The 46419-nt window shown below is 70.6% G+C and carries 46 protein-coding genes and 1 pseudogene; 26 read left to right on the top strand and 21 right to left on the bottom strand.

The genetic code is table 11. From position 1 onward, the window contains the following. Nucleotides 1-548 precede the first annotated feature (548 nt). The 5 genes from ABT288_RS31240 to ABT288_RS31260 all read left to right on the top strand — a co-directional run bounded on the left by ABT288_RS31240 (nt 549) and on the right by ABT288_RS31260 (nt 4315). On the top strand, nt 549-1364 hold the full coding sequence (locus ABT288_RS31240; protein ID WP_351614780.1) for a phosphatase: 816 nt from the start codon (nt 549-551) through the stop codon (nt 1362-1364). Between the two features lie 129 nt (nt 1365-1493). Next, nucleotides 1494-1706 (top strand): helix-turn-helix domain-containing protein, encoded by a 213-nt coding sequence (locus ABT288_RS31245; protein ID WP_159045602.1) that lies wholly within the window; start codon nt 1494-1496, stop codon nt 1704-1706. Between the two features lie 147 nt (nt 1707-1853). Further along, entirely contained in the window at nt 1854-1952 is a 99-nt protein-coding gene (locus tag ABT288_RS31250) for a 30S ribosomal protein bS22 (RefSeq protein ID WP_003948845.1), read from the top strand. A gap of 195 nt (nt 1953-2147) precedes the next feature. Continuing rightward, nucleotides 2148-3218, top strand: a complete 1071-nt coding sequence (locus ABT288_RS31255; RefSeq protein ID WP_351614782.1) for an NAD-dependent epimerase/dehydratase family protein — start codon at nt 2148-2150, stop codon at nt 3216-3218. A 14-nt stretch (nt 3219-3232) separates the two neighbouring features. Then, nucleotides 3233-4315 (top strand): lysophospholipid acyltransferase family protein, encoded by a 1083-nt coding sequence (locus ABT288_RS31260; RefSeq protein ID WP_351614784.1) that lies wholly within the window; start codon nt 3233-3235, stop codon nt 4313-4315. 150 nt (nt 4316-4465) lie between these two features. Here ABT288_RS31260 and ABT288_RS31265 read toward each other — a convergent pair. From ABT288_RS31265 to ABT288_RS31275, 3 genes and pseudogenes are all read right to left on the bottom strand, one after another. Beyond that, nucleotides 4466-5697: pseudogene (locus ABT288_RS31265) on the bottom strand (DUF5667 domain-containing protein). 235 nt (nt 5698-5932) lie between these two features. Further along, on the bottom strand, nt 5933-6715 hold the full coding sequence (locus ABT288_RS31270) for an ECF subfamily RNA polymerase sigma factor, BldN family (RefSeq protein ID WP_351614787.1): 783 nt from the start codon (nt 6713-6715) through the stop codon (nt 5933-5935). A gap of 342 nt (nt 6716-7057) precedes the next feature. Next, nucleotides 7058-7987: an HAD family hydrolase gene (locus tag ABT288_RS31275; RefSeq protein WP_351614789.1), complete on the bottom strand. Its 930-nt coding sequence runs from the start codon at nt 7985-7987 to the stop codon at nt 7058-7060. A gap of 126 nt (nt 7988-8113) precedes the next feature. Between ABT288_RS31275 and ABT288_RS31280 the strand changes: the two genes are divergently transcribed. The 5 genes from ABT288_RS31280 to ABT288_RS31300 all read left to right on the top strand — a co-directional run bounded on the left by ABT288_RS31280 (nt 8114) and on the right by ABT288_RS31300 (nt 13814). Then, on the top strand, nt 8114-8404 hold the full coding sequence (locus tag ABT288_RS31280; protein ID WP_351614791.1) for a glutaredoxin family protein: 291 nt from the start codon (nt 8114-8116) through the stop codon (nt 8402-8404). A gap of 280 nt (nt 8405-8684) precedes the next feature. After that, on the top strand, nt 8685-9473 hold the full coding sequence (locus ABT288_RS31285; protein WP_351614793.1) for a redox-sensing transcriptional repressor Rex: 789 nt from the start codon (nt 8685-8687) through the stop codon (nt 9471-9473). Then, nucleotides 9470-11149 (top strand): glutamyl-tRNA reductase, encoded by a 1680-nt coding sequence (locus ABT288_RS31290; protein ID WP_351614795.1) that lies wholly within the window; start codon nt 9470-9472, stop codon nt 11147-11149. Before ABT288_RS31285 ends, ABT288_RS31290 begins: the two co-directional genes overlap by 4 nt. Further along, nucleotides 11146-12105: a hydroxymethylbilane synthase gene (hemC, locus tag ABT288_RS31295; protein WP_351614798.1), complete on the top strand. Its 960-nt coding sequence runs from the start codon at nt 11146-11148 to the stop codon at nt 12103-12105. The genes ABT288_RS31290 and hemC overlap by 4 nt, the downstream gene beginning before the upstream one ends. Then, a complete protein-coding gene (locus tag ABT288_RS31300) occupies nt 12102-13814 on the top strand; it encodes a bifunctional uroporphyrinogen-III C-methyltransferase/uroporphyrinogen-III synthase (protein ID WP_351614801.1) in 1713 nt (570 codons plus the stop codon). The genes hemC and ABT288_RS31300 overlap by 4 nt, the downstream gene beginning before the upstream one ends. Nucleotides 13815-13850: 36 nt before the next feature. On the opposite strand, the gene ABT288_RS31305 is transcribed toward ABT288_RS31300, so the two are convergent. Then, a complete protein-coding gene (locus ABT288_RS31305) occupies nt 13851-14030 on the bottom strand; it encodes a DUF397 domain-containing protein (protein ID WP_351614803.1) in 180 nt (59 codons plus the stop codon). Continuing rightward, on the bottom strand, nt 14027-14860 hold the full coding sequence (locus ABT288_RS31310; protein ID WP_351614806.1) for a helix-turn-helix domain-containing protein: 834 nt from the start codon (nt 14858-14860) through the stop codon (nt 14027-14029). Before ABT288_RS31310 ends, ABT288_RS31305 begins: the two co-directional genes overlap by 4 nt. 127 nt (nt 14861-14987) lie before the next feature. On the opposite strand from ABT288_RS31310, the gene ABT288_RS31315 reads away from it, so the two are divergent. The 4 genes from ABT288_RS31315 (at nt 14988) to ABT288_RS31330 (ending at nt 18394) form a co-directional block, all read left to right on the top strand. Then, nucleotides 14988-15446 carry an ATP-binding protein gene (locus ABT288_RS31315; protein WP_351614809.1) on the top strand — a complete coding sequence of 153 codons (459 nt, stop codon included), beginning with the start codon at nt 14988-14990 and terminating at the stop codon, nt 15444-15446. Between the two features lie 269 nt (nt 15447-15715). Next, nucleotides 15716-16675 carry a helix-turn-helix domain-containing protein gene (locus tag ABT288_RS31320; RefSeq protein WP_351614812.1) on the top strand — a complete coding sequence of 320 codons (960 nt, stop codon included), beginning with the start codon at nt 15716-15718 and terminating at the stop codon, nt 16673-16675. Further along, the gene (locus tag ABT288_RS31325; protein ID WP_351614814.1) at nt 16672-17631 is read left to right on the top strand and encodes a DNA-processing protein DprA; all 960 of its coding nucleotides are present in this window, start codon (nt 16672-16674) and stop codon (nt 17629-17631) included. The genes ABT288_RS31320 and ABT288_RS31325 overlap by 4 nt, the downstream gene beginning before the upstream one ends. Before the next feature lie 172 nt (nt 17632-17803). After that, nucleotides 17804-18394: a hypothetical protein gene (locus tag ABT288_RS31330; RefSeq protein WP_351614817.1), complete on the top strand. Its 591-nt coding sequence runs from the start codon at nt 17804-17806 to the stop codon at nt 18392-18394. Between the two features lie 56 nt (nt 18395-18450). Here the strand turns inward: ABT288_RS31330 and ABT288_RS31335 are convergent, their stop codons facing one another. After that, nucleotides 18451-19443: a phospholipase D-like domain-containing protein gene (locus ABT288_RS31335; RefSeq protein WP_351614820.1), complete on the bottom strand. Its 993-nt coding sequence runs from the start codon at nt 19441-19443 to the stop codon at nt 18451-18453. A gap of 267 nt (nt 19444-19710) precedes the next feature. Between ABT288_RS31335 and hemB the strand changes: the two genes are divergently transcribed. After that, on the top strand, nt 19711-20703 hold the full coding sequence (gene hemB, locus ABT288_RS31340; protein WP_351614823.1) for a porphobilinogen synthase: 993 nt from the start codon (nt 19711-19713) through the stop codon (nt 20701-20703). A 164-nt stretch (nt 20704-20867) separates the two neighbouring features. Beyond that, nucleotides 20868-22139 carry an aminotransferase-like domain-containing protein gene (locus tag ABT288_RS31345; RefSeq protein ID WP_351614825.1) on the top strand — a complete coding sequence of 424 codons (1272 nt, stop codon included), beginning with the start codon at nt 20868-20870 and terminating at the stop codon, nt 22137-22139. Between the two features lie 13 nt (nt 22140-22152). Here the strand turns inward: ABT288_RS31345 and ABT288_RS31350 are convergent, their stop codons facing one another. Next, nucleotides 22153-23055 carry a DUF4253 domain-containing protein gene (locus ABT288_RS31350; RefSeq protein WP_351614828.1) on the bottom strand — a complete coding sequence of 301 codons (903 nt, stop codon included), beginning with the start codon at nt 23053-23055 and terminating at the stop codon, nt 22153-22155. Nucleotides 23056-23197: 142 nt separating this feature from the next. On the opposite strand from ABT288_RS31350, the gene ABT288_RS31355 reads away from it, so the two are divergent. Then, the gene (locus ABT288_RS31355; protein ID WP_351614831.1) at nt 23198-24388 is read left to right on the top strand and encodes a hypothetical protein; all 1191 of its coding nucleotides are present in this window, start codon (nt 23198-23200) and stop codon (nt 24386-24388) included. Between the two features lie 44 nt (nt 24389-24432). Here the strand turns inward: ABT288_RS31355 and ABT288_RS31360 are convergent, their stop codons facing one another. Next, the gene (locus ABT288_RS31360) at nt 24433-24819 is read right to left on the bottom strand and encodes a VOC family protein (protein ID WP_351614834.1); all 387 of its coding nucleotides are present in this window, start codon (nt 24817-24819) and stop codon (nt 24433-24435) included. A 63-nt stretch (nt 24820-24882) separates the two neighbouring features. Next, entirely contained in the window at nt 24883-26649 is a 1767-nt protein-coding gene (argS, locus tag ABT288_RS31365; protein ID WP_351614840.1) for an arginine--tRNA ligase, read from the bottom strand. A gap of 149 nt (nt 26650-26798) precedes the next feature. Between argS and lysS the strand changes: the two genes are divergently transcribed. Beyond that, the gene (lysS, locus tag ABT288_RS31370; RefSeq protein ID WP_351614843.1) at nt 26799-28538 is read left to right on the top strand and encodes a lysine--tRNA ligase; all 1740 of its coding nucleotides are present in this window, start codon (nt 26799-26801) and stop codon (nt 28536-28538) included. A 95-nt stretch (nt 28539-28633) separates the two neighbouring features. Here lysS and ABT288_RS31375 read toward each other — a convergent pair whose 3' ends face one another. The 3 genes from ABT288_RS31375 to ABT288_RS31385 all read right to left on the bottom strand — a co-directional run bounded on the left by ABT288_RS31375 (nt 28634) and on the right by ABT288_RS31385 (nt 31915). After that, complete coding sequence (locus ABT288_RS31375; protein WP_351614894.1) at nt 28634-29878, bottom strand: DUF2637 domain-containing protein; 1245 nt, start codon at nt 29876-29878, stop codon at nt 28634-28636. 130 nt (nt 29879-30008) lie between these two features. Next, nucleotides 30009-30857: a DUF3558 domain-containing protein gene (locus ABT288_RS31380; protein WP_351614845.1), complete on the bottom strand. Its 849-nt coding sequence runs from the start codon at nt 30855-30857 to the stop codon at nt 30009-30011. 170 nt (nt 30858-31027) lie between these two features. Continuing rightward, entirely contained in the window at nt 31028-31915 is an 888-nt protein-coding gene (locus ABT288_RS31385; protein WP_351614847.1) for a DUF3558 domain-containing protein, read from the bottom strand. 223 nt (nt 31916-32138) lie between these two features. On the opposite strand from ABT288_RS31385, the gene ABT288_RS31390 reads away from it, so the two are divergent. Continuing rightward, nucleotides 32139-33332, top strand: a complete 1194-nt coding sequence (locus ABT288_RS31390) for an RtcB family protein (protein WP_351614850.1) — start codon at nt 32139-32141, stop codon at nt 33330-33332. 46 nt (nt 33333-33378) lie between these two features. On the opposite strand, the gene ABT288_RS31395 is transcribed toward ABT288_RS31390, so the two are convergent. From ABT288_RS31395 to ABT288_RS31415, 4 genes are all read right to left on the bottom strand, one after another. Next, nucleotides 33379-33504 (bottom strand): hypothetical protein, encoded by a 126-nt coding sequence (locus tag ABT288_RS31395; RefSeq protein ID WP_351614852.1) that lies wholly within the window; start codon nt 33502-33504, stop codon nt 33379-33381. Nucleotides 33505-34365: 861 nt separating this feature from the next. Further along, nucleotides 34366-34551 carry a hypothetical protein gene (locus tag ABT288_RS31405; protein ID WP_351614855.1) on the bottom strand — a complete coding sequence of 62 codons (186 nt, stop codon included), beginning with the start codon at nt 34549-34551 and terminating at the stop codon, nt 34366-34368. Continuing rightward, nucleotides 34551-35312, bottom strand: a complete 762-nt coding sequence (locus ABT288_RS31410; protein WP_351614858.1) for an SDR family NAD(P)-dependent oxidoreductase — start codon at nt 35310-35312, stop codon at nt 34551-34553. The genes ABT288_RS31405 and ABT288_RS31410 overlap by 1 nt, the downstream gene beginning before the upstream one ends. Nucleotides 35313-35365: 53 nt before the next feature. Next, a complete protein-coding gene (locus ABT288_RS31415) occupies nt 35366-35704 on the bottom strand; it encodes a YnfA family protein (protein WP_351614861.1) in 339 nt (112 codons plus the stop codon). A 127-nt stretch (nt 35705-35831) separates the two neighbouring features. Here ABT288_RS31415 and ABT288_RS31420 point away from each other — a divergent pair, with 127 nt between their 5' ends. Next, nucleotides 35832-36311, top strand: a complete 480-nt coding sequence (locus ABT288_RS31420; RefSeq protein ID WP_351614864.1) for a hypothetical protein — start codon at nt 35832-35834, stop codon at nt 36309-36311. A gap of 18 nt (nt 36312-36329) precedes the next feature. On the opposite strand, the gene ABT288_RS31425 is transcribed toward ABT288_RS31420, so the two are convergent. Next, entirely contained in the window at nt 36330-36734 is a 405-nt protein-coding gene (locus ABT288_RS31425; RefSeq protein WP_351614867.1) for a winged helix-turn-helix transcriptional regulator, read from the bottom strand. Between the two features lie 135 nt (nt 36735-36869). Between ABT288_RS31425 and ABT288_RS31430 the strand changes: the two genes are divergently transcribed. The 5 genes from ABT288_RS31430 (at nt 36870) to ABT288_RS31450 (ending at nt 41810) form a co-directional block, all read left to right on the top strand. Beyond that, a complete protein-coding gene (locus ABT288_RS31430) occupies nt 36870-37760 on the top strand; it encodes an NADP-dependent oxidoreductase (RefSeq protein WP_351614869.1) in 891 nt (296 codons plus the stop codon). 79 nt (nt 37761-37839) lie between these two features. Continuing rightward, complete coding sequence (locus ABT288_RS31435; RefSeq protein ID WP_351614872.1) at nt 37840-38952, top strand: LLM class flavin-dependent oxidoreductase; 1113 nt, start codon at nt 37840-37842, stop codon at nt 38950-38952. Continuing rightward, the gene (locus ABT288_RS31440; protein ID WP_351614875.1) at nt 38949-39545 is read left to right on the top strand and encodes a CE1759 family FMN reductase; all 597 of its coding nucleotides are present in this window, start codon (nt 38949-38951) and stop codon (nt 39543-39545) included. The genes ABT288_RS31435 and ABT288_RS31440 overlap by 4 nt, the downstream gene beginning before the upstream one ends. A 129-nt stretch (nt 39546-39674) precedes the next feature. Then, the gene (locus ABT288_RS31445; protein WP_351614900.1) at nt 39675-40400 is read left to right on the top strand and encodes a response regulator transcription factor; all 726 of its coding nucleotides are present in this window, start codon (nt 39675-39677) and stop codon (nt 40398-40400) included. Continuing rightward, complete coding sequence (locus ABT288_RS31450) at nt 40401-41810, top strand: sensor histidine kinase (protein ID WP_351614878.1); 1410 nt, start codon at nt 40401-40403, stop codon at nt 41808-41810. It begins immediately after the preceding gene. 37 nt (nt 41811-41847) lie between these two features. On the opposite strand, the gene ABT288_RS31455 is transcribed toward ABT288_RS31450, so the two are convergent. From ABT288_RS31455 to ABT288_RS31465, 3 genes are all read right to left on the bottom strand, one after another. Further along, nucleotides 41848-43671 carry a phosphatidylglycerol lysyltransferase domain-containing protein gene (locus ABT288_RS31455; RefSeq protein WP_351614881.1) on the bottom strand — a complete coding sequence of 608 codons (1824 nt, stop codon included), beginning with the start codon at nt 43669-43671 and terminating at the stop codon, nt 41848-41850. Between the two features lie 153 nt (nt 43672-43824). Then, entirely contained in the window at nt 43825-44100 is a 276-nt protein-coding gene (locus ABT288_RS31460) for a hypothetical protein (protein WP_351614884.1), read from the bottom strand. Between the two features lie 122 nt (nt 44101-44222). After that, nucleotides 44223-44849, bottom strand: a complete 627-nt coding sequence (locus ABT288_RS31465; RefSeq protein WP_351614887.1) for a CGNR zinc finger domain-containing protein — start codon at nt 44847-44849, stop codon at nt 44223-44225. 81 nt (nt 44850-44930) lie between these two features. Here ABT288_RS31465 and ABT288_RS31470 point away from each other — a divergent pair, with 81 nt between their 5' ends. Further along, entirely contained in the window at nt 44931-45710 is a 780-nt protein-coding gene (locus ABT288_RS31470; protein ID WP_351614889.1) for an MBL fold metallo-hydrolase, read from the top strand. Nucleotides 45711-45757: 47 nt separating this feature from the next. Here ABT288_RS31470 and ABT288_RS31475 read toward each other — a convergent pair. Beyond that, nucleotides 45758-46419, bottom strand: a 662-nt coding sequence (locus ABT288_RS31475) for a LysR substrate-binding domain-containing protein (protein ID WP_351614892.1), incomplete at its 5' end; no start/stop codon positions are given.

The raw sequence follows: 46419 nt of genomic DNA on the forward strand, positions 1-46419 counted from the left end.
GTCTCGGTCGGCTGAGAGCGCACCCCGCCGGGGCTCGGGTGGATGGGAAGGCACCGGCCGTGCTGGGGCGGGTGGGGTGGTCGCGGTCGGTGCTGCTCGGCTCGGTGGGGTGGGCAGCGCTTGCTCGTGCCCGGGTGGGTGGGCAGCGCTTGCTCGTGCCCGGGTGGGTGGGCAGAGGCTGCACGGCTCGGTGCCGTGGTTAGCGCTCGGGGTGGATGGACAGGCGCTGTCCGGCTCGGTGGGGTGGGTGACGCTCGGGCGGCCCTGGGTTGATGGGCGGGCGCTGTCGGCTCGGTGGTGTGGTTAGCGCTCGGGGTGTGCCCGGGGCGGATGAGCAGGCGCTGCCCGGCTCGGCGCCGTGGCAGCGCTCGCTCGTGCCCGGGTCGGCGGGCAGGCGCTGCTCGGGTCGGTGGGCAGGTGCTGTCCGGCTCGGGGGCCTAGGCGGCGGTCGGGTGGGTCCCGGCGAGTGGCCCCTCCGTTACGCCAACCGTGCGCACTTCCCCCGGTTTGTGCTCCCTCTTCCGCCTCTGTGCGTCACCATCGCACCCATGTCGACCAGCGGAGCTCTGCGTGCGCATCTGCTGGCTGTTCGGCTTGCCGGGGTGGTGGGGACCTCTCGGGAGGACAGTCTGCGGAGCTATCGGCTGTTCGCGGCCCGGGATCCTCGGGTGCTGATCGGGATCGATCCCGAAGGGGCCTGGGGGCAACCGGAGTTGCTGGAGCTGATGGCCGAGAAGTGCGGGGTTTCGGCCGATCCTCGGCATACCTCGGGGCCGGACGTGATCGATCCGGCCCGGACGCTGGCGGCGTTGGACGGCTTTGCGGGGCGGATCCGGGAGGTGGCCAGGCGCGGTGCGCCCGTGTTGTTCGGGACCGGGCATCCGCAGCGGCTGCTCGGGTTCTACGCCGGCTTGGCGGACGCCCTCTCGGCGGCGGGGTGTGACGTGCTCACTCCCGCGCAGGGTCACTGTGTCGACATATTGACCCGGTTCGGTCTACGTACGTGTGCAGTGGACTACGCACGAGGAGTCGGGTTGGTGCGGGAAACCGACGGTGGGCGCCCCGGTTGTGAGCCCGGCGTGCACAGTCATTCGCCGCTGCCGGTTCGGGTTGCGCTGGAGGCCGCGGCGGAGGGCGGCGGCCCGTTGCCCGAGCTGGTCGTGGGGGACCACGGGTGGGTCTGCGGTGCTGGTCAGCTGGGGTTCGAGGCCATCGGTCTGGCCGACACCGACGATCCGGCGCTGTTCGTGGGGGAGGCGGAGGGGCGCGTGTCCGTCGTCGTTCCGGTTGATGACGCCGTGCGGTCTGAGTACTACCGGCCGCTCACCCGCTACGTACTCAAACGAGCGTGTCTGTCACAGTAGGCCTGCGATGGGTGCACCTCTTCCCCACTTGCATCACCCGCCCCTACATTGGGGAGTGAGCACGCAACGACGAAGAGTCACCGGAAGGGGAAGCCGGTGGCCGTCGAGTGCGGAAGGTTCAGGTGTGTCATGGCTGCAGCTGACGAGAGGCCTCTGAACGAGGTCGTGTTCCTTACCGTGGCGGAGGTCGCCTCGGTGATGCGAGTGTCGAAGATGACCGTGTACCGCCTGGTGCACAGCGGTCATCTGCCCGCGATCCGGGTCGGGCGGTCGTTCCGTGTCCCGGAGCAAGCGGTACACGAGTACCTCCGTGACAGCTATGTGGGGGTGGAGACGGCCTGACGGCAACTCCAGGGTGACCCCGGGGTGACCCGGGGTTCCCCCCTCGATTACGACCTTGGCGCTCGGTTGGGTAGGCTAGCCCCTCGTAGGTCGTGTGGGCCCATGGCGCCCAAACAACCGAGTGATGAGAAGTGAGCGAGGGTAGTCGTGGGCTCTGTTATCAAGAAGCGGCGCAAGCGGATGGCCAAGAAGAAGCACCGCAAGCTGCTCAAGCGCACGCGCGTTCAGCGTCGCAACAAGAAGTAAGCGGCGCCGCGAGAGCGTGTCAGCGCACATCTGTGGCCTCCCATCTGTACTGATGGGGGGCCGCAGGCGTTTCCGGCGACCTGGCATATTCCGATGAGTGAATTTCCGTCACTTCGTGCATCGGGCAGTCATCACAGCGCAACATCGACCCGCTAGGTTGGCCGTACGCATCTCGTACGAGGGAAGGCGCTGATCTTGGGGAAGGTCGTGCTCGTCACCGGAGTGGCCCGGCAACTGGGCGGCCGGTTCGTACGGCGCATCCAGCGGGACCCGGAGGTCGACCGGGTGATCGCCGTGGACGCGGTGCCGCCGGCGCACCATCTGGGCGGCGCGGACTTCATCCAGGCCGACATCCGGCAGGCGACGATCGCACGGGTGCTCGCCGAGACCGGCGCCGACACGGTCGTCCACATGGACGTGACCGGCACGGCGCTGGGCAGCGGCAACCGGGCCACGGTCAAGGAGACCAACGTCATCGGCACCATGCAGCTGCTCGGCGCCTGCCAGAAGTCGCCGACCGTGAAGCGGCTGGTGGTGAAGTCCAGCACGAACGTGTACGGCTCCGCGCCGCGCGATCCGGCCGTGTTCACCGAGACGACCCCGCCGAAGTCCCTGCCGAGCGGCGGCTTCGCGAAGGACGCCGTCGAGGTCGAGGGGTATGTGCGCGGGTTCGCCCGGCGGCGGCCGGACGTCGCCGTGTGCGTGCTGCGGTTCGCCAACATCCTGGGACCGGCCGCCGACACCCCGCTCGCCTCCTACTTCGCGCTGCCGGTCCTGCCCACCGTGTTCGGCTACGACCCGCGGCTGCAGTTCGTGCACGAGGACGACGTCGTCGAGGTGCTGCGGATCGCCTCGCACGAGCCGCGCCGGGGCACCCTCAACAGCGGCACGTTCAACATCGCCGGGGACGGTGTGCTGCTGCTCTCGCAGTGCTCCCGGCGGCTCGGGCGGCCGACCGTGCCCCTGCTGCTGCCCGCGGTCACCTGGGCGGGTTCGCTGGTGCGTACGCTCGGTATGACGGACTTCTCGCCGGAGCAGATCCGGCTGCTCACGCACGGGCGGGTGGTGGACACGGTCCAGATGCGCGAGACGCTGGGCTTCACGCCCAGGTACACGACGGCGGAGACGTTCGCGGATTTCGCGCGCGGCCAGGGCCCCGGACTGGTGCCGCCGGAGGCCCTCGCGGGGGCCGTCGACCGGATCGCCGCGCTCGCCGCGAGGGGCGGCGGCCGGCCCACGACGCACAGCGCCGACAGCGCCAACTGAGGAGAGCGGCAACGATGGCGGACGCCAAGGTCATTCCGTTCGACGACGACCGGTCCCGCGGGAGCGCCGCACAGCGCCCGGCGCGGCGCCGCGGCACGGGCAGCCGGCGCGGCGCCCTCGCCGAGTCCGGGACCGGGGAGATGGGTGAGGTCCAGCCGCTGCCGGGCCGGGGCCGGGCACGGGAAGATGGGCCTGTGAGCCGTGAGGAGAAGCCGGAGCAGCCTCCGGAGCGGTCGTCGGGTACCGACGGGCCGGGCGCCGGCCTGGAGCGGCGTGTGGCGGCCGGGCTGGCCTTTCTGCGGCGCCGGCTGACCGGTGACTACGACGTCGACGACTTCGGTTACGACGAGGAGCTGACCGACCAGGTCTTGATGTCGCTGCTGCGGCCGGTGTACGAGAAGTACTTCCGGGTCGAGGTGAAGGGCATCGAGAACATCCCGGCGAAGGGCGGTGCGCTGATCGTCGCCAACCACTCCGGGACGCTGCCGCTGGACGGGCTGATGATGCAGGTCGCCGTGCACGACCACCACCCGGCCGACCGTCATCTGCGGCTGCTGGCGGCCGACTTGGTCTTCGTGCTGCCGGTGGTCAACGAGCTGGCCCGCAAGCTGGGGCACACCCTGGCCTGCGCGGAGGACGCCGAGCGGCTGCTGGCCCAGGGTGAGCTGGTCGGGGTGATGCCGGAGGGCTTCAAGGGCATCGGGAAACCTTTCAGCGAGCGGTACAAGCTGCAGCGGTTCGGGCGGGGCGGCTTCGTGTCGACCGCGCTGCGGCAGGGGGCGCCGATCATTCCGTGCTCGATCGTGGGGGCGGAGGAGATCTACCCGATGATCGGCAACGCGAAGACGCTGGCGCGGGTGCTGGGCTTTCCGTACTTCCCGATGACGCCGACGTTTCCGTGGCTGGGGCCGCTCGGTGCGATTCCATTGCCGACGAAGTGGACGATCCAGTTCGGGGAGCCGATCCCGACGGACGGGTATCCGGCGGAGGCGGCCGAGGATCCGATGCTGATGTTCAACCTGACCGACCAGGTGCGGGAGCAGATCCAGCACACGCTGTACAAGCTGCTGGTGCAGCGCCGCTCGGTGTTCTTCTGATCGGTGTTCTGCTGATCCGTTCGGTACTGCTGATCCGTTCGGTGTTCTGCTGATCCGTTCTTCTGGGGAATCCGGGAAAGCCGAGTGGGGGCGCCCCGCTCGGGAAGGGCGCCCCCACTGTCGTGGGCCACTGCCGTGGCCGTACCGCCGCTAGTGCGTGTCCTCGCCTTCGATGCCCAGGCCCGGGAGGAGGCCGGGGAGCAGCGGGGGGAGGGTGACGGCGGGGGTCGTTGTCGGGGGCTTGCTGGTGGACGGGGTGCTGCTGCCGGTGCCGGTCTTCGGTGGCTCCAGCAGGCCGCCCGTGGAGCCGCCGAGCAGGCCCTCGCCGCTGCTGCCGGTGGCCGGGCCGCTCGGGTCGCCGGAGCGGGCGTGCCTGCCGGAGGACGGGGTGCTGCCGGAGGAGCTGGGTGCGGTCGACCGGTGGCCGCCGGAGGAACCGGTGGATGCCGAGCCGGAGCCCTGCCGCTTGCCGCCACCGCCCTGGGCGGGGGACTGCGGGAGCAGGGACTGCAGCGGGGCGACCTCTTGGTCTATGGCGTCGAACACCGACGACACCTGCTCTTTGACGTCCCCGAGCTGTACGGGCAGCCTGTCGCTGAGCGCGGTCCACGCCTCTCGGTGGGAGCGGGAGAAGGTGGACAGGGCCTGGATGGGGCCCAGGTGCTCGGGGTTGGCCTCGTAGGCCTCGTGGAGCAGGCGGTGGCCCTCGGTGACGTCCTGCCGCATGCCGGAGAGCGTGCGGCGGATCTCGCTGATGGACTCGTGGTCGAGGTGACCGCCGCGGCCGCGCTCCATCAGCCGGCGGGCCTCGCTGAGCCGGGTGGAGGCCTGGTCGAGGTAGGTCTGGCCGCGCTGGTCGTCGCCGGTGGTCAGGTAGTTGAGCTTGAAGTCCTCGATGCCGCGTTTGAGGCCGTAGAGCGAGTCACCGGGCAGGGCGTTCGAGCTGGCGGCGGCGACCCCGCCGAAGGCTCCCGCGGCCACGCCCACGCTGAGCCCGCCCGCCGCGAGCCCCTTGGTCAGCCGGGAACGCGGGGGAGCTTGCCCAGCGGGCTCGCCCGGTGCGCGCCCCGGGAGCGGGACGCGCGCTGTTCCGGTACCGACGCGTCCGCCGCCCCCGTGCCCTCCTGGAGCATGGCCTCCATCGCGGCCACCAACTGGGCGCGCTGCACGACCTTGACCTCGGGGTCGAGCTGCGGCTTGGGCAGCGCGCCGAGGCCCGCTGCCAGGGCCAGCAGCTCGCCCCGCTCGGTCTGTTCCTCGGCGGTCGGCGGGGATCCCGCCGTGCCTACGGACTGCTCGGCCGCCGCGTCCCGGTCGGACTGTTCTTCCAGGGCCTGGGCGAAGGCGTTCGCCCGCCGGTGCGCCGATACGTTCGCGATCACTGGCGGCACCTCCTCTCGTCATGACGGTCGACTCCCCAGGGGGTCCTGAGGGTTGCACGCCCGCGACCACTTCACACGATCGAGCGATCAGGGTCGGCCAGGACGTGACCACAGGGAGCCTGTATCCCGCACAACGACTGGCGCGGCACTTGGGTTACGGACGGCGGATGCCCGGATCGGAAAGGCAACGGACGTTCACGGAACGTGAGTTGGGCGTTGCCGAGAGTCGCCGGTCTCAGCGCGCGTCGTCCGGCAGGAGACGGGCGAGCGTGCGGACGGCGCGGTACTGGAGGGTCTTGATGGCGCCCTCGTTCTTGCCCATGACGCGGGCCGTCTCGGCGACCGAGAGGCCCTGGAGGAAGCGGAGTGTCACGCACTCCTGCTGCTGCGGGTTGAGCCGCCGTACGGCGTCCAGCAGCGCGGCGTTCGACAGGGACTCCAGGACGGAGTCCTCCGGGGAGCGCTCGACCTCGTTGGCGTCGAGCATCTCGCCGGTGGTGACCTCCAGGCGGAAGCGGCTGGACTTGAAGTGGTCGGCGACGAGGTTGCGGGCGATCGTGACCAGCCAGGCTCCGAAGTCGCGGCCCTGCCAGGTGAAGGTGCCGATCCTGCGCAAAGCCCGCAGAAAGGTCTCGCTCGTGAGGTCCTCGGCGGTCGCGCGGCCGCCGACGCGGTAGTAGATGTACCGGTACACCGTGTCGCTGTACTGGTCGTACAGCCGGCCGAAGGCCTCGGCCTCGCCCGCCTGGGCGCGCTCGACCAGGTCCATCATCCGGGCGCTGTCGCTGTCCGCGGCCGGGCGGCGGGCGGTGGCGGCGCCCCCGGCGGAGCGCCCCCGTCTGCCGACCGCGGCGCTGCCGTCGGCCAGTGCGTAGCACGGGCCGACGGGCGCGGCGCCGGCGAGGGCGGGGACGGCGTACGCGGTGGGGACGAGGCCGCGCAGCGTCTCTTTGACCGTCGCGACCATTGCGCGCAGCGTAGCCAGGCCCGAGGCGTCAACCCCGACGTGTGGGTACACGGGACTCCCAGAGGCAGAGCTTCCATCACGTGCAGTGCGGAACCATTCACCCGTCGTAGCGACGGAGAGGTACCGGTTTGCGTCTGAGGAGAATAACGCTTCGTGCAGGCACTGCTACACCGAGTTGCTCAAATCATCGATTGCGTCGCTTCTGTTACCGGTTGACGTCCTATCAAGTGCCGTAGCCTGATCACTTGTTGACCGAAATCTGGCCGGTTTCGGTGAGGTACAGGGCGTGTTGAAATGGCCGCGGCATAATCCAGACGCGCGCGACAGCACCCCGAAGGGGCGCGGGGCCGTGTCGGCACACGGCTCCGGCGCGCGGGCGCGACCAGCGCCGGGCTACCGCCGGCGTCGGCTCAGGGCGATCGCCGCCGCGGTGCCGCCGGCCACCGCTCCGACGCCGGCCGCCGCCGGAATGCCGACCTTCGCCGCCTTCCGGCCCGTGCGGTAGTCCCGCAGGCGCCAGTCCTTCTCGCGGGCGTGCCTGCGCAGCTTGGCGTCGGGGTTGATGGCGTAGGGGTGGCCGACGAGGGACAGCATCGGGATGTCGTTGTGGCTGTCGCTGTAGGCGGCGCAGCGCGAGAGGTCCAGGCCCTCCGCCGCGGCCAGCGCGCGTACCGCTTCCGCCTTCGCCGGGCCGTGCAGCGGCTCGCCGACCAGCTTGCCGGTGTAGATGCCGTCCACCGACTCCGCCACGGTGCCGAGCGCGCCGGTGAGGCCCAGGCGGCGGGCGATCACCTGGGCGATCTCCACCGGGGCCGCCGTGACCAGCCACACCTTCTGCCCGGCGTCCAGGTGGGCCTGGGCCAGGGCGCGGGTGCCGGGCCAGATGCGGTCGGCCATGTACTCGTCGTAGATCTCCTCGCCGATCGACTCGAGCTCGGCGACCCGGTGGCCCTTGACGATCGACAGCGCCGAGTCGCGCGCGTCCTGCATGTGCTCGGGGTCCTCGACGCCGGCCAGCCGGAACCAGGCCTGCTGCCAGGCGAACTTGGCGAGGTCGCGCGTCTCGAAGAACTTCCGCTTGTACAGGCCCCGGCCGAAGTGGAACAGCGCGGCGCCCTGCATGACGGTGTTGTCGAGGTCGAAGAAGGCAGCCGCCTTGTCGTCGCCGATGACGGGGAACTCCGGTTCCTTGCGGGTGACCTGCGGAGTTTCCTGCGCCTCCTGCGAGGACTTGCGGGCAGCCTCCGCCGAGGCCTCGCCTGCCAACACGCTGCGCGCCGTGGCGGAGCGCCTACGGGGAGTGAGCCATCCGAGAGCGGCCATGTCGTGAGCATAGCCAGTTTGTTCGGTGCTTCCGTCGGAGGAGAGGTTGGATGCGTGTGAACTCTCCGCGACCGGGCCGTTAAAGCCCTGATCCGAAGCGTGCACGGCACGCGCGAGAATGGCCGTATGAGTCCACTTTTCCGTCGCAAGGCCGATCCGGCCGACCCCGCCGCCCCCCGTGACCGGCTGGTCACGCTGATCCGCAAGCCCGGCTGTCACCTGTGCGACGACGCACAGGTCGTGGTCGAGAAGGTCTGCGGGGAACTGGGCGTGTCCTGGGAGCACAAGGACATCACCGAGGACAGGGCCTTGCACGATCAGTACTGGGAGCAGATCCCGGTCGTACTGATCGACGGTGAACAGCACACCTTCTGGCGCGTGAACGAGGAGCGGCTGCGCCGGGCACTGACCGACTAGTCCAAACAGGTCGGAAAGTCGCTTAGGATCGACGGCGGACTGATCTCGGGGGCGGGATTCGTGAGGAGAGTGTGCGGTTTTGCCCCCAGTAACGAAGGAACGTCGGTGCGTGTGCGCCGGTTCCCGCCGAGGGCGCGAAAGGCGCGTGACCCCGGTCACTTCTGCCGGGCAAATCGGACACCATCTTTGTGCACGCGTTCACAAAGACATAGCCTGCTGTCGACGGGGCGGTCTGCGGACGTATGACCGCCCGCAGCCCCGCTCTACCCGCAGGAGCACCGTGGCAACTGGCCGAACACACCGACCGGCGACCCGCAGCCGAGGGATTCCCGAGGCCACCGTCGCCAGGCTTCCGCTGTACCTCCGAGCCCTGACCGCACTGTCGGAGCGCTCGGTACCCACGGTCTCCTCCGAGGAGCTGGCGGCCGCGGCGGGGGTCAACTCCGCCAAGCTGCGCAAGGACTTCTCGTACCTGGGCTCCTACGGAACGCGCGGTGTCGGCTACGACGTGGAGTATCTCGTCTACCAGATCTCCCGTGAACTCGGCCTGACCCAGGACTGGCCGGTTGTCATCGTCGGTATCGGTAACCTCGGCGCCGCCCTCGCCAATTACGGCGGGTTCGCCTCCCGTGGCTTCCGGGTGGCCGCGCTGATCGACGCCGACCCCGCGATGGCCGGGAAGCCCGTCGCCGGCATCCCGGTGCAGCACACCGACGACCTCGAGAAGATCATCAAGGACAACGGGGTGTCCATCGGCGTCATCGCCACCCCCGCCGGTGCCGCCCAGCAGGTCTGCGACCGGCTCGTGGCCGCCGGGGTCACCTCCATCCTGAACTTCGCGCCGACCGTGCTGTCCGTCCCGGACGGCGTCGACGTGCGCAAGGTCGACCTCTCGATCGAACTCCAGATCCTCGCCTTCCACGAGCAGCGCAAGGCCGGTGAGGAGCCCCCCATGGAGACCGCGGTGGGCGACAGCGCGCTGCCCGCTGCCGCACCCCGTGGCGCGGCCGCCGACGATTCCGCCGACCAGGGGCCCGACGGGGACGTACCCGCCGTGATGCCGGCATGAGTCTCCTCGTCGTCGGGCTGAGCCATCGCAGCGCGCCGGTCAGCGTGCTGGAGCGGGCCGCGCTGAGCGCGGACGCCCAGATAAAGCTGCTGCAGGACACGGTCGCCGCCGAGCCGGCCACCGAGGCCGCGGTGCTCGCCACCTGCAACCGCATCGAGCTGTACGCCGACGTGGACAAGTTCCACGCCGGTGTGGCCGAGCTGTCCACGCTGCTCGCCCAGCACAGCGGCGTCGGCCTGGAGGAGCTCACCCCCTACCTCTACGTGCACTACGAGGACCGGGCCGTCCACCACCTGTTCTCGGTGGCCTGCGGCCTGGACTCGATGGTCGTCGGCGAGGGGCAGATCCTCGGCCAGATCAAGGACTCCCTGGCCACGGCGCAGGAGCTGCACACCGCCGGCAAGCTGCTGAACGACCTGTTCCAGCAGGCCCTCAGGGTCGGCAAGCGCGCCCACTCCGAGACCGGCATCGACCGCGCCGGCCAGTCCCTGGTCACCTTCGGCCTGGAGCAGCTGGCCGTCGGCGGAGCCGTCGAGGACTGGGCCCGGGGCAGGAAGGCGCTGGTCATCGGCGCCGGCTCGATGTCCTCGCTGGCCGCCGCCACGCTCGCGCGGGCCGGGGTCGCCGAGGTCGTCGTCGCCAACCGCACCCTCGAGCGCGCCGAGCGCCTCGCGCAGATCCTCACCGAGGCCGACGACAACGCGGTGACCGCCCGCGCGGTACGGATGGACGCCGTGCCGGACGAGCTGACACGTGCCGACGTCGTCGTCTCCTGCACCGGGGCCACCGGCCTGGTGCTCACGGCGCAGGCCGTCGCGCAGGCGGTCGAGGGCCGCACCGGCCGGCCGGCCGTCGCCGACACCGCTGTCACGGCCGCAAAGGCGGCCCCGCTGCCGTCCACCTCCGTCGGCGCCGACGAGAACTGCCCGCTGGACCTGGCCGCCGTGCAGTCCGGCTTCTCCCTCATGGGCGAGGCCGCCGTGGCGGGCATGGACGCGGCCACCCTGGAGCAGCACGCGGCCTGGGTCGCAGGAGGAACGATCGACCGCACGGGACGCCGTAGCCCCGAGGCGGACACCGAGCTGATCACCGCGCTCGCCGCGACCGCCGCGAGCGTGGGCCGGATCCCCGAGCGGCGCCGGCCGGAGCCGCCGGCCGAGCGCCCGGCGCCCTTCTTCTTCCTGCTCGACCTGGCCATGCCCCGGGACATCGACGCGGCCGTGCACCGGCTGGCCGGGGTGCGGCTGGTGGACATCGAGTCGCTGGCGGAAGCCTCCGCCGACGCGCCGATGGCGGCCGATGTGGACCAGGTACGGCGTATCGTCTCCGACGAGGTCGCGGCCTTCGGGGCGGCCCAGCGGGCGGCGCACATCACGCCGACCGTGGTCGCGCTGCGCACCATGGCCGCCGACGTCGTCGCCAGCGAGATCGCGCGGCTCGACGGCCGCCTGCCCGACCTGGACGAACGCCAGCGCGGAGAGATCCGGCAGGCCGTGCACCGGGTCGTCGACAAGCTGCTGCACGCGCCGACCGTACGGGTCAAGCAGCTCGCGGCCGAGCCCGGCGGCGCCGGGTACGCGGACGCGCTGCGCACCCTGTTCGACCTCGACCCCGAGACGGTCGCCTCCGTCTCCCGGGCCGGGGACAGCACAGAAAAGAAGGACCGACCGGCATGACAGAAAAGGCACTGAGGCTGGGGACCAGGCGGAGCAAGCTCGCCATGGCCCAGTCCGGGCAGGTGGCGGAGGCCGTCCGCCGGGTGACGGGGCGGCCCGTCGAGCTGGTCGAGATCACCACGTACGGCGACGTCTCCCGCGAGGCACTCGCGCAGATCGGCGGCACCGGCGTGTTCGTCACGGCGCTGCGCGACGCGCTGCTGAAGGGCGAGGTCGACTTCGCGGTTCATTCGCTCAAGGACCTGCCGACCGCGCAGCCCGAGGACCTGGTCCTGGCCGCCGTACCGGTGCGCGAGGACCCGCGGGACGTGATCGTCGCCCGGGACGCGCTGAAGTTCACGGACCTGCCGCGCGGGGCGCGCATCGGCACCGGCGCGCCGCGCCGCATGGCACAGCTGAACGCGTACGCCCGCGCCCACGGCCTGGACATACAGACGGTCCCGATACGCGGCAACGTGGACACCCGGATCCGGTACGTCCACGACGGCGAACTCGACGCCGTCGTCCTGGCCGCCGCCGGACTGAACCGGATAGGCCGGATCGACGAGGTGACCGACTTCCTGTCGGTCGACACGGTTCTGCCCGCCCCCGGCCAGGGGGCCCTGGCGATCGAGTGTGCCGCGGACAACGCGGACCTCGTCGCGGCGCTCGGCGAACTCGACGACCCGTTCACACGGGCCGCCGTGACCGCCGAACGGTCACTGCTCGCCGCCCTGGAAGCCGGTTGCAGCGCCCCTGTGGGCGCGCTGGCCGACTTGCTGGCCGACGGGCAGTTTGTCAAGGAAATGCGCCTGCGCGGCGTCGTCGGCACGACCGACGGCACCCGCATGGTGCAGCTGTCCACCACCGGTCCCGTGCCCCAGACGCACGACCAGGCGTTGGCACTCGGTCGCGAACTCGCCACCGAGATGCTCGCCCAGGGCGCGGCCGGTCTGATGGGGGAGCGAGCACATTGAGCCCCACCGCCCTTCCTGCCGCCGGTCCTGAACACGGGCACGTCACCTTCCTCGGTGCCGGACCCGGAGATCCGGGACTGCTGACTCTGCGCGCCGTGGAGGCGCTGTCGAACGCGGACGTCCTGATCGCCGAGCACGAGGTGCTCGACGTGATCCGGACGCACGCCCGACAGGGCGTCTCCGTCGTGCAGACGGACGCAGACCCTTCTTCGGTCTCGCCGCCGGGCACGGGCACGCCCCAGCTGACGGTCGTTGACGGCACGTCAACAGCCGCCGCTGCCCCGGCTGCTGCCCGGGATGCCGCTCATCTTGTCATGGAGGCTGCGCGGGGCGGCAGGCGGGTCGTCCGTGCGGTGTCCGGGGACCCGGGACTTGATACGTACGCGGCCGAGGAAATACTCGCCTGCGCCTCCGCCGGGGTGCCCTTCGAGGTGGTCCCGGGTGTCGCGGCGGCGGTCGGCGTGCCCGCGTACGCCGGTGTGCCGCTGCGGGACGCCGAGGGCGCGGACGTCCGCTTCGTGGACGCCCGTACGGCCTCCGACCGCTGCTGGACCGAGGTGGGCGCCTCCGACGGCACGGTGGTCGTCTCGACGACCCTGGACGCGGTCGCGGCAGCGGCGGGCGAGCTGGTCTCGGCGGGCCGCAAGCCCGACACCCCCCTGTCGGTCACGATCGACGGTACGACGACCCGCCAGCGCACCTGGACGGCGACCCTCGGCACGATCGCGCAGACCCTGAAGCAGGCGAAGGTGCTGCCGTCCCCGGACGGCGGCCGGCCGGTGATAGCCGTGGTCGGCGAGCGTTCCTCCGCCGCCCGGCGCGACCAGCTTTCGTGGTTCGAGTCCAAGCCGCTGTTCGGCTGGAAGGTGCTCGTGCCGCGGACGAAGGAGCAGGCGGCGTCGCTCTCCGACCAGCTGCGGTCCTACGGCGCGGTGCCGCACGAGGTCCCGACGATCGCGGTGGAGCCGCCGCGCACGCCCCAGCAGATGGAGCGGGCGGTCAAGGGCCTGGTCACGGGCCGCTACGAGTGGATCGCCTTCACGTCGGTCAACGCGGTGAAGGCGGTACGGGAGAAGTTCGAGGAGTACGGCCTCGACGCGCGTGCCTTCGCGGGCATCAAGGTGGCCGCGGTGGGCGAGCAGACGGCCAAGGCACTGGTCGCCTTCGGCGTGAAGCCGGACCTGGTGCCGAGCGGCGAGCAGTCGGCGGCGGGTCTGCTGGAGGACTGGCCGCCGTACGACCCCGTTTTCGATCCCATTGACCGGGTGTTCCTTCCGCGGGCGGACATCGCCACGGAGACCCTGGTGGCCGGTCTGATCGAGCTGGGCTGGGAGGTGGACGACGTGACCGCCTACCGGACGGTCCGCGCCTCGCCTCCGCCGGCCGAGACCCGCGAGGCCATCAAGGGCGGCGGCTTCGACGCGGTCCTCTTCACGTCGTCGTCCACGGTCCGCAACCTGGTCGGCATCGCGGGCAAGCCACACAACGTGACGGTGATCGCGTGCATCGGCCCGGCCACGGCGAAGACGGCCGAGGAACACGGCCTGCGGGTGGACGTCATGGCGCCCGAGCCGTCGGTCCACAAGCTGGCGGAGGCGCTGGCGGACTTCGGTCTGAAGCGGCGCGCTGTCGCGCTGGAGAACGGGGATCCGGTGACGCGGCCCAGCGAGCGGCGGCCGGGGGCGCGGAGGCGGCGCTCGACGACCTGAGGTGTGGCGGGTGCCCTGTCCAGGGCACCCGCACGCTCAGTGCTCAGCGGCGTACGGCAGGAAGGTCGCCCACGCGGTGGGGGCGAGGGTGAGGCGGGGGCCGGTGGGGTTCTTGGAGTCGCGGACGAGGATGCGGTCCCGGTCGGGGGCGGCCACCTCGATGCAGTCGGGGCCCTCGTCCGTGCTGTAGCTGCTCTTTATCCACTCCAGCTTCATGTCTCTCCAAGCACTTTCTCGATGAGGGCCATCGACTCCCGTGGGTCGAGAGCCTGTGCCCGGATGATCCCATAACGCATATCGAGGAGCTGCACCTCTTTCGGGTCGACGATCATCCGGCTGATGTGCTGCACCTCCACGTGCCCGACCGTGGTGCCGTCCTTGAGCCTGAGCAACCTGAACGACCCGGCAAGGCCTGAGTTCTGCTCGCGCCCGAGCGGCAGTACCTGAAGGTCGACGTTGCGGAACTCGGCGACATGCAGCAGGCGTTCCAACTGTGCTCGCATGACCATCCTGCCGCCGATGGGCCGACGGAGCGTCGACTCGCACTGGACAAAGCTGAAGACGGGCCGGGCCATGGTCTCGTTGACGATCTCCTGACGTGCGACTCGGGCTGCCAATCGTTGGCCCAATTCCTCTGCGGTGAAGGGGGGCCGACGAGCGCTGAAGACCGCCTGGGCGTACTCACTGGTCTGCAACAGCCCATGGACGACGGAGTTGTTGTAGGCACACAGCTCGACCGCCTCCGCCTCCAGTTTCTTCAGATCCCGCACCTTCTTCGGATACCGGACCTCGGCCAGGTCCTTCTTCATCGCGGCGACCCTGCCGCCCGCGCCCAGCACCTCGTCCGCCGCGTCCAGGTACTCCGGCCGGGGAATCCGCCGCCCCCGCTCCACCGAGGAGACCAGCTCCTCGCCGTACCCGATGGCCGTCCCGAACTCCGCCTGGGTGAGGCCGGCCGCCTCCCGCCACAACTTCAGCTGCCGTGAGACCGTCCGCATCACGGCCCCGGCCTCGTCGTCCTCCAGCCCCGCGTCCCAGTCGCTCACGTAGGCCGTCCTCCCGTCACCAGTCACCCCGTACGGCCCGGACGGAACCGGACACCGCACGGACAGCCCCCGTCCGCACGGGCTGCCCCTCTTCACAGGCTAAGCACGCGCGGACACGCTGAGTGACGTGAACGAGCAAATCTCCACCCTCCACACCTCGGCGCGCCAGTTCTGCCTCCCTCTCTCCGCGACCCGGCGCGGCGCCCGCCTCGGCCGGCTGCTGGCAACCGAGCAACTGCGCTCCTGGGGGCTGCCGTTGGACCCCGCCCGGCTGATCGTCGCCGAGCTGACGGCGAACGCCGCGCTGCACGGCCGGGTTACCGGCCGGAGCTTCCGTCTCGCTCTCGCGGTGACGGCCGAGGGTGTTCTGCGCATCGAGGTCACCGACACACGTGGTGACGCACTGCCCGTTCCACAGACCGCCGCCACCGGACCGGCCGAGTGCGGCTACGGCCTGCTACTGGTCGAGGAGTTGGCGGACCGCTGGGGCGTGCGGCAGGGACCGGTGCCGTGCAAGACGGTGTGGGCGGAGATCGATACGGCGGCACCGTCGGCGCACCTCGCACCGGAGCCGGGAAACGCGTGATGCGGTGGTGCCGCGGCCGGGGCTGCGGGCGGTAAAAGACCAAAGAACCCGGGGAAAAAACCAACCAACCAAACCAAACCCCGCGTAGGTCACTCGCGCGGGTGAAACGGGTCGGTCTGGCTGGCGCGGCGGCGGTTCGGGCGTGCAGTCTCGCCCCGAGGCAATTGCCTCTGTCACAACTCCACATGCCCACACATGCATCGGCCCCCGCCGGGACGGCAATCCCAGTGCGAGGGCCTGACCAACGAGGAAGACGAGAGCCCTTCCCCATGGCTGAGAAGAAGCGTAACGCTGCCCTGCGCCCGATTCAGGGTGTTCGGCGATCCACCACCCACTCCGGTGTCACCCACGTACGCACGTACCAGTCCGGCCAGTACGTGGTCGTCGGCAACCACCTCGCCCAGCACCGCGAACTGTCGCTGACCGCCATCGGACTCGCGACCCACATCCTGTCGGTGCCCGAGGGCACCCCGGTCGACATCCGCAGCCTTGCCGACCGCTTCCCCGAGGGACGGGACCGGATCGCGTCCGCGCTGCGCGAGCTGGAGGCGCACGGCTATCTGGCGCGGGTCCGCGAGCACACGGAGTCGGGCCGCCTGGTCACACGGACGTACGTCCACCACGCCCCCGTCCCGGATCGCGGCGCCGCCGTCGCGCCCTTGCGCGTGGCCGGGCGTCCGGCTCCGACGACTGGTACCCGTGACCGTCGGCCCGAGGCAGGCGCGGAGGTAACGGAAACGCCCAAGGAGGACGACCAAGCGCCCCACCGGGACGCGCCCGAACCCGAAGCCGGGCGGAAGGAGCGCGGCCCCCGCGACCGGCATCACGACAGGGCCGTTGCCCTCCTCGCGGGGCTGCGCCGCACCGACGAACGCCTCACCCTCTCCCAGCGGCAGGTGGACCGACTCGCTCCCGCCGTCGCCGCCTGGTTCGAGGTCGGGGCCACGGACATCGCCGTTCACAGCGCTCTGTGTGCCGGTCTCCCTGAGGACATGCCGCACCCGGCCGGTGTGCTCGCCTACCGTCTCCGCGCGATGCTGCCGGTACCGCTCCCCGCCCGCCGCACGCCCCCACCGACCACCGGGGTGGCCACCGGACCCGCCCGTCGATCCGATCCTCTTCAGAACTGCGACGGCTGCGACCGCGCCTTCCGCTCCCCACACCCCGGCCGCTGCCGTGAGTGTCGCGCGGGCCGGACGGTGCCTGGCGAGGGCCTGTGCGTCGCATGAGCCTGCTGTACGGGCCCGTGGACCTGGCGCAAGCCGCCTGCGTCAGGGGGAGCGGTTCCTATACTTGCGGCATGGATCAGGAGCTGGAGCGAGCCGCCCTCGTCGCGCTGCTGCGGCGCGGTGATCGCCCCTGGTCCGAGGTCACCGACCAGGTGGAGACGGTCGGAAGCGCCCGGGATGTTCTCGAAAGCTCACTCGATCTCTCGGGGCAGGGAACGCTCTTTGACACCGGGCCCTCAGTTGATCTGGAGAAGGTCGCGGCGGAGATCGCCGACTGGGAGCGCGAGGGCATGCGGCTGGTCACGATCCTCGATCCTGACTATCCGCTCTACCTGAGGCTGGTCCATCAGCGTCCCCCTCTGCTCTTCCTCCGGGGAACGACGGCCGACGACGACCTGCGTGTCGCTGTCGTCGGTACCCGCTCGCCCACTCCGGAGGGCGTCGCCCATGCCCGTGCGATCGCGGGTGGTCTCGCCGAGCGCGGTGTCACCGTCGTCAGCGGTCTGGCGGCAGGCATCGACACCGCTGCGCACGGCAGTGCCCTGGCCGCCGGTGGCCGAACCGTCGCCGTGATCGGCACCGGTCTGCGCCATGTCTACCCGGCTCAGAACGCAGGGCTCCAGCAGGAGATTGCCGGGAAGGGGCTGTTGATCTCACAGTTCTGGCCAGACGCTCCTCCCTCGAAGACGTCCTTCCCCATGCGCAACGCGGTGATGAGCGGTTACAGCCTGGCCACCGTCGTGATCGAGGCCGCCTACCGCAGCGGCGCCCGGATGCAGGCCCGACTCGCGTTGGAGCACGGCCGCCGGGTGTTCCTCATGCGCTCTCTGATGACTCACGAATGGGCGAGGGAGTACGCCACCAGGCCCAACACGACTGTCATCGACGGTCCGGAGGACGTCTTTTGCCGCCTCGGCTCCCTCGTCCCCACCACGGGCGAGCTGACCTGGATCTGACCGGCGGACCAGCGTGGCAACCGTCGTCGGACTGTCCGCCCGCTACGCCAACTTCCTGGTCCATCCGCTGCTGCCCGGCCCGGGCGTGTGTCGGGTCTGCCGAGGTCCCGCCAAGGTCGGTTATCGAACCTGTCTGCGGTGCAACGAGGCCGCCAAGCTTCTCGGAGCGGGAATGGCCGACGCCGTCGTTCCTGTCAGCCTGGCCCTCAAGGGCGAGCAGTATGCCAATGAGCTCTGGCGCTACAAGAACGCGGTGGGCCCTCAGCAGCAGTACTTCCGCATGGGGCTAGCTGCCGTTCTGTGGCGTTTCCTGGCCATGCACGAGGAGTGCATCAGGACTCACTGCGCAGTGCCCTCGTTCGACATCGTGACCACGGTGCCCAGCACCAGCGGGCGTACGGAACATCCTCTGCGTGCGATGGTCGCCGAAATGGCCGGTGCCACCCGGGACCGCCATCGCGACCTGCTCGCACCGACACCGGAGGCGGCCGACCTGGGCCGGGCGGCCTCTGCCAGGCGCTATGCGTCAGCGGCACTCCTGGGCGAGAACGTCCTGCTCATCGACGACACCTGGGCCACGGGCAACCATGCGCAGTCCGCGGCCGCCGCGCTGAAAGCGGCCGGGGCCGACAGCGTGGCCACCGTGGTTCTCGGCCGCCATCTCAACATCGACTACGGCAACACGGCCGAGCATGTCGCGCAGGCGCGATTACGCCGCTTCTCGTGGGACACCTGCCCGCTGCGTCCCTGGGGCCACTCCTGATCAGAGGTCACGTGAGGCCGGGCGGGCGCTGGCGGTGCCCGCCCGGCCGGCCAGGGCTACGCCCCCGTACCGCCCGCGTAGTCGTTGTTGAACGTCGTCTCGATCGTCTGGGCCACCGGCTCGGCCACGCCCGTGCCGGTCAGGATGATGCCCAGCTCCCGGTTGTTGCTCAGGGAGTTGCTGCTGATGTTCATGGAGCCGGCCTCGACCTCCTGGGTGGTCAGGCCGTAGTCGGCGACCATGGCCTTGGCGTGGATGAAGAAGCCGTTGGGGTCGGAGTAGCCGACGACCGTGCCGCCGGCCGCCTTGACGGCGGAGACCTCGCTGGAGTAGCTGGAAGGATTCTCCAGGACCACGCGGACCTTCACGCCCGCCTTGGCGCGGGCCACGATCGCGTTGACCACCGTGCTGTCGCTGAACTCCAGTTCCTCCACGTCCAGGCTCTTGGTCGCGGAGTTGACGAAGGACACCAGGCGGTTGCGGGAGTCGGTGGGGGACCACAGCAGGTGGTCGCCGTCGGTGGGGGTGATCGAGGTCGCCGTGTAGTCGGCGTTGAAGACCTTCTCGATGGAGGCGACGTCGCGCGTGTCGTCGGTGAAGACGCCGTAGTCGCGGCTGGTCGTGTAGTACTGCGCCGTCAGGTTGCCGGTCATCACCAGGGACTTGACGCCGTCCACGGTGATCGTCTTCTGGTGGGTGTAGACGAACGCCGAGGACGACCAGACCACGCCCACGCCCGCATTGGTCAGGGACGTGTACGCCGAGTTGTTGGCGGTCTTGTGCTGGCGGTCGAGGATGACGCGGACCGTGACGCCCTTGTTCTTCAGGGCTATGAGGTCGTTGACGGCCGTGGTGTCCTCCAGCTCGTACATGGTCATGTCGAGCGTGCTGGTGGCCGAGTCGATGAAGTCGTAGATCGTGGGCTGGCTGCCGGTCTGGGAGAAGGCGAACGCCGAGTAGCTCGCGGCGTTCGCGGGGACGGCCGTGGCGACGACGGCGGTACCGGCGGTCAGGGCGATGGCCGCGCGGGTGAGGACCTTCCGCAGCATGCGTGACTCCTAGGCTCACGGGCGAGGAGGGGTGGCGCGGGCATGACACCACGCGCGTAGAACGCTGGGGAGGGGGTGCGGAGTGAACTCGGCGTTACCACCGGGGACAAGGGGGAGGGCAATCCGGACACCGCGCAGATGGGCAGCGGTTCGAGGAAAGGTCGAGCTACCGCAAAATCTTCGTCCGGGGCAGGCCGGCCGCGCCGGGCGGGGTCAGCCGACAGGACGTCGGCAAATGTGGGGGACGGGCGGGCGTAGCGTAGAGGGATGACGAAGTACGGATCGTTTCCCGGTACCCGTCCCCGGCGGCTGCGGACCTCGCCCGTCATGCGGCGCATGGTCGCCGAGACGCGACTGCACCCCGCCGACTTCATCCTCCCCGCCTTCGTCCGCGAGGGCGTGAGCGAGCCCGTGCCGATCGCCGCGATGCCCGGTGTCGTCCAGCACACCCGCGACAGCCTGAAGAAGGCCGCGCTGGAGGCCGTGCAGGCCGGGGTCTCCGGGATCATGCTGTTCGGCGTGCCGGAGGAGAGCAAGAAGGACGCCGTCGGGACTCCGGGCACCGATCCGGACGGGATCCTCCAGGTCGCCATCCGGGACGTGCGCGCCGAGGTCGGCGACGACCTGCTCGTCATGTCCGACCTGTGCCTGGACGAGACCACCGACCACGGGCACTGCGGGGTCCTGGACGCCGAGGGCCGCGTCGACAACGACGCGACCCTGGAGCGGTACGCCGAGATGGCGCAGGTCCAGGCCGACGCCGGCGCCCATGTCGTCGGCCCGAGCGGGATGATGGACGGGCAGATCGGCGTCATCCGCGACGCGCTCGACCAGATCGGGCGCGAGGACGTGGCGATCCTCGCCTACACCGCCAAGTACTCGTCCGCCTTCTACGGCCCCTTCCGCGAGGCCGTCGCCTCCTCGCTCCGGGGCGACCGCAAGACCTACCAGCAGGACCCCGCCAACTGGCGCGAGTCCCTGCGGGAGCTGTCCCTCGATCTGGAAGAGGGCGCGGACATGGTCATGGTCAAGCCGGCCGGGCCGTACCTCGACATCCTCGCCCGGGTCGCCGACGCCGTGGACGTGCCCGTCGCCGCCTACCAGATCTCCGGCGAGTACTCGATGATCGAGGCCGCCGCCGAGAAGGGCTGGATCGACCGCGACCGCGCCATCTTCGAGACCCTGACCGGCATCAAGCGCGCCGGGGCCCGCAACATCCTCACCTACTGGGCGACCGAGGCGGCACAGAAGCTGCGCTGACCTCGCGGACGCGGCTCGCTGTGGCGCCCACAGGGTGGGCGCCATGAGAAGCGGAGTCCGGCACCGCCCGTCGCGAACGGGCCGTCCGGATCGCGGAATTACCGTTGTAGATGGCATGTACCTCTCTAGTCTGACGGCTCCCAGAGCCGAAGGAGAGCCGAGCCATGACCGCCGCCGAGCCCGCCCCGAGAGCCGCCACGACCGTTGCCGGACCCGCCCCTGCTGTCGCCGAGCCGGACCCGACCTGCGCACCCGCTCCCGTCCCGCCGCTCGCCGCGCGTGCCCGCAGTGTGGGGGGTTCGCCCGTGCGGGACATCCTCGCGGTCACCGCTCGCCCCGAGGTGATCAACTTCGCGGGCGGTCTCCCGGCGCCCGAGCTCTTCGACCGGGAGGGCATCGCAGCGGCGTTCGAGGAGGTGCTGGCGCGCACCCCGGCGCAGGCGCTGCAGTACTCCACCACGGAGGGCGAGCCGGCGCTCCGGGCGGGCCTGGCCGCGCGTGTCACCGCGCGGGGCCTGGCCACCGTCCCCGACGACCTGCTGATCACCACGGGCTCCCAGCAGGCCCTGTCCCTCCTCGCGACGGCCCTGCTCGAACCCGGCGACACGGTCCTGGTCGAAAACCCCTGCTACCTGGCGGCACTTCAGGTCTTCGGCCTCGCGGGAGCGCGCGTGGTGGCCGTGCCGGGCGACGCGGACGGCGTGGACCCGGCCGCGCTGGAGCAGGCGATCCACCGCGAGCACCCCAAGCTGCTCTACCTCGTCCCCACCTTCCAGAACCCCACCGGCCGTACGATGCCCGCGCCGCGCCGCGCGGAGATCGCCGCCGTGACCGCCCGCTGCGGCCTGTGGATCGTCGAGGACGACCCCTACGGCGAACTCCGCTACGACGGTGAGCGCGTCCCCTGGATCGCCTCCCTCCCCGGCGCCGAGGACCGGACCGTGCTGCTCGGCTCCTTCTCCAAGGTGATGGCCCCCGGCCTGCGCCTCGGCTGGCTGCGCGCACCCGCCGAGCTGCGCCGGGCCTGTGCGGTGGCCAAGCAGGCGGCCGACCTGCACACCCCGACGCTCAACCAGCTCGCCGCAGCACGGTACCTGGACGTCCTGGACGCCCATGTGGCCCGGGTGCGGGCCGTGTACGGCGAACGCCGGGACGCCATGCTGGCCGGGCTGCCCGACGCGCTCCCGGCCGGGTCGGTGTGGAGCCGGCCCGAGGGCGGCATGTTCCTCTGGGCGCGCCTGCCGGAGTCGTACGACACCCTCGCCCTGCTGCCCCGCGCGGTCGAGCAGAACGTGGCCTACGTCCCCGGCGCGCCCTTCTACGCCGGCGCTCCCGACCCCCGCACCCTCCGCCTGTGCTTCGTCACCCAGACCCCGGAGGAGATCGCGGAGGGGCTGCGCAGGCTGAGGCGGGGGCTCGGACGCCTCGGGGGCTGACGGCGGCCGGGGATCAGTCCCACCAGAAGGACCAGGTGGGGTTACCGACCAGGCGCTTGGCATAGTCCCGCAGGCTGGCCGGCCCGCTCTGGGTGAGGTTGTCCGGGCAGAAGGCGAAGTGCTCGGCGGCCAGCACCTCCGCGTCCGCGAGCGTGCCGGGCGGGGCCGCGACGGACACCACCAGGATGTCGAAGCCGAGCCCCACCACCCGTATGCCGAAGCGGTCCTCCCACGAGCGGAGGACCGCGCACAGCCGGGCCACGTCGTTGTCGTGGTTCAGCGGGCCGGTCCAGCCGATCGCCGCCGGTATGTCGGCGGACCGGCGGGCCGGCACCAGGGCGAGCCGCGCCTCCTTGAACCATGTGGAGGCGGCTTCCGTCAGCGAGTCGGCCACCTGGGCCGCGCGCGTGTCGGGATCGGCGGTCGGGGTGGGCGCGGGCGCGAGTCCCGGCCAGTCGGCCCCGAACGGCGCGACCAACTCGGCCGGCTCGTCGTCGCCCTCTTCCGCGCCCCCTTCCTCGGCCTTTACCGCCCCTTGGTCCCCTTCCTCCCCTTCATCTTCTTCCTCCTCTTCCTCTTCTTCCGTCCAGTACCCCCAGTAGTCGGCGAGGACGTCCTCGACGTCGTGATCACCCGGGTAGGACGCCAAGCGGGGCATCAGCTCCCACTCCGTGGGCCCGCCCTGCCGCCCGCCGACGTCAACGAGCACCGGCAGCAGACCGACCCGAGCGCCCGGTGCGCCCAGTGCCTTCCAGGTGCCCGGCGCGGCCGGCTTCTCCGCCTGCCACAGCAGGGGTTCGTGCCAGGGCCCGTCGTCGGTCGTGTCGATGAGCCTGCCGGGAGGCAGCTGCAGCCCCAGGGAACGACCGCTGGGGTCGGTGGCCAGCTTGGGCAGCGGATTGGGAAGAGTCGCCATACCCGTGACTGTAAGGGCCGCCACTGACAACGACGTTGCCCTGCCATCCGGAGGAACCAGGGGCCGCTGGAGCCGCTCTTACCGTGTGGTGTTGTGATGGGTGAGGACACGGCGACCGTCGTGACAGGAGGGACGGAGGAACGTGCGGATCGGGCGTTACCCGGTGCGGTGGCACATCGTGCTGCTCACCCTGTGGACGGCCGTCTGGTTCGTCGTGGCCGAACGCCACGCGGCCGTCTCGTGGCACTATCTGCGCGAGGGCGAGCAACTGCTCTTCGGCCAGAGCGGCGGCGGCGGCCTCGCCCTCTACGCCAACCACCCCGAGCTGCAGATCGGCCCGGTCAGCTTCCTCGTCGCCGGACTCTTCGCACCCTTCCCCACCGCCCTGGGTGAGAAACTGGCCGACGCGTTCATGTCCGGCCTGGGCCTGTACATGCTGGTGCTCGTCGGCCGTGCGGCGGCCGACCACTACCTCGGCACAGGCGTCAACCACAAACGCCTCCAGCAACGCGTCCTGGTCGCCGGAGCCGCCTTCATCCCCATGTGGGTCGAGGTCTCGGTCCGCTTCGCCCACCTCGACGACGTCCTCGCCCTGTTCTTCACCACCCTCGCGGTCCGCTCACTGGTCCGGGGCAACGCGACGTCGATGGGTGTCTTCCTGGCCCTCGCGGTCGACTCCAAACCCTGGGCGGTCGGCTTCCTCCCCCTGCTGCTGGCCCTGCCGCGCCCGACTCGTCTGCGCGCGGCGGCCTGGACCGTCGGCCTGGTGGCGGTGGCCTGGCTGCCCTTCTACCTGACCCACCTGGAAACCCTGCACGCGGCCCGCTTCACCATCCCCAACCAACGGGCGTCCTCACTGCGCTGGTTCGGTGTGAACGACCCCGCGACCCCCTGGTGGGACCGCCCCGCGCAGATGGCGCTGGGCATGGGCCTGGGCGCCCTGGCCGTACGACGGGGCCGCTGGCCGGCGGTGATCTTCCTGGCCGTGGACGCCCGTATCCTCCTCGACCCCAGCGTCTACACCTACTACAACGCCTCGGTCCTCCTCGGCACCCTCATATGGGACTCCATCGGCCAACGCCGCCTGGTCCCCTGGGTCAGCTGGATCGCCCTCATCTCCCTCTACGGCAGCGCCCTGCTGATCCCCTCGGACTCCACCCGGGGCCTCATACGCTTGGCGTTCTGCATCGGCTCGGCGGCGTACGTCCTGTTCTGGCCCCAACGCACGCCGCGCGGCAGACGGGGCAGACGGTCACTTCAGCAAGGCGGTGAAGGCGGCCCGGGTGGCGGGCACGAGGTGCAGGGCGGGGCCCGCGGCGGGGCTGTTCTGTGAGCCGCGGGCGTGTCCGTGCGTGAGCGAGCCGGCCACGAACGCGCTCAGACGAGCGTGGTGATGCAGAACGGGTGCCCGGCGGGATCCAGCAGCACCCGCCACCGCTCCTCGCCCGGCTGGAACTCCGGCTTGCGGGCGCCCAGGTCGAGCAGCCGCTTCTCGGCGCTGTCCAGGTCGTCCACGCCCAGCTCGATGTGCGCCTGCTTCTCCTGGGCCGGGTCCGGCCAGGTGGGCGGGCGGTAGTCGGCGAGCCGGTTGAAGCCGAGGCCGGTCGCGCCCTCCTTGCCGAGGAGGACGAAGTCGTCGGTGGAGAAGAGAACCGACATGCCGAGCAACTCGCCGTAGAAACGGGCCAGTTCGGCGGGGTCGGCACAGTCGAAGGTGACGGCGGCGAAGCGGAACGCGGGCGCGGGAGAGGTCTCCGTGGTCATGACGAGGACCCTAGGGCGTAAGTAGGACAGCCGCTGTCCTACTTACGCCCCGCGTGCTGGGGGTCAGAGCTTCTCCGGCGTCCGGATGCCCAGCAGGGCCATGCCCCGGTGCAGGGTGCGGGCCGTGATGTCGCACAGGAACAGACGGTTCTCCACCTGCTGCGGCGTCTCGGCCTTCAGGACCGGGCACTTGTCGTAGAAGGACGTGTACAGGGACGCCAGCTGGTAGAGGTATGCCGCCAGCTTGTGCGGGGCGTACTCCGCCGCCGCCTCCGTCACCGTCTCCGCGAACGCGTCGACATGCAGGCCCAGGGCACGCTCCGCCTCCGCCAGTGCCAGCTCCGGATGCGCGGCCGGACGGGTCTCACCGGCCTTGCGGAGGATGGACCGGATCCGGGCGTACGCGTACTGCAGATACACGCTCGTGTCGCCGTTGAGCGAGACCATCTGGTCCAGGTCGAACTTGTAGTCCCGGTTCGCCGACGTCGACAGGTCCGCGTACTTCACCGCGCCGATGCCCACCTGGGCACCCCGCTCGGCGATCTCCTCCTCGGACAGGTCCTGGGCCTTCTCCCGCACGACGGCCGAGGCACGGTCGATCGCCTCGTCGAGGAGGTCCACCAGACGGACCGTCTCGCCCTCACGCGTCTTGAACGGCTTGCCGTCCTTGCCGAGGACCGTGCCGAAGGCCAGCTGGAAGGCGGTGACGTCCTCGTTCAGCCAGCCGGCCCGCCGCGCCGTCTCGAAGACCATCTTGAAGTGCAGGGCCTGGCGGGCGTCCACCACGTAGACGAGGTTGTTCGCCTTCAGGCTGAAGACACGGTCACGGATGGCGGACAGGTCCGTCGCCGCGTAGCCGTAGCCACCGTCCGACTTCTGGACGATCAGCGGCACCGGGTTGCCGTCCGGGCCCTTGACGTCCTCGAAGAAGACGCACAGGGCGCCCTCCGAGCGGACGGCCACCCCGGACTCCTCCAGAAGGCGGCAGGTCTCGGCCAGCATGTCGTTGTAGCCCGACTCGCCGACGATGTCCGGGTCGCGGATCTCCATGTCCAGCTTCTCGAAGACGGAGAAGAAGTAGATCTTCGACTCGTCCACGAACTTCTGCCACATGGCCAGCGTGTGCGGGTCGCCGGCCTGGAGGTCGACCACCCGGCGCCGGGCCCGCGTCTTGAACTCCTCGTCGGAGTCGAACAGCTTGCGCGCGGCCTTGTAGAGGCGGTCGAGGTTCGACATCGCCTCCTCACCGGTGACCTGGGCCTCCTTGTGGTCCAGCTCGTGCGGGTGCTCGTCCAGGTACTGGATGAGCATGCCGAACTGGGTGCCCCAGTCGCCGATGTGGTGGCGCCGCACCACGTTCTCGCCCGTGAACTCCAGGAGCTGGGCCACCGAGTCCCCGATCACGGCGGAGCGCAGATGGCCGACGTGCATCTCCTTCGCCACGTTCGGCTGCGCGTAGTCGATCACCGTCGTGCCCGGCTCGGCGGCGGTCGGCACGCCGAGGCGGCCGGTCTCGTCCGCGTACCGCGCGGCCAGGTTCCCGGTGATCGCCCGGTCCGCGACCGTGATGTTCAGGAAGCCGGGGCCGGAGACCTCGACGTCCTTGATCAGCTCGTCACCCGTCACCACCCGGGAGACGACCTGCGTCGCCAGCTCCCTCGGGTTCGCCTTCGCCTTCTTGGCCAGCGCGAGGATCCCGTTGGCCTGGAAGTCGGCCCGGTCGCTTCGTCGCAGCAGCGGGTCCGCGCCGGCGGCCTCCGGCAGGGTGGCCGAGAGGGCGGACGCGAGGTGCCGCTGGACGTTGTCGCTGAGGGACGTGACCGAGGCCATAGGAATGGGTGCCGTTCTCCTCGTGGGGATGGATAGTCCCAGCCAGTATCCCACGGCGGGTAAAGCCGTTTTCGCGGGCGCGAGCCCGTCTGTGAGAATGGGGTGTCACCCCGATCAGATGGAGTGCCACCCCGTTCAGAAAGAAGGACGTGCCGATCGTGGCTCAGAGCACCGAGACCACCGACTGGGTCTCCCGTTTCGCGGATGAGGTCATCGAGGAGTCGGAGCGCCGGGCCCCGGGCAAACCGGTCGTCGTCGCGTCCGGACTCTCGCCGTCCGGACCCATCCACCTGGGCAACCTCCGCGAGGTCATGACCCCGCACCTGGTCGCCGACGAGATCCGCCGCCGTGGCCACCAGGTCCGGCACCTGATCTCCTGGGACGACTACGACCGGTACCGCAAGGTCCCGGCAGGCATCGCGGGCGTCGACGAGTCCTGGGCCGAGCACATCGGCAAGCCGCTGACCTCGGTGCCGGCACCGCACGGCTCCACGTACCCGAACTGGGCCGAGCACTTCAAGGCCGCCATGATCGCCTCGCTCGCCGAGCTCGGCGTCGAGTTCGACGGGATCAGCCAGACCGCGCAGTACACCTCCGGCACCTACCGCGAGCAGATCCTGCACGCCATGAAGCACCGCGGCGAGATCGACGCGATCCTCGCCCAGTACCGCACGAAGAAGGCCCCGAAGAAGCAGCAGCAGAAGGCCGTCGACGAGGCCGAACTGGAGGCCGAGGAGGGCTCGGGCGCCGCGTCCGAGGACGACGGCAGCTCCGGCTCCGCCGGGTACTTCCCGTACAAGCCGTACTGCGGCAACTGCGAGAAGGACCTGACCACCGTCACCTCCTACGACGACGACTCCACCGAACTCGCCTACACCTGCACCGCGTGCGGCTTCACCGAGACCGTGCGGCTCAGCGAGTTCAACCGCGGCAAGCTGGTCTGGAAGGTCGACTGGCCGATGCGCTGGGCGTACGAGGGCGTCGTCTTCGAGCCCAGCGGCGTCGACCACTCCTCCCCGGGATCCAGCTTCCAGGTCGGCGGCCAGATCGTCGGGATCTTCGGCGGCAAGCAGCCCATCGGGCCCATGTACGCCTTCGTGGGCATCAGCGGCATGGCGAAGATGTCGTCCTCGCGCGGTGGGGTCCCGACCCCGGCCGACGCACTGAAGATCATGGAACCGCAGATCCTGCGCTGGCTCTACGCCCGCCGCAGGCCCAACCAGTCCTTCAAGATCGCCTTCGACCAGGAGATCCAGCGGCTCTACGACGAGTGGGACAAGCTCGCGGCCAAGGTCACCGACGGCTCCGCCCTGCCCGCCGACGTCGCCGCGTACACCCGCGCCGTCGGTACGGCCGCCGCCGAGCTGCCGAAGACCCCGCGCCCGCTGCCGTACCGCACACTCGCCTCCGTCGCCGACATCACCGCCGGACACGAGGACCAGGCACTGCGGATCCTGTCCGAGCTGGACCCGGAACAGCCGCTCGCCTCCCTGGACGAGGCACGGCCCCGCTACGACAAGGCCGAGGCCTGGATCAACACACACGTGCCCGCCGACCAGCGGACCATCGTGCGCGACGAGCCCGACGCCGAACTGCTGAAGTCCCTCGACGAGGCCTCCCAGCAGTCCGTACGGCTGCTGCTCGACGGACTCGCCGAGCACTGGTCGCTCGACGGACTGACCCACCTCGTCTACGGCGTGCCCAAGGTACAGGCCGGCTTCCCGGCCGACGCCACCCCGAAGGAACTCCCCGCCGAGATCAAGACGGCTCAGCGCGCGTTCTTCGCCCTCCTGTACCACCTGCTCGTCGGCCGCGACACCGGCCCCCGGCTGCCCACGCTGCTGCTCGCGGTCGGGCAGGAGCGGGTACGGCGCCTGCTCGGAGAGTGAGCCGGTACACGTAACCGGTCCGCACAAGCACCGGTACGCACAAGCGGTAACGGAAAAGGGGCCCTCGACGGAGGGCCCCTTTTCCCGTGCGGACTCTAGGCGATGTGATTCTCTTCCAGCTCCGCGTTGAAGCGGTTGGTGAAACGCTTGACCATACGGTCGGCCTCACGGCTGGGAAGCTTCATGCTGAACGTCGCCTCCACCGCCTCGCCGAACTGATGCGGAGTGGGGAAGCTGCCGTCGATCGACTGACGGAAGACCTGGTAGTACGACTCCTCATCGGGCTCCGGGGCACCACCGCCCTCACCCAGCTCCCGGGTGCGGTTCGGGCCCACCGGAATGGGGAAACTGCCGGTCTCCTCGGGCGAGGGCTGCTGGAAGTCCTCCGGCTGCTGCTCCTCGTACCACTCCTCGTACTGTTCGTCCGGGGCGTACTGAGGCTCCTGCATCATCGGGTCATAGGCCGGGTCGTAGCCACCGTGGTAGTCGACCTGACGCTGAGCCTGGAACCAGGGACTCTGCTCGTCCACCGGGGGTTCCTCGGGGCGCTGCTCGCCGACAGGTACCGCCTGCTGCGGCACGGGTGCCGCCCCAACGGCACGACCGCCCGCGACCACGGCGCCGGCATCGCCCGCCGCCAGCCGCAGCTGCTGCGGCACGGCCGGCAACAGGACCGGTTCTATGCCCGCCGCCGCCAGGCCCGCCCCGGCCGTCTCCGCCAGCGGAACGCCGTACTTCGCCAGACGCAACGGCATCAGGGACTCCACCGGCGCCTTCCGGCGCCAGGCGCGGCCGAAGCGGGAGCGCAGGCGGGCCTGGTAGACGAGACGTTCCTGCTCCAGCTTGATCACCTGGTCGTACGAGCGCAGCTCCCACAGCTTCATCCGACGCCACAGCAGAAAGGTGGGAACCGGAGAGAGCAGCCAGCGCGTCAGACGGACACCCTCCATGTGCTTGTCCGCCGTGATGTCGGCGATCCGGCCGATCGCGTGCCGGGCCGCCTCCACCGCCACCACGAACAGCACCGGGATCACCGCGTGCATGCCGACACCCAGCGGATCCGGCCAGGCGGCGGCACCGTTGAACGCGATCGTCGCCGCCGTCAGCAGCCACGCCGTCTGCCGCAGCAGCGGGAAGGGTATGCGAATCCAGGTCAGGAGCAGGTCCAGGGACAGCAGGACACAGATACCCGCGTCGATGCCCACCGGGAAGACATAGGAGAAGTTCCCGAAGCCCTTCTTGATGGCCAGCTCACGGACGGCCGCGTAGGAGCCGGCGAAGCCGATACCAGCGATGATCAAGGCGCCGGTCACGACCACACCGATGAGAACGCGGTGCATCCGAGTCAGCTGCAGTGGCGCGGCCACTCGTACTCCCCTCCCCTTGCCTGTTGTTGCGCGCAACAGGGTGGCACACGCGAACGGCGAACGTGGTACCGGTCGGGACTTCGAACCCCTACGGACCGGGCGGTCAGTTCTTCTTCGTGGCCGACTTGGACGGAGAAGCGCTGGAAGAAGCCGACTTGGACGGGGACCCCGACGCCGACTGCGAGGGCGACGCCGAGACCTTCGCACCCGAACCGGCCGACGAGGACGAACCGTTGGCGGACTGCACCGCCCCGACCGCCTCCTTGACCGCACGCTCCGCCGCCTTCGTCAGTTCGTCGGCGTCCGGGGTCTGCTCACCCGCGAGACCGGCGCCGTTGTAGTCGAGCGTGACCACCACGTTCTCGACCCGCGCGACCACCGTCTGCTGCTTGAAAAGGCCTTCCTTCTTCTGCAGGTCGTACCGCACGGCCGTCGCCTCCGCCCCCGTACCCGACAGCGGAACCTCCTTGGTGTTCTTCGCACCGGCCACCGACTCGGCGTCCTTGACCTGCTGGGCGAAGTACGTGTGGGCCTGCGTGTCACCGGCACCGCGCGTGGCGTCCGCATCGAAACGGAGCAGGGACACGTTCAGCCACCGGAACTGCGACCCCTTCACACCGTTGTTGTCCAGACTGCTCCAGGAACAGGAGCCACGCAACGACGGATCGTCCGACCCGCCCTTCTTGCCCGACGTGCCCTTCGGCACCAGATCCGTCAGGGTCTTCTGCGACAGCACCGCACACGCCCCGGGCAGCTTCTGGTACGCGGCCGCCTGCACACCCGGGGACACGCTCGCCGTGGACTGCGCGCCGCTCCCCGCGGACTGCTGCGCACCACTGCCGGTGCCCTTGCCCTTGGAGTCACCCGAGCCCGACGAACAGGCGGCCGTGATCAACACCGCCGGCACGGCTGCCGCGCAGACAAGAACACGGCTCAGGCGCTTGCCACGCATCTGTCGCTGGGCACGGTCGTCTTGCTGGGCTGCTCGCTGCATGGTTCCTTCACTCATGACGCTCGGTGGTCGTGCGGGTTCCTGCGGGGCCCCACGGTACGCGGTGAAGGAGCTGTGCGGTTTCCGTTCGGATGCTTCGCGCGCGGCCGAGCCGACGGCCCCCCGGGCGGTCAACCGCCCAGCGCATCGTCCAGTTGAGAGGCCAGTTTACGGGCCCTGTCCTGCATTTCCTTGCTGTCCGGAACCGTTCCGACGGCCGTCGGCTGCTCCTCGTACTCGATGGTGACGACGACGTTGGACGTGCGGAACACCACAGTCACCGTCCGCTGCCCGACGGTCGAACCGGACGAACCGAGCTGGTCGTCGATATACGCCTCGTCACCGAGATCCGACAGCACCCGGGGCTGCAGATCGGCCGTGGCGGAACCGGAGGGAGAGCCGGACGGAGAACCGGAGGGACTGCCGCTGGGCGCGGACGAGGAAACGGACGACGAGGACGACGAGGCGGACGACGACGGCGAGGCCGGGACCGAAGCCGAGGACGAGGCCGAGGACGAGGCCGAGGACGAGGGCGCCGGTGACCCGCTCGTCGCCGCGGAACCGCTCGGCTCGGGAAGGTCGGCGGCCGACTCCAAGCCCTCGAACAGCTTCTTCGCCTGGTCGTCGTCGCTGACCGTGTTGTCGTACGACACCACGCGCTCGAAATCGACCGAGAGACGATCGGTGGCGTCGGCGGACTCCACCTTCCAGCGGCAACCCACCTTGCGATCGGTGTCGTAGGTGAGCGCGGCCTGGCCCTGGTAGGCCTTGTCCCGCTGGGCGGGGTCGGCGATCTGCCTGATGCCGGGCAGCATCGAGTCCAGGGTGTCGTGGCTGACCGCACCGCAGGGCTCCGGCAGCGTGCGGTACCTGCCCGGCTGGGCGGCGGCCTTGGCGGTGCCGGCGTCGCCCGGATTGGCGTTGTCCGGGGGGCTGTCACTGCCCGAGCCGCTCGTGCAGCCGGCCAGCAGCGCCGCGAGGAGAGCGGCGGTGCCGGTTACGTACGCCTTCCGCTGCACGGTCGGGCTCCTCTCGGGTGTGCGCTCGCTTGGTGCTCCAGTGTCCCCGCTGGTTATTCGCTTGCCGCAGCGGGGCGCCCCCTGGAGACAATGTGTATCGCACGCACTGCCGTGACCGCCGGTCCCTTGTCCTTTTTCACCGGCGTCGATGCTGCTTTTCCTGTTTGCCGCTTATAAGCGTTGTGTAAGCCTTTGTTGTCGTTTTCGGGGGAATGAGGAACGTATGTCGTACGTGGAGATGCCGGGCGCGAAGGTCCCGATCCGGATGTGGACCGACCCCGCGACGGTCGAGGACGTGGCCCTGCGCCAGCTCCAGAACGTGGCGACCCTGCCGTGGATCAAGGGCCTGGCCGTGATGCCGGACGTGCACTACGGCAAGGGTGCGACGGTCGGTTCCGTCATCGCCATGCAGGGCGCGGTGTGCCCGGCGGCGGTCGGGGTGGACATCGGCTGCGGGATGTCGGCGGTGAAGACGTCGCTGACGGCGAACGACCTGCCGGGTGACCTGTCGCGTCTGCGCTCGAAGATCGAGCAGGCGATTCCGGTGGGGCGGGGGATGCATGAGGATGCCGTGGAGCCGGGGGACTTCCATGGCTTGGCCACGGCCGGGTGGGACGACTTCTGGGGGCGGTTCGACGGGGTTGCGGAAGCCGTCAAATTCCGTCAGGAGCGGGCGCATAAGCAGATGGGGACACTCGGAGGCGGCAACCACCTGATCGAGTTGTGTCTTGATCAGACAAATTCGGTCTGGCTGATGTTGCACTCTGGTTCACGCAATATCGGCAAGGAACTCGCCGAGTACCACATCGGTGTCGCGCAGGGGCTCCCGCACAACCAGGGGCTGGTCGACCGTGACCTGGCGGTGTTCGTCTCGGACACCCCGCAGATGGCGGCGTACAGGAACGATCTCTACTGGGCGCAGGAGTACGCCAAGTACAACCGCGCGCTCATGATGGCGCTCCTGAAGGACGTGGTCCACAAGGAGTTCAAGAAGGCCAAGCCGACCTTCGAGCCGGAGATCTCGTGTCACCACAATTACGTTGCTGAGGAGCGGTACGAGGGCATGGATCTGCTCGTGACCCGCAAGGGAGCGATCCGAGCCGGCTCCGGGGAGTTCGGGATCATTCCGGGCTCGATGGGTACCAGCTCGTACATCGTGAAGGGCCTCGGGAACGAGAAGGCCTTCAACTCGGCGTCCCACGGGGCAGGTCGGCGTATGAGTCGCAACGCAGCGAAGCGGCACTTCACCGTCAAGGACCTTGAGGAACAGACGCGGGGTGTGGAGTGCCGCAAGGACGCGGGGGTCCTGGATGAGATTCCGGGCGCCTACAAGAACATCGACCAGGTGATGGCGCAGCAGCGTGATCTCGTGGAGGTCGTGGCGAAGCTGAAGCAGTTCATCTGTGTGAAGGGCTAGGAATGCTGCTGGGCGCGGCGAACCCTCGCCGCGCCCAGCAGGCTGCTCAGTCGGGCAGCGGCACTACGCCGTGCAGCAGTTTCCAGCGGCGTACTTGGCAGGCGCTCTGGGAGTGGCCGAGTTGGGCTGCCGCGTGCGCGATCTTCGGAGCCGCGAGCAGGACTCGGTCCATTTCACTCGTCCACTCGATGCGGGGACGTCTGGGTTTTGATCCTGCGGGACGAACCCAGTTGGCCGACGAGGTCGGCGGCCTCCCGCTTGCGCTGCAGAGAAAGGCAGCCGGGATAGTAGAGATGCTCGCTCAGGGCCTTGGCCGTCTCGGTGATGTAGGTGATGTTGTAGATGTCATCGCGTTGGTTGCGTCGAGGCGTGCGCTTGGTGCTCGTAATCCCCTCTACGTAGAAGCACAGGTAGGCGACGATGGCCGTACTGGCTGTGGTCAGGGAGAGGAACGGGTAGCCCTGCGTGGTGAAGCCGACGGAGCCGTCTGCATCGATCAGGCCCCGCAGGTAATCGGGGCGGGAGAATTCGACCTGGGGCGGCGCAATCGTTCTTGACTTGCGTCCGTACGGAAGGCCGAGTTCGTTGATCCTGGTTCTGGCTTCCAGCGAACACAGGCTCCAGACGGCGGCGGAGTGTGTCTCGGCGAAGTTCGTGGACCGGGTGCGTTGGGCTGCTGTTGTACGGCGTCAACTTCTGGAAGGCCCTCAGGAGGTCGGCGTCTCGTGCGCTGAGCTCAACAGTCAACTTGCCCTTCTGCCCGGCGCCCTGTTGCAGGTGCCCATCCACCTGCAAGAACCCGAACATGTACGCGTACTCGGGCACCGTGAGATCCATGAACCGGTGCCCGATAGGCTCGCATTCAGCCACAGGGAAGCCTCCACTTCCGTGCTGGTGAGGCCCTCAGCGGGGCTGCATCCCTGCTGAGGGCCGTCGAATTGATCGTGTGGCGCGAGCCTGGGGCGCCTGTTCGGTTGTTGATCGGGTGATCTGCGAGGTTCCCTCGTGTGAGTGAACGAGCCTGTCCGTCAGGTCACTTCGCGTGCCGTACCGCGTAGATCATCACGAAGGCCACGAGGTGGATGCCGAAGAGGAAGTAGCCCAGGAAGTACCAGACCTTGCGTTCGTCCCTGGTCTCCTGGGCCAGGCGGCGTTGTTCCAGGCTCTCCAGGGCGTCGGCGGAGGCGGGGGTCTCGGGGAGGTCGGGGGACTCGGGCATCACGGCTCCCTGTGGACCTTGGTGTTGGAGGCCTGGGCGCGGGGGCGGAGGACGAGGAGGTCCACGTTGACGTGGCTGGGGCGGGTGACGGCCCAGGTGATCGTCTCCGCGACGTCGTCCGCCGTGAGGGGCTCGGCCACGCCCTCGTAGACCTTGGCCGCCTTGGCCTCGTCGCCGGCGAAGCGGGTCAGGGCGAACTCCTCCGTCTTCACCATGCCGGGGGCGATCTCGATGACGCGGACCGGCCGGCCGACGATCTCCAGGCGGAGGGTCTCGGCGAGGACGTGGGCGCCGTGCTTGGCGGCGGCATAGCCGGCCCCGCCCTCGTAGGTGCCGTGGCCTGCGGTGGAGGAGACGACGACGATGGTGCCGTCACCGCTGGCCACCAGCTTGGGCAGCAGGGCCTGGGTGAGGTTCAGGGTGCCGATGACGTTCGTCTCGTACATCGTGCGCCAGTCCGCCGGGTCGCCGGTGGCCACGGGGTCCGCGCCGAGGGCGCCGCCCGCGTTGTTGACCAGGACGCCGATGGTCTGGAAGGCCGTCGCGAACTCGTCGACGGCCGCGCGGTCGGTCACGTCCAGCGGGTAGGCGACCGCCGAGTGGCCCGCCTTGGTCAGCTCCTCCGCCAGTGCCTCGATGCGGTCCTTGCGGCGGGCGGTGAGGACGACGCGGTAGCCGGCCTCGGCGAGCTGCCGGGCCGTGGCGGCGCCGATGCCGCTGCTCGCACCGGTGACGACGGCGATGCGGGACGCGGGGGCCATGGGCAGCTCCTGGAGTTCTGGTGGCTTACGGCTCCGTCCAGCGTAAGTGAGGCTCAGGCGCCGTTCCTCGGGGCCCACATGATCACGGCCATGCCGGCCAGGCAGATCAGCGCCCCGGTCACGTCCCAGCGGTCGGGGCGGTAGCCGTCCGCGACCGCGCCCCACAGCAGTGAGCCGGCGACGAAGATGCCGCCGTACGCGGCCAGGATGCGGCCGAAGTGGGCGTCCGGCTGGAAGGTGGCGACGAAGCCGTACGCGCCGAGGGCCAGGACCCCGCCTGTCATCCACAGCCAGCCCCGGTGCTCGCGTACGCCCTGCCAGATCAGCCAGGCGCCGCCGATCTCGAAGACGGCGGCGACGACGAAGAGGGCGGCGGAGCGGAGGATCGACATGGGCAGCAGCCTGTCATGCGGGGTGTGGGAGCCGGTGCGTGGCTTGTCACCTGTTGGACGGCGCCTGCGCCGTGGTCTGCGTGGCATACATCCGTTCAGCAGTGGGATCGATCGCGAGCGTGGAGTGGTGAGCGGCGTGCGGATGCGGACGTGGATGGTGGCGGGGGCCTTGGCCGGTGTGCTGTCGGCGTCTGGGGCCGCGGTGGCCGCCCCGGCTCCCGTGCCCGAGGCCGATCTGTCCTTTCACGGGACGGCGGTGATGAGCGGCGACGAGGTCGAGGTGAAGCTGACCCCGCGCAACGACGGTCCCGCCGCCGTGCCGGACGCGACCGTGCGGCTGCGCTGGTCGGTGGCGCTGGCCGAGGGGCAGCAGTTGCCGGCGCGGTGTGTCCGGGAGGACGAGCGGACGGTGGTGTGCGGGACGGGTGCGCTGGCCGTGAAGGGGGCGGGTGAGCAGCTGGACGTGCCGGTGCGGCTGGGGGAGACGTCGTCGGAGGTCACGCTGGAGATCGAGAAGGTGTGGGGCGGTGGCACGACGGGCAAGGACCACACGAACGACCGGGTGCGGGTGCTGGTCCTGGACACCGGGGACTCGTACGCCTTCTGAGGCCCGCTGGTCAGGGGTTCAGGCGGGGTTCTGCGTGTCGTAGTGCTCGCGGGCCGCTCGTACCTCCTCGAAGTGGGTCTCGGCCCAGTCCTTCACGGCGGTCAGCAGGCCGGCGAGGCCGGCGCCGAGGGGGGTGAGGGCGTAGTCGACGCGGACGGGGACGGACGCGGTGATGGTGCGGCTGATGATGCCGTCCCGTTCGAGGGTGCGCAGGGTCTGGGTGAGCATCTTGGGGCTGACGCCGGCGATCGTGCGGCCGAGGTCGCTGTAGCGCTTGGGGCCGCCGGACAGGGCGGCGATGACCAGGCTGACCCACTTGTCGCTGAGCCGGCCGAGCAGCTGGTGGGAGGGGCATGCGCGCAGGAAGGCGTCGTAGTCGGCGCGGGCCTGTTCGCGGCGCTGGGCGGCGGTCGTGGTCGCCATGGGCTCTTCCCTTCGGGACAGCTACGCACTCTCAGGTAACTACTTACCAATGGATAGTAGCTCTCCTACGGTTGGTGCTGCGGCCGAAAAGGTGCCGCGGAGTCATCAACTGCCTGGTGTGTGGGGAGAGTTGTCATGCGTGCTGCTGTGGTGAGGGCGTTCGGCGGGCCGGAGAGTGTGGAGATCGCGGATGTCGCGGTGCCGGAGCCGGGGGCGCGGCAGGTGCGGATCAAGGTGGCCGCGGGTGCGCTGAACCCGGTGGACGCGGCCGTGCGTGCCGGTGTCTTCGGCGGGGCCGGCAAGACCCTGGGGCTCGGCTGGGACGTGGCCGGGACGGTGGACGCGGTGGGTGCGCCCGCCTCCTGGGAGGCCGGCGATGCGGTGGTGGCGCTGGTGGCGGGGGTTGCGGATCCGCTGGGGGCTCATGCCGAGTACGTCGTCGTGGACGCGGAGGCCGTGGCCGCGGCGCCGGCCTCGGTGGACGCGGCGCACGCGGGCACCCTGCCGCTGAACGGGCTGACCGCGCTGCAGGCCCTGGATCTGCTGGATCTCGCGCCGGGTGACCGGCTGCTGGTGACCGGGGCGGCGGGTGCGGTCGGCGGGTTCGCGGTGCAGCTGGCCGCGCACCGGGGGATCGAGGTGACCGGGCACGGCCGGGCGGGCGACGAGGAGCTGGTGCGTTCCCTGGGTGCCGCGCGCTTCACGGCGGGCGGGGTGGAGCCGGGGAGTGTGGACGCCGTGCTGGACGCCGCCGTGCTGGGGGTGCCGGCGCTCGCGTGGGTGCGGGACGGGGGCGGGTTCGTCGCGGTCCGTGACGGGGTGCTGCCGGAGGCGGAGCGGGGGGTGCGCACGCGGAACGTGTGGGTGCGGGCCGACGGCGCGCAGCTCGCGGAGCTGGTCCGGCTGGTGGACGAGGGTGTGCTGACCCTGCGGGTGGCGGAGACGTTCGCCCTGGAGGAGGCGGCCAAGGCGCATGCGCGGCTCGCGGAGGGCGGGGTGCGCGGGCGGCTGGTGATCGCGCCCTGAAGGGGGCTGGAACAACCAGGGACGGGGAACTGTTCGACGGGTATAGTTGAACAGTAAACAACCTGGAGGGTGAGCGACCATGCAGTTCGGGATCTTCACGGTCGGCGACGTCACGCCGGACCCCACCACGGGGCGTACGCCGACCGAGGCGGAGCGCATCAAGGCCATGGTCGCCATCGCGCTCAAGGCCGAGGAGGCCGGCCTGGACGTCTTCGCCACCGGCGAGCACCACAACCCGCCGTTCGTGCCGTCGTCCCCGACGACCATGCTCGGCTATGTGGCGGCCAGGACCGAGAACCTGATCCTCTCCACGTCCACCACCCTGATCACCACCAACGACCCGGTGAAGATCGCGGAGGACTTCGCGATGCTCCAGCACCTGGCCGACGGGCGTGTCGACCTGATGACGGGCCGCGGCAACACCGGGCCGGTCTACCCCTGGTTCGGCCAGGACATCCGGCAGGGCATCAATCTCGCCCTGGAGAACTACGCCCTGCTGCGCCGGCTGTGGCGCGAGGACGTCGTGGACTGGGAGGGCAGGTTCCGCACACCGCTGCAGGGCTTCACCGCCACCCCGCGCCCGCTGGACGGCGTACCGCCCTTCGTCTGGCACGGCTCCATCCGCTCCCCGGAGATCGCCGAGCAGGCGGCCTACTACGGCGACGGCTTCTTCCACAACAACATCTTCTGGCCGGCCGACCACACCAAGCGGATGGTCGAGCTGTACCGGACCCGGTTCGCCCACTACGGGCACGGCACGCCCGAGCAGGCGATCGTCGGCCTGGGCGGCCAGGTGTTCATGCGGAGGAACTCGCAGGACGCGGTGCGCGAGTTCCGGCCGTACTTCGACAACGCGCCGGTCTACGGCCACGGGCCCTCCCTGGAGGACTTCACCGACCAGACCCCGCTGACCGTCGGCACGCCGGAGCAGGTGATCGAGAAGACCCTGACCTTCCGCGAGTACGCCGGGGACTACCAGCGCCAGCTGTTCCTGGTGGACCACGCCGGTCTGCCGCTGAAGACCGTGCTGGAGCAGATCGACATGCTCGGCGAGGAGGTCGTACCGGTACTGCGCAAGGAGTTCGCGAACGGCCGCCCCGCGGACGTGCCGGAGGCGCCGACCCACCGGTCCCTGCTCGCCGCCGCCCAGAAGGACGCGCAGAAGGACGCACGGAAGGAGAACGTCGCATGAAGCTCGTCGTCGTGTCCGCGGGACTGAGCGTCCCGTCCTCCACCCGGCTGCTGGCCGACCGGCTCGCCACCGCCGTGGCGCGCCGGGCGGAGGTGGAGGTGGAGGTCGTCGAGCTGCGGAACCTCGCCGTCGAGATCGCGCACAACTTCACCAACGGGTTCGCCGGGAAGGCGCTCGCCGCCGCGCAGGACGCGGTGGCGGGGGCCGACGGGCTGATCGTCGTCACACCGGTGTTCAGTGCCTCGTACAGCGGGTTGTTCAAGTCGTTCTTCGACGTGCTGGACAAGGAAGCGCTGGTGGGCAAGCCGGTGCTGATCGCCGCCACCGGGGGTACGGCCCGGCACTCGCTGGTGCTGGAGCATGCGCTGCGTCCGCTGTTCACCCATCTGCGGGCCGTGGTCGTGCCGACGGGGGTGTACGCCGCGTCGGAGGACTGGGGCGAGGAGGGACTGCCCGGGCGGATCGAGCGGGCGGCGGGCGAGCTGGCCGGCCTGATGACGGGGCTGCGGGGGGCCGCGCCCGGGAGGACGGCCGGGCCGCTGGTCGTACCGTTCGAGGAGCAGCTCGCCCGGCTCGGCGCTCAGGCGAGGTGAGAAGACGGTAGGGCGGCGGGCCGGGTTGCCCGTGTGACGGTGAGAGAGGGGTAAAAAGCGTGATCGTAGGTCCGCTCGCCCCGACCGAACCGCTTCAGGCCTTGGCAAACTGGGTGCGTGCCCCAGACTGTGCTGCTCGCTGAAGACGACCGTGCCATCCGTCATGCCCTGGAGCGTGCCCTGACCCTGGAAGGGTACGAGGTGACGGCGGTGGCCGACGGTGTCGAGGCACTGGCACAGGCCCACAAGACGCCGCCGGACGTCCTCCTGCTCGACGTGATGATGCCGGGGATCGACGGGCTCCAGGTCTGCCGGGTGCTGCGCGCGGAGGGCGACCGCACCCCGATTCTCATGCTCACCGCCCTCGTGGAGACCGCCGACCGCATCGCGGGCCTGGACGCCGGCGCCGACGACTACGTGGTCAAGCCGTTCGACGTCGAGGAGGTCTTCGCCCGGCTGCGCGCCCTGCTGCGCCGCACCAGCCCGGTGCCCGCCGGCAACGGCAACGGCACCGGCGGCGGCGAGAGCGGCGGCCGGGAGCCCCAGCTCTCCGACCGGCAGGTCGAGGCCGCCGGTATCCGCATGGACCTGCAGGCCCGCCGGGCCTGGCGCGGCAAGCGCGAGCTGGAGCTGACCCGCACCGAGTTCGAGCTGCTGGAGCTGCTCGTGCGCAACGCGGGCATCGTGCTCGACCACTCCACGATCTACGACCGGATCTGGGGCTACGACTTCGGGCCCGGCTCGAAGAACCTCGCCGTCTACGTCGGCTACCTGCGCCGCAAGCTGGACGAGCCCGGCGCACCGCAGCTGATCCACACCGTGCGGGGCGTGGGTTACGTGCTCCGGGAGGACTAGGTGAGCCGGCTGCGGCGGCTGCTGGCGCCCGGCCGGCCCAAGCTGGTCTCCCTGCGCACCACCTTCGCCGTCTCCTTCGCGGCCGTCACCGCCGCCGTCACGATCCTCGTCGGCATCCTGTCCTACGGCAGTGCCGCACGGCTGGTCCGGGTCGACCAGCAGTCGGTGTTCACGCAGGTCGTGCAGGACGTGCGGGGCGAGGTGCGGCAGCACGAGATGGTTCCCGAGGACTTCTCGTCCTCCCGCCCCGGGCACGACCTGGTCCGGCCCGCCCGCACCGATGTGCAGGTGCTCGGCGCGCAGGGCCAGATCGTGGACCGCGGCAACCCCAGCCTGCCCGTCACCTCCCGTGACAAGGCCATGGCGCTCGCGACGACGGCGGGGAAGGTGGTCCAGCACAAGGACGTGCCGGTGGACTCGGACGTGTACCGCATCGCCACCGTCTCGCTCGGTGACGGGCGGGGCGCGGTCCAGGTCGCGCAGGAGTTCAGCGACACCGAGGACCTGCTGCGCACGCTGCAGCAGCGCACGCTGATCCTGATGGCGGCGGTCGTGGTGGCGGCCGGTCTGTTCGGCTGGTGGCTGGCCCGCCGGATCACCCGGCGCCTGGTGATCCTCACCTCCGCCGCGGAGGACGTGGCCCGCACCCGCCGGCTGGGCATCGAGGTGCCGGTCGCCGGCCTGGACGAGGTGGGGCGGCTCGGCCGCGCCTTCGACCGCATGCTGGGCCGCCTGGCCCAGTCCGAGGAGGACCAGCGGCGTCTGGTGCAGGACGCGGGGCACGAACTGCGCACCCCGCTGACGTCCCTGCGCACCAACATCTCCCTCCTCCGCCGTATCGACGAACTGCCGCCCGCCACCCGGGAGGACCTCGTCGCCGACCTCACCCAGGAGGCGCGGGAGCTGACCGACCTGGTCAACGAGCTGGTCGACCTCGCGGCGGGGCAGTCGGACACCGAGCCGCCGCAGCGGGTGGACCTCGCCGACATCGCCGAGGACGTCATGGGGCTCGCCAAGCGCCGTACCGGGCGCGAGATCGTGCTGCGCACCAGCGGTGACACGACGACCGACGGGCGGCCCGGGATGCTTCAGCGGGCCATGTCGAACCTGGTGGAGAACGCGGCCAAGTTCGACCGGGGCGGCAAGGAGCCCATCGAGATCAGCATCACCGGGCCCGCACGGTCGGGGACCGTGCGGGTGGAGGTGCTGGACCGGGGGCCGGGTATCGCCGAGGGCGACCTGATCCGGATCTTCGACCGCTTCTACCGCGCCGCGGACGCCCGCTCCCTGCCCGGCTCCGGCCTCGGCCTGTCCATCGTCCGCGAGGTCGCCATGGCACATGGCGGAGCACCGTTCGCCTTCCGGCGGGAGGGCGGAGGAGCGGTGATCGGTTTCACCGTGGGCGGGTGAGCGCCGTGGCGTTGTGAAGTGAGCGGCTTCCTTCGGCTCAGGACTCCCCGCCCATACCCGGCAGCGTGAGGAAACCCTCCGCCCGGGCGCTCGCCAGGCCGATCCTGGGGATGTCGCTGCTCTTGGCGAAGAGCAGGAAACGCGGTTCCCACACCGGGCGGTACTTGGCGTTGGCGCGGTAGAGGGACTCGATCTGCCACCAACGTGAGAAGAAGGTGAGGGTCGAGCGCCAGATCCGGAGGACCGGGCCCGCGCCCAGACGGGCGCCGCGTTCGAACACCGAGCGGAACATCGCAAAGTTCAGCGACACCCGCTTGATCTCCAACTCCTTGGCGCGCAGCAGGAGCTCCACGACCATGTACTCCATCAGGCCGTTCTCGCAGTCGCGGTCGCGGCGCATCAGGTCCAGGGAGAGGCCGTGCTCGCCCCAGGGCACGAAGCTGAGCAGGGCGCGCGGCTCGTCGTTGGCGTCGCGGCACTCCAGCATCACGCAGCGGCCGTCCGCCGGGTCGCCGAGCCGGCCCAGGGCCATGGAGAAGCCGCGCTCGGTGGCGCCGTCGCGCCAGCGGTCGGCGCGCTCGACGAGCAGGGCCATCTCCTCGGCGGGGATGTCCTCGTGGCGGCGGATGCGGACGGTGTAGCCGGCCCGCTTGACCCGGTTGTGGGCCTGGCGGACCACGCGCATGGCGCGGCCCTCGAGGGTGAAGTCGGCGATGTCGACGATCGCCTCGTCGCCGAGTTCCAGGGCGTCCAGGCCGTGCCGGGCGTAGATGGTGCCGGCCTCCTCGCTCGCGCCCATGACGGCCGGGGTCCAGGCGTGCCGGCGGGCCTCGCTGAGCCAGGCGTCGATGGCGCCGGGCCAGGCCTCGGGGTCGCCGATCGGGTCGCCGGAGGCGAGGGAGACCGCGCCGACGACGCGGTAGGTGACGGCGGCCTTGCCGGTGGGGGAGAAGATGGCGGCCTTGTCGCGGCGCAGCGCGAAGTAGCCGAGGGAGTCGCGTGCGCCGTGCTTGTCGAGCAGGGCCCGCAGCCGGGTCTCGTCCTCCTCGGTGAGGAGCTTCCGGCCGCGCGGGGAGCGGAAGCAGGCGTACAGGACCAGGCAGAAGGCCGCGGCGAGCAGGATGTTGAGGATGATGTCGACCCAGCGCGGGGAGTGCACGGAGTCGACCCGGTCGGCGAGTGGGCCGACGCTGATGCCGCGCAGCAGGCTGTAGGCGAGCTCTTCCAGCAGAGGGGCGTGGGGCAGCTTGTTGGTGGCGTGCACGAGCAGCGTGCCCAGACCGCCGGTCAGCAGGAGCCCACCGGCGCCGACGGCCAGCGCGAGCTTCGGGTTGGAGGGGTCGCCGATGGCGTTGAACTCACGGCGGCCGATCAGCAGGGCGGCCACGAAGAGCCCGGTGAGGGCGGTGGAGACCCAGTTGAAGGCGTGGTCGCGGAACGGGTGCTGGGTGAGCGCGAGGACGTAGAGCACGAACAGGGGGCCCGCGCACAGCAGGTTGACCACCCAGGCGGCCCGCTTGCCGCGCCGCATCACCAGCGCCAGGAAGATCGCCGCCGCGGCCGAGACCAGACCCGCGGTGGCCAGGTACGGCGTGAAGAACTGGCCGGCGTGGTGCGTGTGCGCGTGGACGTGGCGGGCGGTGAAGAGCTTGCCGTCGTTGTGTTCCTGCACCTCTTTGCGGAACGGCAGCGACATGACCGCGATGATGTTGAAGACGGCGATCAGCCGCAGGTACCACACGGTGGCCGAGGCCGCCCGCGCGCGCAGGCGGGGGCCCGGCACGGGCAACTGGGGGATGCGGCGGGAACCGCGCTGGGCGGGGACCTGCGAGGAGATCAGGGTCTGCTGCTGAGCGGACATGGTGACTGGTCACCTTGAGATGAGGGGGGACGGGGCGACCTCGGTCGAGGCCACCCTTGACCCTACAGCTTGTCAGGTAGTCCGGTTGGGCCGTGTACCGGACAGGAGCGTACCCACAACCGCTCTTACCCGGCCCTTCCGATGCCGTGCCTCTTACCCGGCCCTTCCCCGGCCGCGCCGGGCCGTCATCAGATGCCAGCCCAGGTTGCCCACCGCCGCGCCGGCCGCGACCGCGGCGACGATCACCCCGCCGGTCGCGAGCCCGTCGCTGAACAGGTGCGGCCGCCGGTCGAGGCTGTGCAGTCCGAACCCGCACAGTTCATACACGCCGACGGCGGCGATCACAAGGCTGACGGCCAGCAGGGTCAGTGTCGGTGCCAGGCTGCGCACACAGACCTCGCCGCCGGCCTCCGTTTCCGTGTCCTGCATGGATCCCCCGATGAACAGACGAATGAACAGCCCTGCGATCGCTGGCGGTTGGGAACCTACAATACGTAGGGTCGGCCGGGGGGACGGTGAGGGCGCGGGGGCGGGTCTCCGCCCGGTCCCGCTCAGTCTTCTTCCTCCGTGCGGCCCGTCCGGCGGGCGTAGGCGCGGGCCGCGCGGGCGCGGTCGCCGCAGCGGGTGGAGCACCAGTGGCGGCGGCCGTGGCGGAGCAGGTAGCGGTTGCAGGGGGCGGAGCCGCAGGCGGTGAGGCGGTCGGCGTCGGGGCCGGTGAGCAGGTCGGCGGCGTCGGCGGCGAGGGCGGCCAGGGCGTGCTCGACGATCTGGGTGGTCGGGTGGGCCGTGGCGCGGTGCAGGCCCTGCTCGGCCGACCAGCGCAGCAGGGAGGCGGCCGGGGCGAGGGTGAGTGCCTCGTTGACGGCGTCCAGGGCGTCGCCGGGGGCGGGGCGGCCCTCGATGCGGGAGGCGAGCAGCGGGCGGATGTGCTCCCGCAGTGACCGCAGCCGGCTCGCGCAGGTCTCGCGCAGGCCGGCGCCGGCCGGAGCGAGCCCGCGGTCCACCAGCCAGCGCTGTGCCCGCGCGGGCGTGTCGATCAGGTCGACCCGCTGTCCGCCGGGCAGGACGATCGCGCTGTTGGCGAGGTCGAGGGCGAGATGCTCGGCGGCGCCGGGCGCGGGTGGCGGGACCGGGCCGGCGCTTTCTTCGGCGGGGGTCGGGGAACTCATGCTTCTCATGGTACGGCTTGCCGCCATCCGTGAGAGAGGTATAGCGTGTCTCACGGATGACGCCCCTACTATCCGTGAGGTGAGAGTTCCATGGCTGCTGCTGTCCGTGCCGGTGATTCCGGCGAGCAGATTCCGGTCCGCGTCCTCGGCGGCCCCACCGTCCTCATCGAGTACGGCGGACTCCGCCTCCTCACCGACCCCACCTTCGACGACCCCGGCGACTACCCGTCGCCCAGCGGCCGCACCCTCACCAAGACCGCGCCGCCCCGCACGAGCGCCGCCGAACTCGGCCCGGTGGACGTCGTCCTGCTCTCGCACGACCAGCACGCCGACAACCTCGACCACTCCGGCCGCGCCCTGCTCGCCGCCACCCCGCGCACCCTCACCACCCCCGCCGCGGCCGCCCGGCTCGGCGGCACCACCGAGCCGCTCACCCCCTGGCAGTCCGTCGAGCTGGCCCGCCCCGACGGCGGCACGGTCACCGTGACCGCCGCCCCGGCCCTGCACGGTCCCAAGGGCTCCGAGCCGCTCGTCGGCGAGGTCACCGGCTTCCTGCTGACCTCCGCCGACCTGCCCAGCGTCTACGTCAGCGGCGACAACGCCTCCCTGGACCTGGTCCAGGAGATCGCCGACCGCCACGCCCCCGTCGACACCGCCGTCCTCTTCGCGGGCGCACCCAGGATGCCCGTCCTCGACGACGCCCTCCTCGTCCTCGACGGCCAGGGGACGGCCGCCGCCGCCCGGCTGCTCGCCGCCCGCCGGGTGGTCCCGGCCCACTGCGACAGCTGGGCCCACTTCACCGAGACCCGCGAGGACGTGGTGAAGGCGTTCGAGGAGGCAGGCCTGGCGGACCGGCTCCAGCTGGACTGAACCGGAAGAGGCCCTCGACGAGGGGGGCTGTGCGGCGCCGGAGCCCGTCAGGTCCGTGCGGGCGGCTGTCGGACGCCGAGGACCTCGAGCATCGCCCGGGTCGCCGGGCTGGGGTTGAACCGGCTCCAGGCCAGATACTCCAGGCGTCGCGGTCCGTCGAGCACCGGAACCAGGGCCAGCCGGGAGTCGTCGTCGGCGAGCGGCCGGATGAACGCCGACGGCAGCAGAGCGATGCCGAGCCCGCGCCCGATCAGCCGGGTGATCAGCTCCACGACCCCGGCCTCGTACGCGACGTCACGGGACAGACCCGCGGCGGCGAACGCCCGGTCGGACTGGGCGCGGGCGGGCGTCCCGGCCACGAAGTCCACGAAGGTCTCGCCCGCGATCTCCGCCAGCGTGACCCGCGGGGCGCCCGCCAGCCGGTGCCCGGCCGGCACCACCAGGACATGCCGGTCGTGATCGAGCACGACGGTCTCCACCCCGGCCGGCCGCTCACCCTCCGGCAGGCCCAGGAAGGCGATGTCCAGCTCCCCGGCGCGGATCGCCGCCGCCATCTCGTCACTGCGGCCGGACCGCAGGACGACCCGGACCTCCGGATGCCGGGCGCGGTAGCGCTGCAGCAGCTCGGGCACGTCGACGGCGGCCGCGGTCACGATCACGCCGACCGCCAGCCGCCCGCGCACCACCCCGGTCGCGGCCGCCGCGTCGG

Origin of the sequence: Streptomyces sp. NPDC001093, assembly GCF_040298985.1 — a bacterium.
Classification (GTDB): Bacteria; Actinomycetota; Actinomycetes; order Streptomycetales; family Streptomycetaceae; genus Streptomyces.

Coding starts and splice junctions, on each gene's coding strand:
- ABT288_RS31240 (WP_351614780.1), top strand. CDS start 549: ATGTCGACCAGCGGAGCTCTGCGTGCGCATCTGCTGGCTGTTCGGCTT.
- ABT288_RS31245 (WP_159045602.1), top strand. CDS start 1,494: ATGGCTGCAGCTGACGAGAGGCCTCTGAACGAGGTCGTGTTCCTTACC.
- ABT288_RS31260 (WP_351614784.1), top strand. CDS start 3,233: ATGGCGGACGCCAAGGTCATTCCGTTCGACGACGACCGGTCCCGCGGG.
- ABT288_RS31275 (WP_351614789.1), bottom strand. CDS start 7,987: ATGGCCGCTCTCGGATGGCTCACTCCCCGTAGGCGCTCCGCCACGGCG.
- ABT288_RS31280 (WP_351614791.1), top strand. CDS start 8,114: ATGAGTCCACTTTTCCGTCGCAAGGCCGATCCGGCCGACCCCGCCGCC.
- ABT288_RS31290 (WP_351614795.1), top strand. CDS start 9,470: ATGAGTCTCCTCGTCGTCGGGCTGAGCCATCGCAGCGCGCCGGTCAGC.
- hemC (WP_351614798.1), top strand. CDS start 11,146: ATGACAGAAAAGGCACTGAGGCTGGGGACCAGGCGGAGCAAGCTCGCC.
- ABT288_RS31305 (WP_351614803.1), bottom strand. CDS start 14,030: ATGAAGCTGGAGTGGATAAAGAGCAGCTACAGCACGGACGAGGGCCCC.
- ABT288_RS31320 (WP_351614812.1), top strand. CDS start 15,716: ATGGCTGAGAAGAAGCGTAACGCTGCCCTGCGCCCGATTCAGGGTGTT.
- ABT288_RS31325 (WP_351614814.1), top strand. CDS start 16,672: ATGAGCCTGCTGTACGGGCCCGTGGACCTGGCGCAAGCCGCCTGCGTC.
- ABT288_RS31330 (WP_351614817.1), top strand. CDS start 17,804: ATGGCCGACGCCGTCGTTCCTGTCAGCCTGGCCCTCAAGGGCGAGCAG.
- ABT288_RS31335 (WP_351614820.1), bottom strand. CDS start 19,443: ATGCTGCGGAAGGTCCTCACCCGCGCGGCCATCGCCCTGACCGCCGGT.
- hemB (WP_351614823.1), top strand. CDS start 19,711: ATGACGAAGTACGGATCGTTTCCCGGTACCCGTCCCCGGCGGCTGCGG.
- ABT288_RS31345 (WP_351614825.1), top strand. CDS start 20,868: ATGACCGCCGCCGAGCCCGCCCCGAGAGCCGCCACGACCGTTGCCGGA.
- ABT288_RS31350 (WP_351614828.1), bottom strand. CDS start 23,055: ATGGCGACTCTTCCCAATCCGCTGCCCAAGCTGGCCACCGACCCCAGC.
- ABT288_RS31360 (WP_351614834.1), bottom strand. CDS start 24,819: ATGACCACGGAGACCTCTCCCGCGCCCGCGTTCCGCTTCGCCGCCGTC.
- argS (WP_351614840.1), bottom strand. CDS start 26,649: ATGGCCTCGGTCACGTCCCTCAGCGACAACGTCCAGCGGCACCTCGCG.
- ABT288_RS31375 (WP_351614894.1), bottom strand. CDS start 29,878: ATGCACCGCGTTCTCATCGGTGTGGTCGTGACCGGCGCCTTGATCATC.
- ABT288_RS31380 (WP_351614845.1), bottom strand. CDS start 30,857: ATGCGTGGCAAGCGCCTGAGCCGTGTTCTTGTCTGCGCGGCAGCCGTG.
- ABT288_RS31390 (WP_351614850.1), top strand. CDS start 32,139: ATGTCGTACGTGGAGATGCCGGGCGCGAAGGTCCCGATCCGGATGTGG.
- ABT288_RS31395 (WP_351614852.1), bottom strand. CDS start 33,504: ATGGACCGAGTCCTGCTCGCGGCTCCGAAGATCGCGCACGCGGCAGCC.
- ABT288_RS31405 (WP_351614855.1), bottom strand. CDS start 34,551: ATGCCCGAGTCCCCCGACCTCCCCGAGACCCCCGCCTCCGCCGACGCC.
- ABT288_RS31410 (WP_351614858.1), bottom strand. CDS start 35,312: ATGGCCCCCGCGTCCCGCATCGCCGTCGTCACCGGTGCGAGCAGCGGC.
- ABT288_RS31415 (WP_351614861.1), bottom strand. CDS start 35,704: ATGTCGATCCTCCGCTCCGCCGCCCTCTTCGTCGTCGCCGCCGTCTTC.
- ABT288_RS31425 (WP_351614867.1), bottom strand. CDS start 36,734: ATGGCGACCACGACCGCCGCCCAGCGCCGCGAACAGGCCCGCGCCGAC.
- ABT288_RS31430 (WP_351614869.1), top strand. CDS start 36,870: ATGCGTGCTGCTGTGGTGAGGGCGTTCGGCGGGCCGGAGAGTGTGGAG.
- ABT288_RS31435 (WP_351614872.1), top strand. CDS start 37,840: ATGCAGTTCGGGATCTTCACGGTCGGCGACGTCACGCCGGACCCCACC.
- ABT288_RS31440 (WP_351614875.1), top strand. CDS start 38,949: ATGAAGCTCGTCGTCGTGTCCGCGGGACTGAGCGTCCCGTCCTCCACC.
- ABT288_RS31455 (WP_351614881.1), bottom strand. CDS start 43,671: ATGTCCGCTCAGCAGCAGACCCTGATCTCCTCGCAGGTCCCCGCCCAG.
- ABT288_RS31460 (WP_351614884.1), bottom strand. CDS start 44,100: ATGCAGGACACGGAAACGGAGGCCGGCGGCGAGGTCTGTGTGCGCAGC.
- ABT288_RS31465 (WP_351614887.1), bottom strand. CDS start 44,849: ATGAGAAGCATGAGTTCCCCGACCCCCGCCGAAGAAAGCGCCGGCCCG.
- ABT288_RS31470 (WP_351614889.1), top strand. CDS start 44,931: ATGGCTGCTGCTGTCCGTGCCGGTGATTCCGGCGAGCAGATTCCGGTC.